The organism is Halomonas salsilacus, from assembly GCF_051216275.1.
In the GTDB taxonomy this organism is placed as follows: domain Bacteria; phylum Pseudomonadota; class Gammaproteobacteria; order Pseudomonadales; family Halomonadaceae; genus Halomonas.
The window spans coordinates 659,933-714,628 of sequence record NZ_JBPKAQ010000001.1; the positions used below are offsets into that span (position 1 = coordinate 659,933).

At 67.1% G+C, this 54,696-nt stretch carries 55 protein-coding genes (2 of these 55 only partly in view); 32 read left to right on the top strand and 23 right to left on the bottom strand.

Going from position 1 to position 54,696, the window contains the following annotated elements:
• Positions 1–783 carry the 3' portion of an adenylosuccinate synthase gene (locus ACR80S_RS02945; protein ID WP_435400811.1) on the top strand. 513 nt of this gene lie to the left of the window's left edge, so the window shows 783 of its 1,296 coding nt (coding positions 514–1,296); the start codon falls outside the window, past its left edge; it ends in the stop codon at positions 781–783.
• Positions 784–886: 103 nt separating this feature from the next.
• On the opposite strand, the gene cobO is transcribed toward ACR80S_RS02945, so the two are convergent.
• Entirely contained in the window at positions 887–1,486 is a 600-nt protein-coding gene (cobO, locus tag ACR80S_RS02950; protein ID WP_435400812.1) for a cob(I)yrinic acid a,c-diamide adenosyltransferase, read from the bottom strand.
• A 64-nt stretch (positions 1,487–1,550) separates the two neighbouring features.
• Positions 1,551–3,047, bottom strand: coding sequence for a RimK family protein (locus ACR80S_RS02955; protein ID WP_435400813.1), 1,497 nt, complete (start codon positions 3,045–3,047; stop codon positions 1,551–1,553).
• Positions 3,048–3,211: 164 nt separating this feature from the next.
• Here ACR80S_RS02955 and ACR80S_RS02960 point away from each other — a divergent pair, with 164 nt between their 5' ends.
• From ACR80S_RS02960 to pepN, 3 genes are all read left to right on the top strand, one after another.
• Positions 3,212–3,712 (top strand): GNAT family N-acetyltransferase, encoded by a 501-nt coding sequence (locus ACR80S_RS02960; protein WP_435400814.1) that lies wholly within the window; start codon positions 3,212–3,214, stop codon positions 3,710–3,712.
• A gap of 53 nt (positions 3,713–3,765) precedes the next feature.
• Positions 3,766–4,251: a YajQ family cyclic di-GMP-binding protein gene (locus ACR80S_RS02965; protein ID WP_435400815.1), complete on the top strand. Its 486-nt coding sequence runs from the start codon at positions 3,766–3,768 to the stop codon at positions 4,249–4,251.
• Between the two features lie 110 nt (positions 4,252–4,361).
• On the top strand, positions 4,362–7,007 hold the full coding sequence (pepN, locus tag ACR80S_RS02970) for an aminopeptidase N (protein ID WP_435402533.1): 2,646 nt from the start codon (positions 4,362–4,364) through the stop codon (positions 7,005–7,007).
• A gap of 115 nt (positions 7,008–7,122) precedes the next feature.
• Here the strand turns inward: pepN and ACR80S_RS02975 are convergent, their stop codons facing one another.
• From ACR80S_RS02975 to ACR80S_RS02990, 4 genes are read right to left on the bottom strand one after another with little or no spacing between them, the layout of a single operon-like run.
• Complete coding sequence (locus ACR80S_RS02975) at positions 7,123–7,410, bottom strand: hypothetical protein (protein WP_435402534.1); 288 nt, start codon at positions 7,408–7,410, stop codon at positions 7,123–7,125.
• Positions 7,411–7,428: 18 nt separating this feature from the next.
• Positions 7,429–7,815 (bottom strand): CBS domain-containing protein, encoded by a 387-nt coding sequence (locus ACR80S_RS02980; protein ID WP_435400818.1) that lies wholly within the window; start codon positions 7,813–7,815, stop codon positions 7,429–7,431.
• Between the two features lie 29 nt (positions 7,816–7,844).
• Positions 7,845–8,195: a transcriptional regulator gene (locus tag ACR80S_RS02985; protein WP_435400819.1), complete on the bottom strand. Its 351-nt coding sequence runs from the start codon at positions 8,193–8,195 to the stop codon at positions 7,845–7,847.
• The gene (locus ACR80S_RS02990; protein ID WP_435400820.1) at positions 8,192–9,688 is read right to left on the bottom strand and encodes a DUF1538 domain-containing protein; all 1,497 of its coding nucleotides are present in this window, start codon (positions 9,686–9,688) and stop codon (positions 8,192–8,194) included. The genes ACR80S_RS02985 and ACR80S_RS02990 overlap by 4 nt, the downstream gene beginning before the upstream one ends.
• 204 nt (positions 9,689–9,892) lie before the next feature.
• On the opposite strand from ACR80S_RS02990, the gene ACR80S_RS02995 reads away from it, so the two are divergent.
• The 3 genes from ACR80S_RS02995 to ACR80S_RS03005 all read left to right on the top strand — a co-directional run bounded on the left by ACR80S_RS02995 (position 9,893) and on the right by ACR80S_RS03005 (position 13,238).
• Positions 9,893–10,489: a LemA family protein gene (locus ACR80S_RS02995; RefSeq protein ID WP_435402535.1), complete on the top strand. Its 597-nt coding sequence runs from the start codon at positions 9,893–9,895 to the stop codon at positions 10,487–10,489.
• Positions 10,490–10,502: 13 nt separating this feature from the next.
• Positions 10,503–12,464 (top strand): M48 family metallopeptidase, encoded by a 1,962-nt coding sequence (locus ACR80S_RS03000; protein WP_435402536.1) that lies wholly within the window; start codon positions 10,503–10,505, stop codon positions 12,462–12,464.
• A gap of 81 nt (positions 12,465–12,545) precedes the next feature.
• The gene (locus ACR80S_RS03005; protein ID WP_435402537.1) at positions 12,546–13,238 is read left to right on the top strand and encodes a hypothetical protein; all 693 of its coding nucleotides are present in this window, start codon (positions 12,546–12,548) and stop codon (positions 13,236–13,238) included.
• Positions 13,239–13,339: 101 nt separating this feature from the next.
• On the opposite strand, the gene ACR80S_RS03010 is transcribed toward ACR80S_RS03005, so the two are convergent.
• A complete protein-coding gene (locus ACR80S_RS03010) occupies positions 13,340–13,546 on the bottom strand; it encodes a cold-shock protein (protein WP_290905627.1) in 207 nt (68 codons plus the stop codon).
• 278 nt (positions 13,547–13,824) lie between these two features.
• Between ACR80S_RS03010 and ACR80S_RS03015 the strand changes: the two genes are divergently transcribed.
• Entirely contained in the window at positions 13,825–14,469 is a 645-nt protein-coding gene (locus ACR80S_RS03015; RefSeq protein ID WP_435402538.1) for a LysE family translocator, read from the top strand.
• A 15-nt stretch (positions 14,470–14,484) separates the two neighbouring features.
• On the opposite strand, the gene ACR80S_RS03020 is transcribed toward ACR80S_RS03015, so the two are convergent.
• On the bottom strand, positions 14,485–16,455 hold the full coding sequence (locus tag ACR80S_RS03020) for a transglycosylase SLT domain-containing protein (protein ID WP_435402539.1): 1,971 nt from the start codon (positions 16,453–16,455) through the stop codon (positions 14,485–14,487).
• Between the two features lie 224 nt (positions 16,456–16,679).
• On the opposite strand from ACR80S_RS03020, the gene ACR80S_RS03025 reads away from it, so the two are divergent.
• The 7 genes from ACR80S_RS03025 (at position 16,680) to sixA (ending at position 24,651) form a co-directional block, all read left to right on the top strand.
• Positions 16,680–17,189 (top strand): PaaI family thioesterase, encoded by a 510-nt coding sequence (locus ACR80S_RS03025; protein ID WP_435400826.1) that lies wholly within the window; start codon positions 16,680–16,682, stop codon positions 17,187–17,189.
• Positions 17,182–17,640 carry a PaaI family thioesterase gene (locus ACR80S_RS03030; RefSeq protein ID WP_435400827.1) on the top strand — a complete coding sequence of 153 codons (459 nt, stop codon included), beginning with the start codon at positions 17,182–17,184 and terminating at the stop codon, positions 17,638–17,640. The genes ACR80S_RS03025 and ACR80S_RS03030 overlap by 8 nt, the downstream gene beginning before the upstream one ends.
• A 116-nt stretch (positions 17,641–17,756) precedes the next feature.
• Positions 17,757–19,661, top strand: coding sequence for a molecular chaperone HtpG (htpG, locus tag ACR80S_RS03035; protein ID WP_435402540.1), 1,905 nt, complete (start codon positions 17,757–17,759; stop codon positions 19,659–19,661).
• A gap of 242 nt (positions 19,662–19,903) precedes the next feature.
• A complete protein-coding gene (locus ACR80S_RS03040) occupies positions 19,904–21,475 on the top strand; it encodes a Re/Si-specific NAD(P)(+) transhydrogenase subunit alpha (RefSeq protein WP_435400829.1) in 1,572 nt (523 codons plus the stop codon).
• A 16-nt stretch (positions 21,476–21,491) separates the two neighbouring features.
• A complete protein-coding gene (locus ACR80S_RS03045) occupies positions 21,492–22,934 on the top strand; it encodes an NAD(P)(+) transhydrogenase (Re/Si-specific) subunit beta (RefSeq protein WP_435400830.1) in 1,443 nt (480 codons plus the stop codon).
• Positions 22,935–23,093: 159 nt separating this feature from the next.
• Complete coding sequence (locus ACR80S_RS03050) at positions 23,094–24,161, top strand: NAD(P)H-dependent glycerol-3-phosphate dehydrogenase (RefSeq protein ID WP_435400831.1); 1,068 nt, start codon at positions 23,094–23,096, stop codon at positions 24,159–24,161.
• A complete protein-coding gene (gene sixA / locus ACR80S_RS03055; protein WP_435400832.1) occupies positions 24,154–24,651 on the top strand; it encodes a phosphohistidine phosphatase SixA in 498 nt (165 codons plus the stop codon). Before ACR80S_RS03050 ends, sixA begins: the two co-directional genes overlap by 8 nt.
• 54 nt (positions 24,652–24,705) lie before the next feature.
• Here the strand turns inward: sixA and ACR80S_RS03060 are convergent, their stop codons facing one another.
• Positions 24,706–25,653: an AEC family transporter gene (locus ACR80S_RS03060; RefSeq protein ID WP_435402541.1), complete on the bottom strand. Its 948-nt coding sequence runs from the start codon at positions 25,651–25,653 to the stop codon at positions 24,706–24,708.
• A gap of 225 nt (positions 25,654–25,878) precedes the next feature.
• Between ACR80S_RS03060 and ACR80S_RS03065 the strand changes: the two genes are divergently transcribed.
• The 3 genes from ACR80S_RS03065 to ACR80S_RS03075 are packed head-to-tail and all read left to right on the top strand — an operon-like array spanning position 25,879 to position 28,648.
• Positions 25,879–26,688: an alpha/beta fold hydrolase gene (locus ACR80S_RS03065; RefSeq protein WP_435402542.1), complete on the top strand. Its 810-nt coding sequence runs from the start codon at positions 25,879–25,881 to the stop codon at positions 26,686–26,688.
• Positions 26,685–27,563, top strand: coding sequence for an alpha/beta fold hydrolase (locus ACR80S_RS03070; protein WP_435400835.1), 879 nt, complete (start codon positions 26,685–26,687; stop codon positions 27,561–27,563). Before ACR80S_RS03065 ends, ACR80S_RS03070 begins: the two co-directional genes overlap by 4 nt.
• A gap of 5 nt (positions 27,564–27,568) precedes the next feature.
• The gene (locus tag ACR80S_RS03075; RefSeq protein WP_435402543.1) at positions 27,569–28,648 is read left to right on the top strand and encodes a patatin-like phospholipase family protein; all 1,080 of its coding nucleotides are present in this window, start codon (positions 27,569–27,571) and stop codon (positions 28,646–28,648) included.
• 10 nt (positions 28,649–28,658) lie between these two features.
• Here the strand turns inward: ACR80S_RS03075 and ACR80S_RS03080 are convergent, their stop codons facing one another.
• Positions 28,659–29,231, bottom strand: coding sequence for a Smr/MutS family protein (locus ACR80S_RS03080; protein ID WP_435400837.1), 573 nt, complete (start codon positions 29,229–29,231; stop codon positions 28,659–28,661).
• Positions 29,232–29,470: 239 nt separating this feature from the next.
• Here ACR80S_RS03080 and prmB point away from each other — a divergent pair, with 239 nt between their 5' ends.
• The 5 genes from prmB to phaC all read left to right on the top strand — a co-directional run bounded on the left by prmB (position 29,471) and on the right by phaC (position 34,554).
• Positions 29,471–30,418 carry a 50S ribosomal protein L3 N(5)-glutamine methyltransferase gene (prmB, locus tag ACR80S_RS03085; RefSeq protein WP_435400838.1) on the top strand — a complete coding sequence of 316 codons (948 nt, stop codon included), beginning with the start codon at positions 29,471–29,473 and terminating at the stop codon, positions 30,416–30,418.
• Positions 30,419–30,445: 27 nt separating this feature from the next.
• The gene (aroC, locus tag ACR80S_RS03090) at positions 30,446–31,531 is read left to right on the top strand and encodes a chorismate synthase (protein ID WP_435402544.1); all 1,086 of its coding nucleotides are present in this window, start codon (positions 30,446–30,448) and stop codon (positions 31,529–31,531) included.
• 67 nt (positions 31,532–31,598) lie between these two features.
• Positions 31,599–32,036: a hypothetical protein gene (locus ACR80S_RS03095; protein ID WP_435400840.1), complete on the top strand. Its 438-nt coding sequence runs from the start codon at positions 31,599–31,601 to the stop codon at positions 32,034–32,036.
• A 113-nt stretch (positions 32,037–32,149) separates the two neighbouring features.
• Positions 32,150–32,575, top strand: a complete 426-nt coding sequence (locus tag ACR80S_RS03100; protein WP_435400841.1) for a phasin family protein — start codon at positions 32,150–32,152, stop codon at positions 32,573–32,575.
• A 140-nt stretch (positions 32,576–32,715) separates the two neighbouring features.
• Positions 32,716–34,554: a class I poly(R)-hydroxyalkanoic acid synthase gene (phaC, locus tag ACR80S_RS03105; RefSeq protein WP_435402545.1), complete on the top strand. Its 1,839-nt coding sequence runs from the start codon at positions 32,716–32,718 to the stop codon at positions 34,552–34,554.
• A gap of 130 nt (positions 34,555–34,684) precedes the next feature.
• Here the strand turns inward: phaC and lnt are convergent, their stop codons facing one another.
• The 5 genes from lnt to miaB form a co-directional block, all read right to left on the bottom strand.
• Positions 34,685–36,151 carry an apolipoprotein N-acyltransferase gene (lnt, locus tag ACR80S_RS03110; RefSeq protein WP_435402546.1) on the bottom strand — a complete coding sequence of 489 codons (1,467 nt, stop codon included), beginning with the start codon at positions 36,149–36,151 and terminating at the stop codon, positions 34,685–34,687.
• Between the two features lie 49 nt (positions 36,152–36,200).
• Positions 36,201–37,070 (bottom strand): HlyC/CorC family transporter, encoded by an 870-nt coding sequence (locus ACR80S_RS03115; protein WP_435400844.1) that lies wholly within the window; start codon positions 37,068–37,070, stop codon positions 36,201–36,203.
• On the bottom strand, positions 37,067–37,582 hold the full coding sequence (ybeY, locus tag ACR80S_RS03120) for an rRNA maturation RNase YbeY (protein WP_435400845.1): 516 nt from the start codon (positions 37,580–37,582) through the stop codon (positions 37,067–37,069). The genes ACR80S_RS03115 and ybeY overlap by 4 nt, the downstream gene beginning before the upstream one ends.
• Positions 37,579–38,673: a PhoH family protein gene (locus ACR80S_RS03125; RefSeq protein ID WP_435402547.1), complete on the bottom strand. Its 1,095-nt coding sequence runs from the start codon at positions 38,671–38,673 to the stop codon at positions 37,579–37,581. Before ACR80S_RS03125 ends, ybeY begins: the two co-directional genes overlap by 4 nt.
• Before the next feature lie 327 nt (positions 38,674–39,000).
• Positions 39,001–40,347 (bottom strand): tRNA (N6-isopentenyl adenosine(37)-C2)-methylthiotransferase MiaB, encoded by a 1,347-nt coding sequence (miaB, locus tag ACR80S_RS03130; RefSeq protein ID WP_435402548.1) that lies wholly within the window; start codon positions 40,345–40,347, stop codon positions 39,001–39,003.
• Between the two features lie 270 nt (positions 40,348–40,617).
• On the opposite strand from miaB, the gene ACR80S_RS03135 reads away from it, so the two are divergent.
• The 3 genes from ACR80S_RS03135 (at position 40,618) to ACR80S_RS03145 (ending at position 42,476) form a co-directional block, all read left to right on the top strand.
• A complete protein-coding gene (locus ACR80S_RS03135; protein WP_416137522.1) occupies positions 40,618–40,947 on the top strand; it encodes a DUF1820 family protein in 330 nt (109 codons plus the stop codon).
• 253 nt (positions 40,948–41,200) lie between these two features.
• Positions 41,201–41,827, top strand: a complete 627-nt coding sequence (locus ACR80S_RS03140) for a TIGR04211 family SH3 domain-containing protein (protein WP_435402549.1) — start codon at positions 41,201–41,203, stop codon at positions 41,825–41,827.
• A gap of 10 nt (positions 41,828–41,837) precedes the next feature.
• Complete coding sequence (locus tag ACR80S_RS03145; protein ID WP_435402550.1) at positions 41,838–42,476, top strand: class I SAM-dependent methyltransferase; 639 nt, start codon at positions 41,838–41,840, stop codon at positions 42,474–42,476.
• 65 nt (positions 42,477–42,541) lie between these two features.
• Here ACR80S_RS03145 and ACR80S_RS03150 read toward each other — a convergent pair whose 3' ends face one another.
• A complete protein-coding gene (locus ACR80S_RS03150; RefSeq protein ID WP_435400850.1) occupies positions 42,542–43,147 on the bottom strand; it encodes a YajG family lipoprotein in 606 nt (201 codons plus the stop codon).
• Positions 43,148–43,322: 175 nt separating this feature from the next.
• Between ACR80S_RS03150 and ACR80S_RS03155 the strand changes: the two genes are divergently transcribed.
• A complete protein-coding gene (locus tag ACR80S_RS03155) occupies positions 43,323–43,751 on the top strand; it encodes a GNAT family N-acetyltransferase (RefSeq protein WP_435400851.1) in 429 nt (142 codons plus the stop codon).
• Positions 43,752–43,832: 81 nt separating this feature from the next.
• Here ACR80S_RS03155 and msrQ read toward each other — a convergent pair whose 3' ends face one another.
• The 6 genes from msrQ to cysP all read right to left on the bottom strand — a co-directional run bounded on the left by msrQ (position 43,833) and on the right by cysP (position 49,414).
• Positions 43,833–44,471, bottom strand: coding sequence for a protein-methionine-sulfoxide reductase heme-binding subunit MsrQ (gene msrQ / locus ACR80S_RS03160; RefSeq protein WP_435402551.1), 639 nt, complete (start codon positions 44,469–44,471; stop codon positions 43,833–43,835).
• Positions 44,471–45,487 (bottom strand): protein-methionine-sulfoxide reductase catalytic subunit MsrP, encoded by a 1,017-nt coding sequence (msrP, locus tag ACR80S_RS03165; RefSeq protein ID WP_435400853.1) that lies wholly within the window; start codon positions 45,485–45,487, stop codon positions 44,471–44,473. The genes msrQ and msrP overlap by 1 nt, the downstream gene beginning before the upstream one ends.
• Positions 45,488–45,584: 97 nt before the next feature.
• Entirely contained in the window at positions 45,585–46,685 is a 1,101-nt protein-coding gene (locus ACR80S_RS03170) for a sulfate/molybdate ABC transporter ATP-binding protein (protein ID WP_435400854.1), read from the bottom strand.
• Positions 46,682–47,509, bottom strand: a complete 828-nt coding sequence (gene cysW / locus ACR80S_RS03175) for a sulfate ABC transporter permease subunit CysW (RefSeq protein WP_435402552.1) — start codon at positions 47,507–47,509, stop codon at positions 46,682–46,684. The genes ACR80S_RS03170 and cysW overlap by 4 nt, the downstream gene beginning before the upstream one ends.
• A complete protein-coding gene (gene cysT, locus ACR80S_RS03180) occupies positions 47,509–48,372 on the bottom strand; it encodes a sulfate ABC transporter permease subunit CysT (RefSeq protein WP_435400856.1) in 864 nt (287 codons plus the stop codon). Before cysT ends, cysW begins: the two co-directional genes overlap by 1 nt.
• 31 nt (positions 48,373–48,403) lie before the next feature.
• Positions 48,404–49,414: a thiosulfate ABC transporter substrate-binding protein CysP gene (gene cysP, locus ACR80S_RS03185; RefSeq protein WP_435402553.1), complete on the bottom strand. Its 1,011-nt coding sequence runs from the start codon at positions 49,412–49,414 to the stop codon at positions 48,404–48,406.
• Between the two features lie 184 nt (positions 49,415–49,598).
• Between cysP and rpe the strand changes: the two genes are divergently transcribed.
• Both rpe and ACR80S_RS03195 read left to right on the top strand, forming a co-directional pair.
• Positions 49,599–50,300 (top strand): ribulose-phosphate 3-epimerase, encoded by a 702-nt coding sequence (rpe, locus tag ACR80S_RS03190; protein ID WP_435402554.1) that lies wholly within the window; start codon positions 49,599–49,601, stop codon positions 50,298–50,300.
• A gap of 4 nt (positions 50,301–50,304) precedes the next feature.
• Positions 50,305–50,610 carry a GIY-YIG nuclease family protein gene (locus ACR80S_RS03195; protein WP_435402555.1) on the top strand — a complete coding sequence of 102 codons (306 nt, stop codon included), beginning with the start codon at positions 50,305–50,307 and terminating at the stop codon, positions 50,608–50,610.
• A gap of 27 nt (positions 50,611–50,637) precedes the next feature.
• Here ACR80S_RS03195 and ACR80S_RS03200 read toward each other — a convergent pair whose 3' ends face one another.
• Positions 50,638–51,936 carry an NAD(P)/FAD-dependent oxidoreductase gene (locus tag ACR80S_RS03200; RefSeq protein WP_435400860.1) on the bottom strand — a complete coding sequence of 433 codons (1,299 nt, stop codon included), beginning with the start codon at positions 51,934–51,936 and terminating at the stop codon, positions 50,638–50,640.
• A gap of 105 nt (positions 51,937–52,041) precedes the next feature.
• Between ACR80S_RS03200 and gph the strand changes: the two genes are divergently transcribed.
• The 3 genes from gph to ACR80S_RS03215 all read left to right on the top strand — a co-directional run.
• Complete coding sequence (gene gph / locus ACR80S_RS03205) at positions 52,042–52,848, top strand: phosphoglycolate phosphatase (RefSeq protein ID WP_435400861.1); 807 nt, start codon at positions 52,042–52,044, stop codon at positions 52,846–52,848.
• Between the two features lie 274 nt (positions 52,849–53,122).
• Positions 53,123–54,610 (top strand): anthranilate synthase component I, encoded by a 1,488-nt coding sequence (gene trpE, locus ACR80S_RS03210; protein ID WP_435400885.1) that lies wholly within the window; start codon positions 53,123–53,125, stop codon positions 54,608–54,610.
• A 23-nt stretch (positions 54,611–54,633) separates the two neighbouring features.
• Positions 54,634–54,696, top strand: partial view of an anthranilate synthase component II gene (locus tag ACR80S_RS03215; RefSeq protein WP_435402556.1) — the 5' end (the start) only. It continues 546 nt past the right edge of the window; the window shows 63 of its 609 coding nt (coding positions 1–63); its start codon is at positions 54,634–54,636; the stop codon falls past the right edge of the window.

A 54,696-nucleotide genomic window follows, 5' to 3' on the forward strand; every position in this document is an offset into this window, starting at 1 on the left:
GTGCTGGTCAACTACCACGGCGAGGCGCCGGTGGATTTCCAGGAGGTGCTGGACGAGGCCATGGTGATGGCCGAGGAGCTGCGTCCCATGGTCTGCGACACCGTGGGCCTGGTACACGACTACCGCAAGGCAGGCGACAACATCCTCTTCGAGGGCGCCCAGGGCTCGCTGCTGGATATCGACCACGGCACCTACCCCTTCGTGACCAGCTCCAACACCACCGCCGGCGGCACCGCCACCGGCTCCGGCGTCGGTCCGCTCTACTTGGACTACGTGCTGGGGATCACCAAGGCCTACACCACCCGGGTCGGGTCTGGTCCCTTCCCCACGGAGCTCTTCGATGAGCACGGCCGCCACCTGGCCGAGCGCGGGCACGAGTTCGGGGCCACCACCGGGCGCCCACGTCGCTGCGGCTGGTTCGACGCCGTGGCCTTGCGCCACGCCGTGCAGATCAACTCGGTCTCGGGCATCTGCCTGACCAAGCTCGACGTGCTCGACGGCCTCGAGAACATCCGTGTCTGCGTGGGCTACCGCAGCAAGGACGGCGAGGTGCTGGACACGCCGGTGGACTCCGAGGGCTACGAGGCCATTGAGCCGCTCTACGAGGATCTGCCGGGCTGGAGCGAGTCGACCATTGGCGCCCAGCGCGTCGAGGACCTACCCGCCAACGCTCGCGCCTACATCCGCTATCTCGAGGATAAGGTCGGGGTAAGCATCGACATCATCTCCACCGGACCGGATCGCAACGAGACCATCGTGCTGCGCAACCCCTTCGAGGGCTGATCGCCAGGCATGTTAATAATCCAGGCTCGGTAACATAGATAACAGCAAGAGGCTCCGCATCTGCGGGGCCTTTCTCGTAGCACCTTTCGAAGCAGCCACAGACTCAGAAGTCGATGCCGCGGCGCGCCTGCACGCCCGAGTTGAAGGCGTGGCGCACCTCCTGCATCTCGGTGACGGTGTCGGCCAGGGCGGTGAGCTCGCGGTGGGCGTTGCGCCCGGTGACGATCACGCTCTGCTCCGGCGGGCGGTTGTCGATGGCGCGTTTGACGGTCTCGATATCCAGGTAGCCGAACTTGATCATGTAGGTGAGCTCGTCGAGCACCACCAGATAGAGCTCGGGGTCGGCCAGCATGCGCTCTGCCTCGACCCACACCCGCTGGCAGGCGGCGGTGTCGGCCTCCCGATTCTGGGTATCCCAGGTGAAGCCGGTGGCCATGATCGCCACCTCCAGATTGGGGTCCTCGACCAGGCGTTCGCGCTCACCGCACTCCCATAGCCCCTTGATGAACTGCACCACCCCGACCCGGTAGCCGTAGCCGAGTGCCCGGGTCACGGTGCCCCAGGCGGCGGTGGTCTTGCCCTTGCCGTTGCCGGTGAAGACCAGTAACAGGCCGCGCTGTTCGGTGGCGGCGGCGACCTTCTCGTCGACGTGGGCCTTGAGTTTCTGCATCGATTGCTGGTGGCGGGTGTCGCGATCGTTCATCGGGGCTCCGTCTTTGTACAGGGTTTGTCAAAAATTGAGAGCTTACGCCAACCCGCGTGTCACGTCAGCCACCCTGGCCCACCCGTGCCTCCATACGCGCCAGGAAAACCGCCATGATGCGCTCATAGAGGGCTCGACCGAGCACCGCATCCTCGATGCCGGCGTCCACATTGGGGTTGTCGTTGACCTCGATCACCACCACCCGCTCGCCGGCCTGCTTAAGGTCGACCCCGTAGAAGCCGTCGCCGATCAACCGGCAGGCCTTGAGCGCCGCCTTTATCACTGCCGCCGGTGCTTCGGCTGGGTCGTGGGTGGTGAAGCCTCCGCTCTTCACCCGGGCGCCGGAGTGGTCGTAGATCTGCCAGTGGCCTCGGGCCATGTAGTAGCGGCTGGCGAACAGCACCTGGCCATCCAGTACGCCGATGCGCCAGTCGTACTCGGTGGGCAGCCACTCCTGGAGCAGCAGCAGGGCGGAGTCCCGGAACAGGCGGGCGGCCTCGCGCTCGAGATGGGCCTGGTCGGTCACCTTGACCACCCCTCGGGAGAAGGCGCCGTCTGGCACCTTGAGCACTAGCGGGAAGGCGAGGTTGCCGAGCCGCTCGGCCAGGGGCCGCCGGTCGCCGCGCTGCAGCAGTGCGCCCTCCGGCGCCGGCACCCCGCGGGCGCGCAGCAGGGCGTGCAGGTAGACCTTGTTGGTGCAGCGCAGGATGTCCCGAGGCGAGTCGATCACCACCAGCCCCTCGTGCTCCGCGCGCCGCGCCATGCGGTAGGTGTGATGGTCCAGCGCCGTGGTCTCGCGAATGAACAGGCCGTCGAACTCGGCCAGCCGGCCGGCGTCGCGGCGGGTGATCAGCGACACATCGATGCCCTGCTTGCGTCCGGCCCGGATGAACGCCTTGAGCGCGCCGCGGTTGCTGGGCGGCAGCGTCTCCTTGGGGTCCACCAGGATGGCCAGGTCGAAGCGGTAGCGGCGGCGCGCCTTGGGGGTTCGCCACACCTGGCGCGAGTGGCGGTTCAGGGCGCTGGCGAACAGGTCCTGCTCCTCGGCGGCCAGGTCACGCAGCCCTAGCGGCCGCAGGCGCACCAGCCGCCACAGGTCATGGCGACGCACCAGCCTGGCCTCCAGCAGCGGGCAGGGCAGCCGCTCGAACAGCTTGCGGGCGAGCCGCGCCAGCGCCGGTTCATGGCACTCGCCGAACAGCACGCGAAGGGTGAGGACGTCGCCGGGCAGGGCGCCGTCGCGGGCGAGCTCGCCGAGCAGCGGGGCCAGGGTGTCCAGCTGCAGGTCGATCAGCGCCTTGCGCGACAACTCGTTGAGCGTCTCCACCGTGGGCAGTACCCGCTGGCCGCGGGCCTGGGCCAACAACGACACGTAGTAGCCGCTGCCCAGGTAGTCGAGCTCGCCGCACAGGTTGAGCACATGGGTGGTGCGGTCCTGCGCCTCGTTGACCCGGTGACGGCGATCCTGGGCCAGGAAGTCGGCGGCGGTGATCAGGTCCTCGGAGGGGTAGTAGGGCTGCCAGTCGTCGAGGCGGTCGACGACGATACGCAAGGGGCACATGGGGCGCTTTCCGCTTAAAAGAAGAGAGGAAGACAACGCGCTCAGCATGGGGCAGGGAGGGCCGGCGGACAATCGGCCGGTACAGTGAAAAGATTTCATGTTGTCGTCCGCTGACAGCCGCTACCGCGCTGCGCAAAATCATCGCTTCGACCCAGGAGCCCCCCATGACCACCCGACTGCGTCCGGCTACCTCCCATGATCTGGATGCCCTCTACCGCTTGGAGCAGAGTGCCTTTGCCGGCGACCGCTTCAGCCGCCGCCAGCTATGGCACCTGCTTAATCGCGCCCACGCCGTGACCTGTGTGGTCGAGCGGGAGGCCGACGGCCTTTCGTCGGCCCGCCTGCTGGGCTACGGCACCCTGCTGTTTCGCCAGGGTAGCCGCCGGGCGCGGCTCTACTCCTTCTGCGTGCATCCCGACGCCCGCGGCGGCGGCCTGGGGCGTCAGCTGCTCGAGTGCCTGGAGGGAGAGGCGCGGGCCCGGGGCAGCGCTCGGCTGGGCCTCGAGGTGCGCGCCGACAACCGGGTCGCCCTGAAGCTCTACCGACGCATGGGCTTTCGCCTGGAGCGCTGGCTGCCGGAGTATTACGAGGATGGCTGCGCCGGCTGGCAGATGGTCAAGGCGCTCGAGACGCTGGCGGCAGGCGCAGCGAGCGTCGCGGACTGATAGAATTCGGAAGCTTCACAGCACCTTCTTTTTCACGTCCTTCAGGAGCCGCCATGCCCTCCTTCGATATCGTTTCCGAATTCGACGGCCACGAGGCCAGCAACGCCGTCGATCAGGCCAACCGCGAAGTCCAGTCCCGCTTCGACTTCAAGGGCGTCACCGCCAGCTTCGAGCTCAGCGGCGAGACGGTCTCGCTTGAGGCCGAGGTGGACTTCCAGCTCAAGCAGATGCTCGACGTGCTGCGCGGAAAATTGATCGCACGCGGCATCGACGCCCGCTGCATGGATGTCCAGGACCCGGTGCTCTCCGGCGTGCGCGCCCGCCAGGAGGTGACCCTCAAGCAGGGCCTCGACCAGAAGGAGGCCAAGGAGATCACCAAGCGCATCAAGGACGCCAAGCTCAAGGTCCAGGCACAGATTCAGGGCGACAAGGTGCGCGTCACCGGCAAGAAGCGCGACGACCTGCAGGCGGTGATGGCGATGCTGCGCGGCGAGGGCGGCCCCGACCTGCCCCTGCAGTTCGACAACTTCCGCGACTGAGCGGCCCCGAGGCCCTTGTCGCCCCGATTTTGGTCAATCAGTGAGCCCGCTTTGAGGTTGGGAGGGCGGGCGCCGTACAATGGTGGCCATTTCCGACAGGAGCATCCCGAATGTCCGATCCCCAGGCGACCCATCTCAGCGACTACCGCTCTCCCGCCTACCGTGTGACCCGCACCGAGTTGACCTTCGACCTGGACCCGGCCGCCACCCGCGTGAAGGCCTGCCTGCACTTGGAACGCCACTCCGAGCGCGCGGACGGCGAGCCGTTGGAACTCCACGGCGAGGGGCTGGCCCTCAAGACCATTGCCGTGGATGGCCAGCCGCTTGAGGCAGACGAATATGCGGTGGGCAATGCCGGGCTGATCGTCCACCGGGTGCCAGAGCACTTCCGGCTCGACACCGAGGTAGAGATCGATCCCGAGGCGAATACCGCTCTGGAGGGCCTCTACCGTTCGGGCAGCATGTACTGCACCCAGTGCGAGGCCGAGGGCTTCCGTCGCATCACCTTCTACCTGGACCGCCCCGACGTCATGGCCACCTTCACCACCACGGTGATCGGTGACGCCGAGCGGGAGCCGGTATTGCTCTCCAACGGCAACCCGGTGGAGCGCGGCACGCTGCCGGGTGGCCGCCACTTCGTCACCTGGGAAGACCCGCACCCCAAGCCCAGCTACCTGTTCGCCCTGGTGGCCGGCAACCTCGAGAAGGTCGAGGATGCCTTTACCACTGCCAGCGGTCGCGAGGTGACCCTGCAGATCTGGGTGGAGGAGGAGAACCTCGGCAAGACCGACCACGCCATGGCCTCGCTGAAGCGCGCCATGCGCTGGGACGAACAGGCCTACGGGCGCGAGTATGACCTGGACCTGTTCATGATCGTGGCGGTCAACGACTTCAACATGGGCGCCATGGAGAACAAGGGGCTCAACATCTTCAACTCGGCGGCGGTGTTGACCCACCCCCACACCGCCACCGATGCGGCCTTCCAGCGGGTCGAGAGCATCGTCGCCCACGAGTACTTCCACAACTGGTCCGGCAACCGGGTGACCTGCCGCGACTGGTTCCAGCTCTCCCTCAAGGAAGGCTTCACCGTCTTCCGCGACCAGTGCTTCTCCGCCGACGCCAACTCCCCGGCGGTCAAGCGCATCGAGGACGTCTCCGTCTTCCGCACCGCCCAGTTCGCCGAGGACGCCGGCCCCACGGCCCACCCGGTGCGTCCCGATCACTACATCGAGATCGGCAACTTCTACACCCTGACCATCTACGAGAAGGGCGCCGAGGTGGTGCGCATGCTGGCCAACCTGGTGGGGGAGGCGGCCTTCCGCCGAGGCAGCGATCTCTACTTCGAGCGCTTCGACGGCCAGGCGGTGACCATCGAGGACTTCGTGGGCTGCATGGCCGAGGCCTCCGGCCTCGACCTGACCCAGTTCATGCGCTGGTATTCCCAGGCTGGCACCCCGGAGATCGATGCCTTCGGCGAATATGACTACGCTCGCGGCGAGTACCGCCTGATGCTGCGCCAGCGCACCCCGGCCACTCCGGGACAGCCGGACAAGCTGCCGCTGCACATCCCGGTCCGCCTGGGCCTGGTGGGCACCAAGAGCGGGCGCGACCTGCCGCTGACCCTGGAGGGCGAAACCCTCGGCACCGATACGGTGCTCGACCTGGGCGACGCCGAGCAGGAGTTCCTGTTCACCGACGTCTCCGAGGCCCCGGTGCCCTCGCTGCTGCGCGGCTTCTCGGCGCCGGTCAAGCTGCGCTTCCCCTACGGCCGCGAGGACCTGGCCTTCCTGCTGGCCAACGATTCCGACGGCTTCAACCGCTGGGACGCCGGCCAGCGCCTGGCCATGCTGGCCCTGGACGACCTGATCGCCGCCCACCGCAACGGCGTCGAGAAGGTCATGGATACTCGGGTGGTGGAGGCCTTCCGCGGCCTGCTCAACAGTGAGGCCGACGACAGGGCCGTGCTGGCCGAGATGCTGACGCTGCCAAGCGAAGCCTATATCGCAGAGCAGCAGCCGCTGGTGGATGTCGACGCCATCCATGCGGCACGCACCTTCGTCAAGCAGGGCCTGGCCACGGTGCTGCGTGACGACTTCCTGCGGGTCTATCGTGACAATCATCGCGAGACCCAGGGTGGCGAGCCCTATGCCCCGACCCCGGAACAGATCGCCGGGCGTAGCCTGAAGAACGTGGCGCTGTCGTACCTGATGGCCATCGAGGACGAGGAGGGGATCGCGCTGGCCCGCGAGCAGTTCGCGGCCAACCACAACATGACCGACGTGCGCCACGCCCTGACCCTGCTTAGCCACAGCCGCCGCGACGACCTCAGCGAGCCAGCGCTCAAGGCCTTCGGCGAGAAGTGGGCCCACGACCCGCTGGTGATGGACCAGTGGTTCAGCATCCAGGTCACCCGCCCGCAGCCCGATGTGCTCGACCGCGTCAGGTTTCTGATGGCGCACCCGGCCTTCTCGCTGAAGAACCCCAACAAGGTGCGCGCGCTGATCGGGACCTTCGCCGCCCAGAACCGAGTCAATTTCCACCGCATCGACGGCGCGGGCTACTGCCTGCTGGCCGACGTGGTGATCGAGCTAAACCGCCTCAACCCGGAGATCGCCGCGCGGCTGATCACGCCGCTGACCCGCTGGGCGCGCTTCGATGAGACCCGCCAGGACCTGATGAAGGCAGAACTCGAGCGCATCCGTGCCGAGAAGCTCTCGCCCAATGTGTATGAGGTCGTGGAAAAGGCGTTGGCTTGATCAACCGAAGGGAGAACGACAAGTGCCGCCTCAAGGGCGGCACTTTTCTGGTGGGCTTTTCTGGTGGGCTTTTCTGATGGGCTTGTCTGATGGGCTCTCGTGATGGAAGTGGCGATCAGTAGATGAGCCAGCTTAGCACCATGACGCCCAACAGCAGCCAAATCAGGGTGGCCAGGATGGCACGGCGCATCAGCGCGCGGAAGCCCTTCCACACCAGCCAAAGCCCGATCACCAGCACCACCAGGCTGATCAGCGACGGCGAGATGCCCAGCGCCCCCGAGAGGCCGTCCAGGAAGCCTCGGCCGGCATTGCCGATATTGGCGAAAAAGCCGGTCAGCAGGTCAACGATGAAGCGGATGACCTCGCCCAGGGTGCTGCCGATCCAGGTAAAGAACTCTTCCATGTCAGCGGGTCCCGTATGTCACTCGATCAGGTCGAGGACAGTGCCCACGATATCGTCCATGGTTACCAGGCCAACCAGGCGGTTGTCCTCCAGCACCAGCACGCGCTTGACGATGCTGTCGGTCATCAGCTTGGCCACGTGGCGGACATCCAGCGATTCTCCGACGCCGATGGCGGGCTTGGCGCAGACGTCATAGACGTTGATCAGGTCGATATCGCCGTTCTCGGCCACGATGGTCTTGACGATATTGGTGTAGGTGATCAACCCCCAGGCGTCGTGGGGGTCCTGCTGCTCCACCACCAGGCACTTGAGGCCGTGCTTCTTCATCAGTCCGAGGGCGTCGCGCAGTGTGGCGAAGGGCGAGACCGTCACCACGTCGCGCATCATGATGTCCTTGACCAGCATCTTCTACTCTCTCCGTCAGTGGTGATGGCTCAGATATCGTGCCTGAGCCGTTCCTCAAAGCGCTTGACCTGCGCCATGTCGATGCCGCCCAAGTGCTCCACGGGCAGGGTCATCACCAGCCCCTTGGAGTCATCGCCGGAGGGGTTGAGAATCTGGCGAACCGACTTGAGCACCTTGAGCGACAGCCCCTTCTCCAGGGTCATCAGCATGATGCTCTGGCTGCCCTCGAAGGTCAGGCCGAAGAAGGTCTTCTTGCGTTCGCCACCGATGCCGCGCCCAGACATCAGGGTCATGCCCACGGCGCCGGAATCGGTGGCGGCATCGATGCACTTCTGCTCCAGTTCCTCGGGCACGATGGCCACCAGCAGGGAAAACTTCATGGTTGCCTCTCTCTCCAGTGAGCCACTCGTTCCATCAGGATGGCATAGCTCATCACGGTCACGATAGGGAAGATCGAGGCGAAGGCGATCAGGCCGAAACCGTCGATCAGCACGTTGCGCCCCTCGATCTGGGTGGCCAGGCCGATGCCCAGCGCGGTCACCAGCGGCACCGTCACCTCCGAGGTGGTCACCCCCCCCAGGTCGAAGGCCAGCGCCACGATGTAGCGGGGCGCCAGGGCGGTCAGGGCGATCACCAGCAGGTAGCCGCCAATGATGTAGTAGTGAATGGAATCGCCGCTGATGATGCGGTGGACGCCGATGGTGATGCCGATGGCCACGCCCACCGCGACCAGCAGGCGGATCGCGTTGCCGTGAATCTTGCCGGCGGCGGCCTCTTCGGCCTGTTGCCCCACGGCGATCAGTGCCGGCTCGGCCATGGTGGTGGCGAAGCCGATGGCAAAGGCGAACAGGTAGACCCACAGCCAGGTGTCGAAGGTGATCAGCTGCTCGGCCATGCGCTGGCCGATGGGGAAGAGCCCCAGCTTGAGCCCCACCACGAAGGCATAGAGCCCGATGATGACCAGGGCGAAGCCGACACCCACCTTGACGGGGCTGGCCAGGGGGCGGCGCAGCACGGCGTATTGGAAAAACAGGATCACCAGGATGATCGGCAGCACATCGCGCAGCATGCTGAACAGGTCGAGAATCATGGTGACCAGGCCGGAGGGCGCCTCGGTATCGCCTTCAAGACCGACCAGAGCGGCGCCGTTGGCCACCTCGCCCGGATCGGCATAGACCAGGATGCCGTAGAGCTGCACGCTGATCATCGGCACCATAACAGCCAGCGCCACCAGGCCGAAGCCGTCGATCAGTGGATTGCGCCCGCGGATGGACGAGGCCAGGCCGATCCCCAGGGCGGCGATCAGCGGTACGGTGACGATATTGGTGGTCACCCCGCCGGAGTCGTAGGCGAGCCCGACGATCTCCTCCGGTGCGAAGAAGGTCACCGTCACCACGGTGATGTAGCCGACGATCATGTACCAGTGGAGGGGGTGGCCGAGGATGACCCGCAGCACGCCCAGGGCCATCACCAGGCCCACCGAGGTGGCCACGGTCAGGCGCAGGGTGAGGGCGTCGATGCGTCCCTCGCTGATCTCGTAGGCCTGTTCGGCCACGGCGATCAGCGCCGGTTCTGCCACCACCGCCGAGAAGCCGATGGCGAAGCCGAATGCCATGAGCAACGGCATGGAGCCGCGGCGGGCAAACTGGTTGGCGAGCCGCTTGCCCACCGGGAAGATGCTCAGCTCGAGCCCCTGCAGGAAGAGCGCGACCCCGACGGCCACGATCAGCAGGCCGGCGGCAATGCTCATGCCGCCCTCGGGCCACTCGCGCAGCAGCAAGGCCTGGAAGGCCACCACCACCACGATGATCGGCAGCAGGTTGCGCAGGGCGTGGAGAAAGGCGTGGGCGAAGTCCCTGAGTTGCTCGACCAAGTTCGGCTCCCTGAATCGTCTCTTCGAACATCCCGGTGGCGACCCCGGGGCGCCGGCCTGCTAGCCTTGAAGCTGTCCCTGCCGGGCCGGCGATTTGCGATGATAGCATCAAGCCCCCGCCGCGGCATGGCCTGCCTGGTAACCAGGCCTTGATACGGGTCAAGTCGCCGGGACTTGCCCTCCAATCTCGACAAGGAGTCGACCATGTCACTCTCGATAATCCTGCCGCTGGTGGTGCTCGGCCTGCTGGTGGTCTACGCGGTCTCCATCTTCAACCGCCTGGTGGCGCTGAAGAATCGCTACCAGAATGCCTTCGCCCAGATCGAGGTGCAGCTTAAGCGCCGCTACGACCTGATTCCCAACCTGGTGGAGACCGCCCGCGCCTACATGAGCCACGAGCGTGAGACCCTGCAGGCGGTGACCGAAGCGCGCAACGGCGCCCTGGCCGGGCTGCAGAATGCGGCGGCCCATCCCGGCGAGCCGGGCGCCATGGCCCAGTTGGCCGGCGCCGAGGGCGCGCTGGGGTCGGCTTTGGGCAGGCTCAACGTGGTAATGGAGGCCTATCCGGATCTCAAGGCCTCGGAAAACATGCAGCAGCTCTCAGAGACCCTGACCAGCACCGAGAGCCGCGTCGCCTTCGCCCGGCAGGCCTTCAACGACGCGGTGATGCAATACAACACCTACAAGCAGAGTTTCCCTCCGGTAGTCCTGGCCCCCTCGTTCGGCCACAAGCAGGACGCCGCGCTGCTGGAGTTCGAGGACAGTGCCGAGATCCAGGCTGCGCCACGCGTCAGCTTCTGAGCGGAGTCCGCCTATGGATTTCTTCACCGCCCAGGATCGCGCTCGGCGTCAGACTGGGCGCCTCGTCGTGCTGCTGCTGCTCGCCGTGGTCGGCCTGGTCGTGGCGGCCAGCGTGCTGGTGGCGCTGGCCGTGGTGCTGATGGACGGTCAACTGGGTGGTCCGGATCCGCTGGCGCGAGCGCTGGCGCCCGAGCTGTTCGCCTGGGTGACGCTTGCGGTGGTGGCCGTGGTGGTGGGCGGTGCGGTGATGCGCCACCTGCAGCTGCGCGCCGGCGGCTCGGCGGTGGCGGAGGCGCTGGGTGGCCGTCCGCTCAACCCCGAGACCCGCGACGCCGACGAGCGCAAGCTGCTCAACCTGGTGGAGGAGATGGCCATCGCTTCGGGCATGCCGGTGCCGTCGGTCTACCTGCTCGAGGATGCCGCCATCAACGCCTTCGCCGCCGGTCACGAGTCCCACGACGCCGCCATCGGCGTGACCCGGGGGGCCATCGAGCACCTCGATCGCGACCAGTTGCAGGGTGTCATCGCCCACGAATTCAGCCATATCCTCCACGGCGACATGCGCCTCAACCTGCGCCTGGTGGCGTTGCTCCACGGCATCCTGGTGATCGGCCTGATCGGCCAGCTTCTGCTGCGCGGCGCTGCGATGACGGGACGCGGACGCTCCTCGCGTCGCGGCGGCGGGGGCCATATGGCGGTGATGGCCGGGGGGGCGGCGCTGATGCTGGTGGGCTATGCCGGCACCCTGTGCGGCAACCTGATCAAGGCGGCGGTGAGCCGCCAGCGGGAGTTCCTGGCCGACGCCAGCGCCGTCCAGTACACCCGCAACCCCGAGGGCATCGGCGGGGCCCTGCAGACCCTGGCCGCCTATCGCTTGGGCTCGCGGCTGATGGCATCCCAGGCCGCGGAGTTTAGCCACCTCTATTTCGGCAGCGGCGTTCGCCATATGAGTCGGTTCACCGCCACACACCCGCCCCTTGAGGCGCGGATCCGCCGCGTGCTGCCGCGCTGGGACGGGAGCCTGCCCGAGCCCTTCGCCCCGACCCCGAAGGCGGCATCGTCACAGGACTCGGCGACTCCCTCCCGGCAAGGTTCGATTCTCGCAGGAGGAGTGAGCGGAGGGATGAGTGGCGGTTCGAGAGAGGGCATCGGGGGTGCCCTGACCGGAGCCGCCCTGGCCGGGGCGGTGGTGGCCAGCGTCGGTCAACCCGACCCCGCGGCCCTGGCCGCGGCTCGTCGCCGGCTGGCCAGCATCGACGCGCGACTGATCGACGCCGCCCATGAGCCCTTCGCCGCCCGGGCGGTGGTCTACGGCATCCTGATGGGGGTGGATCCGGCTAGCCGTGATGCCCAGCGTCGTGTGCTGGCCAACCAGGCGCTACCCGAGGTGCTCCGTGAACTCGATGCCCTGGCCGAGCTCCTGCCGAGCCTGACGCCGGGGGATCGCCTGCCGCTGATCGAACTGGCCCTGCCGCAGTTGCGCCAGCTTTCGGCGGCCCAGTTTGCCCGCTTCCGCCACTGTCTCACGGGGCTGATGGCCGCCGAGACCGTGCCGGGTGCCCTGCAGTGGGCGCTGCATCGGCTGGTGCTGGTGGGCATCGAGGGCGAACGCCGGGCACGGCGAGACCGGCGCCTGCGCGACCTGACGGGGCCACTTTCATTGCTGCTGTCCACCCTGGCGCGCAGCGGTCTGGCCTCGATGGATGAACAGCGTGAGTCCCTCGATCAGGCGGGGAGGGCGCTCGGCGTCGAACTGGATCTGGTGCGCGAGCCCTCCACGGCGGCTGAGCTGGACTGGGCCATGGAACGTCTGGCGAGGCTGGTGCAGGCCGAACGGGCAGTGTTGCTGACCGCCATGGTGTGCTGCGTGGAGCAGGATGGCCGGATCGTCCCGGAGGAGGCCGAGCTGCTGCGGGCGGTGGCCTGGACCCTGGGCTGCCCTCTGCCGCTGCGTGGTGCCCTGGGAGAGGAGTGAACCGGGTTCCGCCTTGCGGGAGGCCGGCGGCTCTGTTGCAATGTGTCACCCCCCGGAATTCAGACGTGCAGGAGCAGGAACATGCAAAAGACACCCTGGAAGCCCGCACTGCTGGCGGCCCTGATGGCCCTGGGCCTGGCCGGCTGCGGCAACGGTGACGAGCCGGCACCGGCCGAGCCCTCTGCACAGGAAGAGGCAGCGCAGGATGAAAGCGCCGAACCGGACGCTCTAGAGGATGAACTGTCTCCCGAGGAGCAGGCGGGGCTGGTCGAGGAGGAAGCGCCCGCGGCCGAGGTGACGGAGCCTGCGGCCGAGGTGCTTGACGAGGTCCCGGAGGAGATCCCCGAGGCCGAGACCCTGGGCGAGTCCCCGGCCAGCACCCTGGACGAGGGTGCGGCACTGCCTGGTGAGACCACCCGCGACGAGATCGACGCCATGCTCGAGGAGACCGAGCGACGCTTCGAGGAGGCGCAGCAGCGCATCGAGGAACAGTTCGAGGCGGCCGAGGAAGAGGCCGTCGTACCTGAGCCCATGGAGGGTGACGACGCCTTCGATACCGGTATGGACCTTGACTCTGGCCTGGATGAGGACCAGCTCGATACCGGCGGGCCGACCAGCTCCGACGTCGATGCCATCATCGCGGAGCAGGAGCGCCGCTTCGAGGAAGCCCAGCGACGCCTGGAGGAGCAGTTCGATGCGGTGGAGCAGGAGCTCCCCGAGTTCGAGCCCATGGAGGCTGACGATTTCGAGTTCGAGCCCATGGAGAGCGACTAGTCCCCGAGGCGGCCGAGCGGTCCACCAGAGAAAAAGGCCCACCGAACGGTGGGCCTTCTCGTTTCAGTGGCGACGCCGTGGGCCGCCTTTCGCGCGCCTGATCAGTCGGCAGGGCGGATGTTGGAAGCCTGAAGGCCCTTCTTGCCCTGGGTGACCTCGAAGGTAACCTTCTGGCCGTCCTGCAGGGTCTTGAAGCCGTCAGCCTGAATCTCGGAGAAGTGAGCGAACAGGTCATCACCGCCGTCGTCCGGAGAGATGAAGCCGTAACCCTTGGTGTCGTTGAACCACTTGACAGTGCCAGTTGCCATTGTCGATTTCCTTAACATACTTTAATGATCGTGCCGGGTCCGCCGGTGCGGAGGCCCGAAGTGCGTGGGCAGGACAGGGAAAGCAGTGCACACCGTGCGTGTCGAAGGAATCGAACGACAACCGACGACTTGTTTCCTGCTGACCAGCGCTGCGATACGGTGCCGAGGCACCCTGACGGGCGAGGTGTCATCAGCCCGGCCGTCAGCCGCAAAATTACTGTAGATCGAATCCCGTCGGGCAGCAAGCCCGCTTCTCGACGCAAGGAATCCGCTCGTCCATGTTCATCGATGCCCAGTTCTGGCCCTTTCTGGTGGCCATCACCCTGCTCTCCCTCAGCCCCGGAGTCGATACCCTGCTGGTGATCCGCAACACCGCCCGGGGCGGGGTGCGCGACGGCGTGCTGACCAGCCTGGCGATCTGCTGCGGGCTCTTCATCCACGCCGCGGTCTCGGCACTGGGGATCTCGCTGATCCTGCTGCAGTCGGCCTGGGCCTTCGGGCTGCTCAAGCTGGCCGGGGCCGCCTACCTGGTGTGGCTGGGCGTGCAGGGCCTCTTGGCGGCGCGGCGCGGCCAGGGACTGCCGGTGGCGGGGGTGACCGACGAGCGACGCTTGGTGCCGGTGTGGCGGCCGCTGCGCGAGGGGCTTCTCTCCAACGTGCTCAACCCCAAGACCGTGGTCTTCTACATGGCCTTCCTGCCCCAGTTCATCGCTCCCGGCGACCCGGCGCTGGCCAAGTCGCTGTTCCTGGCCGGGGTGCACTTCGTGATCGCCAACCTGTGGCAGATCAGCGTGGCGGTGATGGTGGGCGGCGCCGGGCGCCTGCTGGCCAGCCGCGCCTTCGCCCGGGGGCTCAACGGCGCCACCGGGGCGGTGCTGATCGCCTTTGGCATCAAGCTGGCGCTGGAGCGGGCCCCGGCCTAGTACCGGCCCGAAATTTCAATTTCTGGCCAGCAGCGAACGGTCGTATCGCACCGTCTTTTCCGTCGGGCTCAGCATGGAGACGCCGCGGCTGTCGCCGCCGTTGGCCAGGCTCTCGAAGATCGCCCGATAGGAGAGCACCGCCTGCACGTAGAGGCGGGTCTCGCGGAAGGGGATGCTCTCCACGAAGAGGTCGAACTCCTCCGGGGCGTCGGCCAGCCAACGGTCGACCCGGCCGGGGCCGGCGTTGTAGGCCGCCGCCGCGGCCAGGCGATTGCCGCTGTAGCGGTCGAGCATGTCGCGGATGTAGGTGCTGCCCAGGCGGATATTGAGCGCCGGGTCGAGCACCCCGTAGGCCCCGGGGTCACTGATGCCCAGTTGGCGCGCCAGCTGGGTGGCGGTGCCGGGCATCACCTGCATCAGGCCGCGGGCGCCGGCGGGGGAGACTGCCGTGGGGTTGTAGGCGCTCTCGCGGCGGGCGATGCCCATCAGCAGGTAGGGGTCGACCCCCGTCATGCGGCCCCAATGCAGGAAGTGCTCGCGGTAGGCCTCGGGGAAGCGCCAGTCCAGAGCGTCCCACATGCGCCCGGTGATGGTGGTCTGCACCAGCTTGGCGTGCCAGCCGCGGCGCTGGGCGTAGTCGGCCAGCGCCCGTGCCTCATGCTCGCCGACGCGCTCCACGGCCGCATACCATTCGCTGGCGGCCAGGCCCGGCTCATTGATGCGCAGCAGCGCTTCGGTGCGCTGCACGGTGGGCCAGCGGGCCACCTGCTTGCGGTAGCTGTCGTCGAAGCCGTTGCGCTCCAGGTTGAGGGCGTAGGGCTGGTTGATACGGTCGGCCGCGGCGAAGCCGAAGAAGCTGCGCCCCTGGGCGGCCAGGGCGTAGGCCTCCCGGGCGCGGGCATTGTCGCCCAGCTGCTCATGGGCGCGCCCCGCCCAGTAGTGCCAGCGGCTGTCGTCGCGGGTTTCTGGCGTCATGCGATCCAGCCAGCTCAATACCCCGCGCCAATCGCGCTCGCCGAGGGCGGCGCGCACGCGCAGCTCAAGCAGGTCGGCGTCGCTGCGCCCGGCCAGGGCCTGGTCGACCCAGGCGCGATGCTGACGGATATCGCGGACCAGGGAGTAGAAGATCAGGTCGCGTTCGATGGCGTCATGGTGCTCGCGTTCGATGGGCAGATGGAGAGCGATCTTGCGCCACGCCTCCAGGGCCGCCTCGGTGTTGGCGCGGGTGAAGCCGTGCATGGCGGCGGCGAACAGCGGTCCGGAGCCACGGCACTCAGGCCCCAGGCAGGTCGGCACCCGGGTCACGGCGGCGAAGTCGCCCGAGAGGCGCTCCATGACCCGACGCGCCTCGTCCCAGCGGCTGCCGAGCTGGCGGCCCAGGTAGCCGGCAAGCCCCGACTCACCGGCCTGCCAGGCCAGCATCTTGCGCTCCCAGACTTGCTGCTCGCCGATCACGCCGCGGCTGCGCAGGGCGCCGAACAGGTTGTCGCAGGCATCCGGCTGGGAACGACCCACCCTCCACAGGGCCACTCCGCCCTCGGCGGCGGCCTGAGGATCGCTGCCCAGCAGGGCGGAGTAGTAGTAGCACTGACGGGCGGTGCCGGCGGGTTCGCCGTCGGCCACGGCAAGCAGGCTGCCATAGCGGCCGGCGTGGCCATACTGGGCGATGGCCTGCCCGCGCAGCCACTCGCCCAGCGGCGAGTCCTTGTGACGTTCGATGAAGTCGAGGATCTGGCCCGGCTCGGCCTGGGGCAGGCGTCCGCGCAGGCGGTGGTACTCCACGTAGCCGGCCAGCGGATGGCCGGCTATGGCCCGCTGGTCGATGCGCTCCCACTGCTGACTGCGGGCGGCCTCCAGAGCATTGCGCAGGGCACGGTCGTCGGCCTGGGCCAGCGGCAGCGAGAAGGGCAGCGACAGCGTCAGGGCGGCCAGCAGGGTGCTGAGGCGCCGGGCGCCGCGCTTCGGGGCGGGGTGGCGTTGGCGCATGGCAAGGATCTCCGGGTGTTGATGTTCGATGGCTTCTCTTTATGGCATCCATCGTGGCGCATTCCCGGCGTCAAGGGTAGGGGGGAAGGGAACGGGAGGTGGCACTGCGTTGACGGGCGACGCCTTGTGCCGCGGCAGGCGCAGGACTAGCCTTGGGAGTCTTTCAAACGCTTGTTGGAAAGCATGTGATGATACACGTTGACGAGTTATGGAGGTGCCCAGGTGTGACGCCGAGTTCCGATCGATCCCCCGACGCCTGGCGACGAGCCCTGACCCGCTTCGTGCGCGTGATCCCACATACCCGCGAGCTGGGCCTCGAGGTGCTCGAGGTGATCGCCGAACGTACCCTGATGCGCCTGCCGTGGTGTGACGAACTACTGGGTGACAGTGCCCGGGGCCTGGTCCACGGTGGCGTGCTGACCATGCTGCTGGACACCGTATGCGGCAGTGCCGTGCTGCGTGGGCTGCCTGAGCCGGAGGTGTGTCCAACCCTGGACCTGCGCGTCGACCACTTCCGTCCGGCGTTGGCGGGCCTGGCGCTCTACGCCGAGGCCCGGGTGGTCAGGGTCACCGCCTCGGTGGTCTTTACCGAGGGTACCCTGTGGCAGGAGGAGGGGAAGCCGGTGGCCCGGTGCATCGGAAATTTCGTGCGGCTGGGGCCGCGCAACACCCCACCCGGCTTCGCCGAGGCGCTGTTTGCGGACCAGAGTGACGAGGAGGTACGAGATGCCTGACGGCTTCGATGATGTGGCATGGCTCGAGCGCACCCGTGGGGAAGGGGATGTGGCGGCCTGGTTGTCGCTGGTGCCCTATGCCCAGCGCCTCGGTGTTTCGGCTGAGGCGGACCCCGTCGGCGAGGGACTGCTCTTCCGGCTCGAGCCCCATGCCGGCAACATCGGCAACGTGCTGCTGCCGGCGTTGCACGGCGGTGTGGTCGCCGCCTTCATGGAGACCGCCGCCACCCTGGACCTGATGCTGGCCGCCCGGGAAGCGAGGCTGCCGCGGATCGTCGACCTCTCCATCGACTACCTGCGCACCGCACGGGCGGTGCCCACCTTCGCCCGCTGCTCGCTGCTGCGTGAGGGACGACGCCTGGCCAATGTTCAGGTGACGGCGTGGCAGGAGAGCGAATCGGTTCCGGTAGCCACGGCGCGGCTGCACTTCGTGCTGGGCGAGTCCGGATGAGATGAGGCCTGACTGGCGCCAAGGCTTGAAAAGCGTCCGCGGGGCCCCATATCGGCGACAGTGATTCACACCGCGGCACCGCTCGCCGCAGAACATGTCGACGAGGTTCAGGACACATGACCACCGCCACGCACGAAGAAACCCTTGGCTTCCAGACCGAGGTCAAGCAGCTGCTGCACCTGATGATCCACTCCCTCTACTCCAACCGGGAGATCTTTCTGCGCGAGTTGATCTCCAACGCCGCCGATGCCTGCGACAAGCTGCGCTACGCGGCGCTGGACAACGATGCGCTCTATGAGGGCGACAGCGAGCTGCGCATAGAGATCGAACACGACGCCGAGGCAGGCACCGTCACCGTGCGCGACAACGGCATCGGCATGACCCGCGACGAGGTGATCTCGAACCTCGGCACCATCGCCCGTTCCGGCACCGCCGATTTCCTCAAGCAACTCTCCGGCGAGCAGCAGAAGGACGCCCGGCTGATCGGCCAGTTCGGCGTCGGCTTCTATTCCGGCTTCATCGTCGCCGACGAGATCAGCGTGCGCACCCGCAAGGCGGGAAGCGAAAAGGCCGAGGGTGTGGAGTGGCGCTCCAGGGGCGAGGGTGAGTTCAGCGTGGGCGACATCGAGCGCGAGCCTCATGGCACGGAGATCGTGCTGCACCTGAAGGAAGACGCCAGGGAGTTTGCCGACGACTTCCGCCTGCAGAGCCTGGTGCGCAAGTACTCCGACCACATCGAGGTGCCGGTGTGCATGCCGAAGGTCGAGAAGGCCCGCGACGAGGAGGGCAAGGAGATCGAGGGTAGCGAGACCGTCTCCTGGGAGACCGTCAACGAGGCCACCGCGCTCTGGTCACGCCCCAAGGGCGAGATCTCAGAAGAGGAGTACCAAGCCTTCTACAAGCATGTGGCCCACGACTTCAGCGACCCGCTGACCTGGAGCCACAACAAGGTCGAGGGCAAGCTCGAGTACACGAGCCTGCTCTACGTGCCAGGCCGCGCGCCCTTCGATCTCTATGAGCGTGACGGCGCCCGCGGCGTGAAGCTCTATGTGCAGCGCGTCTTCATCATGGACGACGCCGAGCAGTTCCTGCCGCTCTACCTGCGCTTCATCAAGGGGGTGCTGGACACTCGCGAGCTGTCGCTCAACGTCTCCCGCGAGCTGCTGCAGCAGGATCCCAAGGTCGAGAAGATCCGCTCCGCGCTGACCAAGCGGGCGCTGGACATGCTCAAGAAACTGGCCAAGGACAAGGCGGCCTACCAGACCTTCTGGACCACTTTCGGCAGCGTGCTCAAGGAGGGGCCGGCGGAGGACTTCGCCAACCGCGAGAAGATCGCCGGCCTGCTGCGCTTCTCCACCACCCACACCGACAGCACCACCCAGGATCAGTCCCTGGCCGACTACGTGGAACGCATGCAGGAGGGTCAGCAGAAGATCTATTACATCGTCGCCGACGGCTTCAACGCGGCCAAGTCGAGCCCCCATCTTGAGATCTTCCGCAAGAAGGGCATCGAGGTGCTGCTGCTGACTGACCGCGTCGACGAATGGTTGATGAGCCATCTCAATGACTACGACGGCAAGGCCTTCGTCGACGTGGCCAAGGGCGAACTCGACCTCGGCGACATCGAGGGCGAGGAGGAGAAGCAGGCTCAGGAGGAGACTGCCAAGGCCAAGGAGGACCTGGTCAAGCGGGTCAAGGAGGCGCTGGGCGACCAAGTTCAGGAGGTCAAGGTGACCCACCGCCTGACCGATTCGCCGGCCTGCGTGGTGCTACCCGAGCACGAGATGGGCTTCCAGATGCGCCGCATCATGGAGGCCGCCGGCCAGCCGATGCCGGAGGTCAAGCCGATCCTCGAGCTCAACCCCGTCCACGCCCTGGTGGCCAAGCTCGAGGGTGTCGAGGGCGAGGCCTTCGGTGATCTGGCCCACGTGCTGCTGGACCAGGCGATCATCGCCGAGGGCGGCCACCTGGATGACCCGGCCGCCTACGTCAAGCGTCTCAACGCCCTGTTGACGGCCTGAACTGCGGCGGCCCCAGGCCGTGCCGCGCCGCTATGCTCCCAATGCCCCCCGTTGGCCACCCAGGTCAGCGGGGGGCGTCGTTTTTTGGGGTGCTGTGGCGAGTGCCGAGCCGCGACAGGCTGTCACGTTGAACTTGATCCGCTCGCTCCGGTGTGCTGCTCTATGTGACTCTGGTTGATAGAAGACGATCGACGCCTTGGGCGTTTAACTTTGTCCGGCAACCTGCATTCAGGAGAACAAACGTGAAGATTGGCGCACCCAAGGAGAGTGCCCGGGGGGAAGCGCGTGTCGCGCTGACCCCCGAGAGCGCCCAGCAGATACAGAAACTGGGCCACGAGTGTCTGGTGGAGAGCGGAGCCGGTGAGGCGGCGGGCTTCACTGACGAAGCTTACCGCGAGGCGGGCGTTACCGTCATCGAGGGGGCCGAGGCCCTGTGGCGAGACGCCGAGGTGGTGGTCAAGGTCCGCGAACCCTCGGAGGAGGAGGCCGATCGCCTGGGCGAGGGACAGACGCTGATCAGCTTCTTCTGGCCGGCCCAGAGCGAGGCGCTGCTGGAACGCTGCCGCGCGAAGGGGGCCAGCGTGATTGCCATGGACATGGTGCCGCGCATCTCCCGGGCCCAGAAGATGGACGCGCTCTCTTCCATGGCCAACATCGCCGGCTACCGGGCGGTAATCGAGGCGGGCAACAACTTCGGGCGCTTCTTCACCGGCCAGGTGACGGCCGCCGGCAAGGTCCCCCCGGCCAAGGTGCTGGTGATCGGGGCCGGGGTGGCGGGTCTGGCCGCCACCGGCACGGCGGTGAGCCTGGGCGCCATGGTGCGTGCCTTTGATGTGAGGCCCGAGGTGGCCGAGCAGATCGAGTCCATGGGTGCCGAGTTCGTGTTCCTCGACTTCGAGGAGAGCCAGGACGGCGCCGAGACCGGCGGCTATGCAGCCCCCTCCAGCCCCGAGTTCCGCGAGAAGCAGCTCGAGTGCTTCCGCGCCCAGGCGCCCGAGATCGATATCGTCATCACCACGGCGCTGATACCCGGCCGCCCGGCCCCCAAGCTGTGGCTGGAGGACATGGTTGCGGCCATGAAGCCCGGCTCGGTGATCATCGACCTGGCCGCCGAGAAGGGCGGCAACTGCGACCTGACCGTCGCCGACGAGCGAGTGGTCAGCGACAACGGTGTGGTCGTCGTCGGCTATACCGATTTCCCCTCACGCATGGCGACCCAGGCATCGCTGCTCTACGCCACCAACATCCGCCATATGCTCACGGACCTGACGCCGGAAAAGGATGGCGTGGTGGTGCATGACATGGAGGACGATGTGATTCGTGGCGCCACGGTGACTCACCATGGCGAGATCACCTTCCCGCCGCCACCGCCCAAGGTGAAGGCCATCGCCGCGGCCAAGCCCAAGCCCAAGGAGAAGGCGCCGACGCCGGAGGAGAAGAAGGCCGCCGAACGGGTTGTCTTCAAGGACCAGACCAAGCGCCAGGCCATCATGCTCGGCGTGGGGGGTGCCCTGATGCTGGTGCTGGCGCAGATCGCCCCGGCCTCCTTCATGCAGCACTTCATCGTCTTCGTCCTGGCCTGCTTCGTGGGCTTCCAGGTGATCTGGAACGTCAGCCACTCGCTGCATACGCCGCTGATGGCGCTGACCAATGCCATCTCCGGGATCATCATTCTCGGTGCCGTGCTGCAGATCGGTTCGGGGAACTGGGTCGTCATGCTGTTGGCGGGTATCTCGGTGCTGATCGCTACCATCAATATCGTGGGCGGCTTCCTGGTGACACGCCGGATGCTGGCCATGTTCCAGAAGTCGTGAGCGGCGGAGAGAACACATGCTGAGTCAAGGATTTGTATCAGCCGCAGCGATTGCGGCAAGTGTGCTCTTCATCCTCTCCCTGGGGGGGCTGAGCAATCAGGAGAAGGCCAAGCGGGCGGTGTGGTACGGCATCGTCGGCATGGCGTTGGCGGTGCTGTTCACCGCCTTCGGCCCCGGTATCGGCGCCCAGTGGCTGATGATTCCCCTGATCATCATCGGCGCGGCGATCGGCTGGGTCGTGGCCAAGCGGGTCGCCATGACCGAGATGCCCCAGCTGGTGGCGGCGCTGCACAGTTTCGTGGGTCTGGCTGCGGTGTTCGTGGCCTGGAACGCCGACCTTGAGCGCCGCCGGGTGCTGGCCGTTCAGGCCCTGGGAGGCGCCACCGAGCAGTTCTCGGCCTTCGCTGCCATGGTGGCCACCAAGGCGCCGGACGAGCTGACCTTCCTTCAGGTAGAAGTGATATTCGCCATCTTCATCGGTGCGGTGACCTTCACCGGCTCGGTGATCGCCTTCGGAAAGCTGGCCGGCAAGGTCGACGGCAAGTCCAGGCAGCTGCCCGGTGGCCACAAGCTCAACGCGGGTGCCGCGGCGCTGTCGCTGCTACTGGCCATCTTCTACCTCAATGGTGCCGGCTTCTGGACCCTGCTGCTGCTGGCCGCCCTGGCGTTCTTCATCGGCTACCACCTGATCATGGGTATTGGCGGGGCCGACATGCCGGTGGTGGTGTCGATGCTCAACAGCTATTCGGGCTGGGCGGCGGCGGCCATCGGCTTCACCCTCTCCAACGACCTCTTGATTGTGACCGGCGCCCTGGTGGGCTCCTCGGGTGCGATCCTCTCCTACATCATGTGCAAGGCGATGAACCGCAACTTCGTCAGCGTGATCCTGGGGGGCTTCGGCGGCACCCAGGGGCCCGCGGCGGAGATCGAGGGCGAGCAGGTGTCCATCGATGCCGGTGGCGTCGCGGCGACGCTCAACAACGCCGACAGCGTGATCATCGTGCCGGGCTACGGCATGGCGGTGGCCCAGGCCCAGAACGCGGTCAGCGAACTGGTGCGCAAGCTGCGCGCCGCCGGCAAGGAGGTTCGCTTCGCCATACACCCGGTGGCCGGGCGCCTGCCGGGGCACATGAACGTGCTGCTGGCTGAGGCGCGGGTGCCCTACGATATCGTCATGGAGATGGACGAGATCAACGATGACTTTCCCAAGACGGACGTGGCGATCGTCATCGGCTCCAACGATATCGTTAACCCGGCGGCCCAGGAGGACCCCAACAGCCCCATCGCCGGCATGCCGGTGCTGGAGGTGTGGAAGTCGCGGGTGGTCTTCGTCTGCAAGCGTGGCCAGGGCACCGGCTACTCGGGTATCGAGAACCCGCTGTTCTACAAGGAGAACACCCGGATGTTCTACGGTGACGCCCGCGAGAGCATCGATTCGCTGCTGTCGTTGATCGACTAGGCCAGAGGGTGTCGGCCTGCCGTGACGGCCGGTCGACAGGGAGGTTCGCGGGGCCCGAATCGGCTGACGATTCGGGCCCCTTTTTCGCTACAATCGTGACTCCATTGTCCACGATTCCATCCACCATCCCGATTTCATCCACACAGGCGGGGGCCGAGCATGGCAGAGGAACAGATGAAGGTGGCGGTGCTGGGGGGCGGCAGCTTCGGCACTGCCCTGGCCAGCATCGCCGCCGACAATGGCTCACGGGTGCGCCAGTGGCTGCGTGACCCCGAGCTGGCTGAGCAGATCAATCGGGAGCATCGCAATGGCCGCTACCTGCCCGACTATGCGATCAATCCCGCGGTGGTCGCCTCCACCGACATGGCCGAGGTGCTGAGCGGTGCCGGCCTGGTCCTGGTGGCGATCCCCTCAAAGGCCTTTCGCGAGGTGGTTCGCCAGGCACGCCCCTGGCTGACCTCGGACCAGATTCTGGTCAGCACCACCAAGGGCATCCAGGAGGAGGGCTTCAAGCTGATGAGCCAGATCCTGGAGGAGGAGACCGGCTTCCCCCATATCGGCGTGATCTCCGGACCCAACCTGGCCTCGGAGGTCGCCCAGAAGCAGCTCACCGCCACGGTGATCGCCAGCGACGACCCCGAGACCCGTACCCGGGTGCAGACGGCGCTTGGCTGCGACTACTTTCGGGTCTACGCCAGCAACGACCGGCACGGCGTCGAGCTGGGCGGGGCGCTGAAGAACATCTACGCCATCTCGGCCGGCATGGCCGCCGCGCTGGGGATGGGCGAGAACACCCGCAGCATGCTGATGACCCGGGCGCTGGCCGAGATGAGCCGCTTCGCCGTCTATCGGGGCGCCAATCCCATGACCTTCCTGGGGCTAGCCGGGGTGGGCGACCTGATCGTGACCTGCTCCTCGGCCCTCTCGCGCAACTACCGGGTCGGCTATGCCCTGGGCGAGGGCCGCACCCTGGATGAGGCGGTGGCGGCGCTGGGCCAGGTGGCCGAGGGGGTCAATACCGTCCGTTTGGTGCGCGACATGGCCCGCCAGGAGGGCGTCTACATGCCACTGGCCGAGGGGCTCTACCAGGTGCTCTTCAAGGGGGTGCCGGCCAAGGAGATGGCCCGTATGCTGATGCTCGGCGAGCAGAGCAGCGACGTGGAGTTCGTGCTGGCCCGCGAGGATGTGCAGCGCGCCCACCGCAAGGGCGGGGGCGGAAATGGCTGAGCGCCTGCTGATCCTGCGCCATGGCGAGGCGGGGCCGGGACGACCGGACGCCGAACGCCAACTCACCGGGCGCGGGCATGACGAGATTCGCCGCATGGCGGCCTGGCTGGCCGGGCGCGACGACCTCGCGAGCCTGCGCCTGCTGGCCAGCCCCTATGTTCGTGCGCAGCAGACCGCCGCCATCATCGGCGAGAGGCTTGGCGTCCCGATGGAGACGCTGCCGATCCTCACCCCCGACGACAACCCCACGGCGGTGGCCGACTGGCTGCTGACACAGCCCGGCGGGGGCCCCCTGCTGTTGGTGAGCCATATGCCGCTGGTGGGGGCACTTACCGGCCTTCTGGTGGAGGGCCGCGTCGAACGTGGCCCGGGCTTTCACACCGCGGCCCTGGCGGAACTCGAGGCCGAGGTGTGGGCGGCGGGCTGCGCCCGGCTGGTGCATTTTGTCTCTCCTGCGACTGTTTCACCCAGTCCTGTCGGTCGCGGCTGATCCGTCGACAGTCCTGAGGGGGGGGGCCACCGGCGCCGCTTGCTCTAAGCATGACTAGATCAGCCCTGCGACCTTGAGCCCGAAGGCGCCGACGGTGATGGTCAGGCTGGCCATCAGGGTGGTCAGGGCGATGATGTTGGCGGTCAGGACGGCGTTGCCGCCCATGGCCTTGGCCATGACGAAGGCAGCTGCCGCCGTGGGGCTGGCGAAGAACAGGAATAGCACGCCGAGCTCACGACCCTCGAAGCCGACCAGCCAGGCCGCCGTGGTGGCCAGTACCGGCACTGCGACCATCTTCAGCACGCTGGCGCTGGTGGCCAGGCGCCCGGATTCGCGGATGGCGTCCAGCGACAGGGTGGCGCCGATGCAGATCAGCGCCAGTGGCAGGGTGAGGGAGGCGAAGTACTCGCCGGAGGTCATCAGCCAGCGGGGCAGGTTCAACTCCAGGGCCGCCACCGGGACGGCGGCCACGACGGCCAGGATCAGCGGGTTGCGCGCGATGTGGGACAGGATGCTGCGCCAGTCGGCGCTGTGGCCCTCCTGGTAGGTGGCCAGTGCAACCACCGAGAAGGCGTTGTAGGTTAGGATCACCACCCCGAGCAACAGCCCCCCGGCGGAAAGGCCGTAGTCGCCGTACATGCCCGCCGCCAGCGCCAGGCCCACGATGCCGCAGTTGCCGCGAAAGGCCCCCTGAATGTAGACCCCACGCTCCTCGTAGGGGACCCGAAGTCGGGCCCACCCCCAGCAAAACAGGAAGCTGCCCAGGGTGGCCAGGGCGAAGAACCCCAGCAGTGTCGGGTTGAGGGTCGCGTCCAGATCGGCCCTGATGATGCTCAGGAAGATCAGCGCCGGCATGGTGCCGCGGAACACCAGCTGGGAGGCGGTGGAGACGAAGGCGGCATCGATCCAGCCGACGCGTTTGAGGCCCAGGCCGATGAACACCATGGCGAACACTGGCAGCGTGACCTCCAGGGTCTGGAAGAAGAGCGCGGAAAGGGTCATGGGGCCAGCCTCCTAGCGGGCCAGCCACAGGCCGAGGATGATCGCGGCGATCACCGCGGCGAAGAAGATGCGATTGCGGGGTCGGGTGTCGCGAGGGGGCTTGGGGGTGGGGTTCACAGGGGCTCCAGAGAAGGGTCGGGTCGGGAGGTGACTTGGCGAATCATGGTAATCCCGTTAGCCTGCTACGGCCAGAAGGGCCCCGCCCGCTCGATCACGGATGCCGCCATGACCCAAACACCCGACCGTCCCCGCCTGCTCTTCGCCCATGCCAACGGCTTTCCCGGCTCGAGCTATCGCAGTTTCCTCGGACCGCTGGCCGAACGCTTCGATGTCCAGCTCCTCGATCGCCTGGGCCACCATCCCGATTTCCCGGTTGGCCACAACTGGCTGGCGCTGCGTGATGAACTGCTCCATGCCCTGGAGGGCGCCGATGAGCCGGTGATCGGCGTAGGTCACTCCATGGGCGGCGTGTTGATGGCCATGGCCGCCGAGGCCGCGCCCGAGCGCTTTCGCTGCGTGGTGATGCTCGACCCGCCGCTGATGCTGGGGCTCGATGCCTGGGCCATGAAGGTCGCCAAGCGCTTCGGCTTCGTGGAACGGGTGACCCCGGCCGGGCAGAGCCGTGGCCGGCGGACCCTGTGGCCCGACCGCGAGGCCATGCGCGACGCGCTCCGGCGGCGCCAGCTGTTCCGGCGCTTCACCCCGGAGGCCCTCGACGACTACGTGCAGGGGGGCACCCGACTGCTCGACGATGGCCAGGCGGTACTGATCTACGACCCCCAGGTGGAGGTGGATATCTTCTGTCACCTGCCGGACCACCTGGGCGACCTGCCGAGGCGGCTGAGAGTGCCCTACGCGCTGCTCGCCGGCGAGGGCTCCGATCTGCTGACGCCGCGCCGCCGCCGGCGCCTGGCGCGCCACGGCGTGCCGGTGAGCCTGGTGCCGGGAACCCACATGTTCCCCATGGAGTACCCGGACGAGGCCCGCGAGACCCTGCTGGAGACCCTCGATGCCCTGCTGGAGACGCGCCCATGATCGGACCCTGCGAACTGCGCCTGGCCGATGACCGCCTGGCGGCCCTGGCGTGGGGCGAGGCGGGTGCGCCGACCTGGCTGGCCCTGCACGGCTGGCTCGATAACGCCGCCAGCTTCTCGCGGCTGGCACCGCGGCTGGTGGAACGCATGGGGATCCGGGTGGTGGCCCTGGACTTCGCCGGCCATGGCCACTCGGCTCATTCGCCGGGGGACTACGCCCTGTGGGACTACTGTCACGACGTGCTGGACGTCGCCGATGAACTGGGCCTTCCGCGGCTGGCCCTGCTGGCCCACTCCATGGGGGCCGGGGTCGCCGGCCTGGTCGCCGCGGCCCTGCCCGAGCGGCTCTCGCGGCTGGTGCTGATCGATGGCCTGGGGGCGGTGACCACCGAGGCCAAGCGCGCCCCTGGCCAGCTACGACGGGGCTTGCTGGCCCATCGACGCGCGGCCTCCCCGGCACCGCACTATCCTGACAGGGAGACCGCCGTGGCTGCGCGGGTCGCCGGTGGTGCCACGCCCATCGATGCCGACACCGCCGCTCCCCTGGTCGAGAGAAACCTCAAGGCGCTGGAGGGCGGGCGGGTAGGCCTGCGCACCGACAGCCGTCTGGTCCGGCCGTCGCCGGTGCGCTTCTGCCCGGAGCAGGTGCTGGCCTGCCTGGGGGCGATCCGCTGCCCCGCGCTGCTGGTGGAAGGGGAGGCGGGCATCCTGGGCGAGAGCGAGCGTGCCGCTGCGGCTCGTTCGACCCTGTCGGGGCTTGTGCGGCGGGTGCTACCAGGCGGTCACCACTTGCACCTCGAGGCGGACGCCGTGGCCGAGGTGGCCGCCACGATCGCAGCATGGAGCGAAGCCATCGGCCACTCGTCAGAGGAGTGAGGGCCATGAACGGAGCAAGACAGCAGGGCAAACGGGTCGCCCTGGTGCTGGGGAGCGGCGGCGCGCGTGGCTACGCCCATATCGGGGTCATTGATGAGCTCGAGGCGCGGGGCTACGAGATCGTGGCGATCGCCGGCTGCTCCATGGGCGCCCTGATCGGCGGCGTCTATGCGGCCGGGCAGCTCAAGGGCTACCGCGACTGGGTGTGTCGCCTTGACTACTTCGACGTGCTCAAGCTGGTGGACGTGACCTGGAGTCCCATGGGCGCCATGCGGGCCAGCAAGGTGATGGGCAAACTGGAGAGTCTGATCGGCGATACCCGCATCGAGGACCTGGCGATCCCCGTCACCACGGTGGCCACCGACCTGACCCGCCAGCGCGAGGTGTGGTTCCAGAGTGGCCCGCTGCTGGAGGCGATTCGCGCCTCCATCGCCGTGCCCGGCGTGATCACCCCGGTGCACCGTGGGGACCAGGTGCTGGTGGACGGCGGCCTGCTCAACCCGCTGCCGATCATGCCCATCGTCTCCGCCCACGCCGATCTGGTGCTGGCGGTCAACGTCACCGCCCACAGCCCGCAGCCGGTGACCCTTGACGAGCTGCTGCCGCCGGATCAAGCCGAGGAGGAGCGTGCCCGGGAGCGCGCGCGCGACGCCGGCGGCATCGATTTCGGCGGCTGGGTCGAGGAGGTCAGGAGCGCCGCGGGTCGCTGGTTCACTGGCCTGGGGGCGGGCAACGGCCGTGTGGATGATGAGGAGGGCGACCAGAGCGAGGCGGGCATCCGCCGCCGCGAGTGGGGAAGGTTGGACATGGTGCTGGCCTCCTTCGACATCACCCAGGCGGCACTCGCCAAGTACAAGGTGGCGGGTTATCCGCCCGATGTGCTGATCGAGGTGCCCAAGACGGTGTGTGGTGCCTACGAGTTCCATCGCGCGGAGGCGCTGATCACCCTGGGTCGCCATCTGACGGTGGAGGCGCTGGATCGCTTCGAGGGGCGCAGCCACCCCGGCTGGGGCGGGCGAGACGTGGTGGTGGGCCCCGGGCATTCGCCGACACTCTCCCCGAGCGTGCCCGAGCCGGGCGAATAAGGAGGAGGGATCAGGCCTCGCCGCGGCGTCGCAGCAGTACATAGAGGGCGCCGGTGCCGCCGTCGGCCTCGATGGCCGATGTGAAGGCCAGTACGGCCGGCCACTCGCGCAGCCAGGCGTTCACATGGCTCTTGATTACCGGATAGTCGCTGGCAGCGCCCCACGCCTTGCCGTGGACTACCAGCACGCAGCGGCGCCGTTCGGCGCTCGCCTCGCGCAGGAAGGCCTCGAGCTCGGTGCGGGCCTCCTCCAGGGTGTAGCCATGCAGGTCAAGCCCCGCCTCCCAGGCCAGCTGGCCGCGCTTGAGCCGCTGGCGGGTGCGCCAGGGCAGATCGGGCAGGGCAAACTCCAGATACTCCGAGGGGCGAACCGCCTCGACCCGCCCGTCGGAGGTGCGGCCGGTGCCGCCGGTCTCGTTCGCCGCCTGGGCGGCGGCGCGACGCTCGGCGATGGCCGCATCCTCGCGTCGCTCACGCCCGGGGTCGGCGCGGTTGGTGCGCAGGCGACGCACGCCGGCCTCCCTCAGCGCCTGGCGGAAGGCGCTGATCTCGTCGTCGTCCGGGCGGTGGCGGTCTCGGCTCATGGCGGTGTGGGGCCAGTNCGGTTGGTGCGCAGGCGACGCACGCCGGCCTCCCTCAGCGCCTGGCGGAAGGCGCTGATCTCGTCGTCGTCCGGGCGGTGGCGGTCTCGGCTCATGGCGGTGTGGGGCCAGTCGGGAAGGTCAGGGGGCAACCAGTATAACCAGCGTGGCGTGGCTGTGAACCGTCCCGGCGGTTACAATCGGTCAGCTTGCCTGATTCGCCCGACAACACAGGATGCCCCGTGGCCGCCCGCAACGACACCTCCTCGACCCTATCGCTTCCCGATGCCGAGCTGCGCGATGGCCTGATCACTCTGCGCGACTGCCTGCGCTGGGCGGCCAGCGAGTTTCACCTGGCCGGGCTCTTCTACGGCCACGGCACCGAATCCGCCTGGGATGAGGCGGTGGCGCTGACCCTGGGCGCCCTGCACCTGCCCTGGAACGTCGATCCGGCGGTGCTCGACGCCCGCCTGCTGCCCGTCGAGCGCGGGCGCATCGTGGCCCTGGTGCGCGAGCGCATTACGACGCGCCGCCCGTTGCCCTACCTGCTGGGCGAGGCCTTCTTTGCCGGCTACCCCTTCGACGTGGACGAACGGGTGCTGATCCCGCGCTCGCCCATCGCCGAGCTGATCGAGCACGGCTTCGCCGCCTGGTTTCCCGAAGAGTCGCCGGTCCGGGTGCTCGACCTTTGCGCCGGCTCCGGCTGCATTGGCATCGCCACCGCCCTGCACCTGCCCACCTGCGAGGTGGACCTCGGCGATCTCAGCCAGGAGGCCCTGGCGGTGGCCCGCCAGAACATCACCCGCCACGACGTGGGCGAGCGGGTGCGTGCGGTCGAGTCCGACCTCTTCGCCCGGCTGCCCGGGCGCTATGACCTGATCGTCTCAAACCCGCCTTATGTGGATGCCCGCGACCTGGCTACCATGCCCGCCGAGTTCCTCCACGAGCCGGCGCTGGCGTTGGGCGCCGGCAGCGACGGCCTGGAGGTCGTGCGGCGCATCCTGGGCGAGGCCCGGGAGCATCTCACCGAGCGCGGCGTGCTGATCGTCGAGGTCGGCAACTCTGACCGCCACCTGGAGTCCGCCTTCCCCGAGGTGCCTTTCCTGTGGCTCGAATTCGAGCGAGGCGGCCAGGGGGTGTTCGCCCTCACCGCCGCTGAACTCGACGCCCATGCGGCGTCCTTCGCCTGATCCACGCCCCCTCAAGGAGAAGCGCCCATGTCCGGCAACACCTTTGGCAAGCTGTTCACCGTCACCACCTTCGGCGAGAGCCACGGCCCCGCGCTGGGCGCCATCGTCGACGGCTGCCCGCCGGGGCTACCCCTCAGCGAGGAGGACCTGCAGCGCGACCTCGACCGTCGTCGCCCGGGCACCTCGCGACACACCACCCAGCGCCGCGAGCCTGACCAGGTGAAGATCCTCTCCGGGGTCTTCGAGGGAATCACCACGGGCACCTCGATCGGCCTTCTGATCGAGAACACCGACCAGCGCTCCGGGGACTACTCCAGGATCAAGGATCAGTTCCGTCCGGCCCACGCCGACTACAGCTACCACCACAAATACGGCATCCGCGACTACCGTGGCGGCGGTCGCTCCAGCGCTCGTGAGACCGCCATGCGGGTGGCAGCGGGAGCCATTGCCAAGCAGTACCTGGCCACTCGGGGCATCACAGTGCGCGGCTATATGAGCCAGCTGGGGCCCATCGAGATCGCCTTCAAGGCGTGGGAGGCGGTGGACGAGAACCCCTTCTTCTGTCCCGACCCGGTGCGGGTGGCGGAGCTCGAGGCCTACATGGACCAGCTGCGTCGCGACCAGGACTCCGTCGGCGCGAAGATCACCGTGGTGGCCGAAGGCGTGCCGCCGGGGCTCGGCGAGCCGGTGTTCGATCGCCTGGATGCCGAGCTGGCCCACGGCCTGATGAGCATCAATGCGGTGAAGGGCGTGGAGATCGGCGACGGCTTCGCTTCCGTGGCAAGCCGCGGCAGCGAGCACCGCGACGAGATGACCCCGGAGGGCTTCCTCTCCAACCATGCCGGCGGGGTGCTCGGCGGGATCTCCAGCGGCCAGGCCATCATCGCCCACCTGGCGCTCAAGCCCACTTCCAGCATCACCACCCCGGGTCGCAGCATCGATGTCCACGGCGAAGCAGTGGAGGTGGTCACGAAGGGGCGCCATGACCCCTGCGTGGGCATTCGCGCCACGCCCATCGCCGAGGCGATGATGGCGCTTACACTGATGGATCACCTGCTGCGCCATCGCGCCCAGAACGCCGAGGTGCGCGTAACGACCCCGGTATTGCGTTGAGGGGGCCTCCGCCAGGCAGTGAACGGGCTGCTACACTGCCTTGCATCACCAACGCAAGGGCAATGCCATGAAGATCAATGTCGAGTTCGACCTGACCCCCGACGAGTTTCGCCAGTCGCTGGGCCTGCCCGATGTGGCTGTCTTCCAGCAGCATCTGCTTGGCCAGATCAAGGAGCAGATGGAGTCCGGCGTGGAGGGCTATGACCCCATGAGCCTGATGCAGCCCTTCCTGCAGCAGTCGGGGATGGGGCAGGGGCTGACACAAGGCATTTCTCAGGGGCTATCCCAGGGGCTGTCCAGCTTCGGCACCTATCAGCAGATGATGCTCGACATGCTCAGGCAGGCCGGGCAGAGCGCTTCCCAGGGCGGGTCTGACGAGGCCAGGGTGTCGAAGAGCCGCAGCGCTGACTCCGCTGGGACATCTAGCAAGGCGACAGGCAACGGCGCCGCGGCGAACAAGAGCACCGCCAGCGCCCGCTCCAGGGCGAAGCCCAAGAGCGAGTGATCTCGTTAGCCTTTCATCGGCTTGCAACATGGGGCATGGCAGACTACGCTTTGTGCAATGCAACATGTCGGGCGAATCGCCCGTCAACCGTTACCGTTTCGGGAGGACACCGCATGCAAGACAAGATGATCGAAAACTTCAACGAGCAGACTCGCCAGTTCTTCGAGCCGATGCGCAAGCTCAACTCCCTGATGCTGGACAACATGGAGAAGTTGAGCCAATACCAGATGGAGTCCATGAAGCGCTACAGCCAGCTCGGCACCGAGCGGTTGCGCGATGCCAGCGAGGTGAGCGATACCGATTCCATGCAGGCGTTCAGCGCCCGCCAGGCCGAGGTGATGAACCAGCTCTCCCAGCAGATGCTCGAAGACGCCAAGGCGCTCTCCGAGATGAGCTTGGAGTTCAAGGCCGAGCTGGAGACGCTGTTCGCCGAGCAGGCCAAGCTGGCCGAGAAGGTCGCCGCCAAGGCCGCCAGTGGCGAGCCGCAGAAGGCCGAGACCGCCAAGGCCACTTCCGCTCGCGGTGCCAGCAAGAGCTGAACCGGCGCTTTTGGGTCAACACATCCAGCGGTGCGCTCAGGTGTGCCGCAGGTCAGTCCGCTACCCGTGTGCAACGGGTGGCGGGTTTTGCTTTTCGCAGCCGGTACCCCAGAGGGTGATCGGCGCGCCAGGAGGGGTCAATGCAGCCAGGGGTTGAAGTACCGACACAGGCCGAGCTCGAGGCGTGGAACGTCCAGCTGAAGGAGATCGGCGAGGAGTACCGCGGCCTGATGAGCGATCTGCTGGAGCGCATCGTGCCCAGCGATGCCGCCGATTCCATTTACGGGGATATGCGAGACAGCTTTCAGGCGGCGGCCGAGTCGCTGATGGGCAATCCTCCCCAGCTGTGGCAGACCCAGGCGCGGCTGATGCAGGACCAGTTCCAGCTGTGGCAGAACGGCATGCGCGCCATGGCCGGCGAGCAGGTCGAGCCGCTGGTGACACCGCCCAAGGGCGACCGCCGCTTCAAGGATGAGGCCTGGACCAGCGACCCCTACTACCTGGCGATCATGCAGCAGTACCTGCTCTTCTCGCGCACGGTCGAGGAGCTGATCGACGGCCTGGATATGCCCGCCGACCAGAAGCACCGGCTGGGCTTTTACGCGCGCCAGATGGTCAACGCCATGGCGCCGACCAACTTCGTGACCACCAATCCCGAGGTGATGCGCAAGACACTGGAGACGCGCGGCCAGAACCTGGTCGACGGGCTGGCGAGGCTGCGCCATGACCTGGGTAACTCCGCCGAGGGTCTCAATGTCACCATGACCGACCGAAGTGCCTTTGAGGTCGGCAAGAACATCGCCGTGACGCCGGGCTCGGTGGTCTACGAGAACGAACTGATCCAGCTGATCCAGTACGCGCCGACCACCGAAGAGGTCTTCAAGACCCCGCTGCTGGTCATCCCGCCCTGGATCAACAAGTACTACATCCTCGACCTGCGCGAGGACAACTCACTGGTCAAGTGGCTGGTCGGCCAGGGCCACACGGTGTTCCTGATCTCCTGGCGCAACCCTGGGCCCGCCCAGCGTGAGCTCACCTGGGCCGATTTCATGCAGCTCGGCCCCATCGACGCTATGGAGGCGATCGAGCAGGCCACCGGCGAGAAGTCCGTCAACATGTTGAGCTACTGTGTGGGCGGCACACTGGCCGCCTCCACCGTGGCCTACCTGACCAGCACCCGTCGCGGTCGCAAGGTGAAGTCGGTCACCTACATGACCACCCTGCAGGACTTCCGCGACCCGGGCGAGATCGGCGTCTTCCTCTCCGAGCCGGTGCTTGCGGGCATCGAGGAGAAGATGGCCAGCGACGGCTACCTGGATGGCCGGGTCATGGCCTTCAGCTTCAACCTGCTGCGCGAGAATGACCTGTTCTGGTCGTTCTATATCAACAACTATCTCAAGGGGGACGTGCCGGCGCCCTTCGACCTGCTCTACTGGAACACCGATGGCACCAACCTGCCGGCGTCGACCCACGGCTGGTACCTGCGCCACATGTACCTGGAGAATCGTCTGGTGCAGCCGGGAGGCATCGAGTTGGACGGCGTCAAGATCGACTTGCGCAAGGTCTCTGCCCCGAGCTATTTCCTCTCCACCCGGGAGGATCACATCGCCAAGTGGAACAGCACCTACTACGGCGCGCTGCTGCCCAAGGGGCCGGTCAAGTTCGTGCTGGGGGGCTCTGGCCATATCGCGGGAGTCGTCAACCCGCCTGCCAAGAACAAGTACGGCTACTGGACCAATGACGCGCTGCCCGAGACCCACGAGGAGTGGCTCGCCGGCGCCGAGCAGCACGAGGGTTCCTGGTGGCCCCACTGGCAGGCGTGGATCACCGAGAACGGCTATGCCGACCCGGAAAAGCGGTTGCCGGCCCGCCAGCCCGGCGACGGTGAGCTCGATATCCTCGAGCCGGCCCCAGGCCGCTACGTCAAGATGACCATCCCCGAGGTGCTAGGCGAAATTCCGCCCTCGTCGGACGACTGAAGCTTTAGACGCAAGTTCCAGATGTAGGCGGCAAAAGAATTGCCCCGTGGCCAAGGCCACGGGGCGATGCGTTTCTGGCTGCCTTGTGTTTGAGATTGTGGCTTGTGGCTTGTCGCTTGTGGAGTGTGGCTTACGCCTTGCGGCCTGGGCGAAGGCCGGGAAGGATCAGCAGCGCGGCAAGCAGCCAGGCGGGCCAGCTGCCGGTACGGGTGAAGGGGGTGAGCCCGCGCATGGGCACCGCGTCGCCGGTGATGCTGGCTACCTCGAACTGGGGCGCGCGGGCGGTGATGCGCCCCTGCGGGTCGACGATCACGGTCACCCCGTTGCTGGTGGCGCGTACCAGATAGCGGCCATTCTCCAGCGCACGCAGCCGGGCCATCTGCAGGTGCTGCAGGGGTCCGATGGACTCGCCAAACCAGGTGTCGTTGGAGACCGTCATCAGCAGCTCGCTGTGCCGGGCGCGCTCGGCGACCAGATCGGCGTAGATGATCTCGTAGCAGATGGCGTTGCCGAGGGTGGTACCGGCGACACGCATCGGCGCCTGGTCGGAGGGTCCCGGGGTCATGGCGGGCATCGGCAGGTCGAAGAAGGCGATGGTGCCGCGCAACAGGCGCTCCAGGGGCAGGTACTCGCCGAAGGGCACCAGGTGCTCCTTGCGGTACTCGCCCTCGGCCTGGCCCAGGCCGATCACGCTGTTGAAATAGCGCCCCTCGCCGTCGCGCTGGAGGATGCCGGTGACCAGGGCGGTATCGGGGGAGAGGTTGGACTGCACCCGCTCGAGGATAGGCCGCGCCTGGTCCTCGAACATTGGCAGCGCCGCCTCGGGCCAGACGATCAGGTCGAGGTCGTCGGGTTGGGCCCGGGTCAGCTCGCTGTAAGTGTTGGCGGCCTCGCGCTGGCCCTCGGGGGTCCACTTGATCAGCTGGTCCAGGTTGCCCTGCAGCAGGGCGACGCGCAGCGGCTCGCCGGCGGGCTGTGTCCATTGCGTCGGCAGCACCAACGGGGCGAGCCACAGCAGCGCGATGGGGGCGGCGACCCACCAGCGCCGCGCCAGGAACTCCACCAGCAGGGTGCCGCTGAGTGCGGTGATCAGCGACAGCAGGTAGACGCCGCCGATGGGCGCCCAGGGGGCCAGCGGCGAGTCCACGTGGGCACTGCCCAGCAACAGCCAGGGAAAGCCGGTGAACAGCCAGGTGCGCAACCACTCGCCGAGCACCCAGGCGCCGGCGAAGGAGAGGAAGGCCAGGCGCGGGCCGGTCAGGCGTCGGTAGAGCCACAGGGTCACCGCCAGGAACATCGCCATGCTGGCCACGAACAGGGCGGTGAGGAACACCGCCAGGGGCACGCCGGTGTAGCCATAGTCGTGGATCGATACGTAGACCCAGGAGGCGCCGGAGCCGAACAGCCCCAGGCCGTAGCACCAGCCGCGCAGGGCGGCCTGGCCGGGCGTCAGCGCCTGAATGCCCAGGTAGACCAGGCCCACGGCCACGGGGCCGAGCCACCACAGCTCGAAGGGGGAGGCGGTGAGGGTGGTCAGCACCCCGGCCGCCAGGGCGAGCAGGCAGCCCAGGAGCGGGGAGAGGCGAAGCTCAGACATCGTGACCGTCCGTGTCATGGGGCGATTTCAAGGGCTGGGTTTCAATGGCTCAAACGTCGTCAGAGCCTTCGCAGGGCTCGGCTTCCAGCAGGCGGATGCGGCGATTGTCGGCGTTGAGCACGATGAAGCGCCAGCCGCCAATCTCGGTATGCTCGCCGCGGCCGGGCAGGTGCCCGAAGCGCTGCATCACCAGGCCGCCGAGGGTATCAAACTCCTCGTCGGAGAAGCGGGTGTCGAAGCGCTCGTTGAAATCCTCGATGGGGGTCAGGGCGCGGATGGCGTAGCGGCCTTCCCCCAGCTCGCGGATATCCTCCTCATCGTCGGCATCGTGCTCGTCCTCGATCTCGCCGACGATCTCCTCGAGGATATCCTCGATGGTGACGATGCCGGCGGTGCCGCCGTACTCGTCCACCACGATCGCCATGTGGTTGTGGGTGTCCTGAAACTCCTTGAGCAGGCTGTTGAGCCGCTTGGACTCCGGCACGAACAGCGCCGTGCGCACCACCTCCTCGAGGCGGAAAGGGCGGCCATTCTGCTGGCCGCTCTGGAGCAGCGGCAGCAGGTCCTTAGCCAGCAGGATGCCCTTGACCTCGTCGAGGTTCTCGCCGATCACCGGATAGCGCGAGTGGCCGGCCTCGAGGATAATCGGCAGGTACTCCTCCAGCGGCTGGTCGAGGCCGATGGCGGTGACCTGGGAACGGGGAATCAGCACCTCGCGCACCTGCTGATCGCTGATCTTCAGGGCGCCCTCGATGATCATCATGGCGTCCTGCTCGAGCTTCAGGCGGCTGGCCGCCTGGCGCAGGAAACCGAGCAACTCGTCACGGGAACTGGGCTCATCGCTGTCGCCGGACAGGGCGTTGAACAGCTTCTCCAGCCAGGATCGGCCGCCCTGGCCGCTCGATCGATCTTCGCTCATGGGTGGGGTCTCTCGTCCTCGGTAGCGGCGTCGTTGCGGGCAGGGCTGCCGGCGTCACGATAGGGGTCGTCGATGCCGAGGCCGGTCAGGATCTCGCGCTCCAGCGCCTCCATGGCCTCAGCCTCGTCCTCCTCGATGTGGTCATGACCCAGCAGGTGCAGGGTGCCATGGACCACCATGTGAGCGTAGTGATCGCGCAGGGACTTGTCCTGCTCGGCGGCTTCGGTGGCCACCACCGGGTGGCAGATCACCAGGTCGCCGAGCAGCGGCAGCGTCACGCCGGGCGGGCACTCGAAGGGGAAGGAGAGCACGTTGGTGGGCGTGTCCCGGCCGCGGTAGTCGCGGTTGAGCACGCGGCTCTCCTCGCCGTCCACCAGGCGCACGGTGAGCTCGCTGGCGTCGACCACCGCATGGCGGTCGAGCACGGCGGCCACCCAGGCCTCGAGCTCGGCCTGGCTCGGCACGCCGTCGGCTTTGAGGGCCACCTGGCGATCGACCCGGGCGAGACTCATGATTCGCCTCGCTCGCGGTCGAGGCGGTCGAGGCGCTCCTGACGCTCGAGACGCAGCGCCTCGCGCTCCTGCTCCTTGGCCTCCTTGCGGGCACGCTCGGCGACCTCCTGTTCGGCCTCGAAATGGTCGTAGGCCTCGATGATGCGTTGCACCAGCGGGTGGCGCACCACGTCCTTGGCGGCGAAGTGGGTGGTGCCGATGCCCGGTGTTCCCTTGAGGACATCCAGCACCTGGATCAGCCCCGAGGACTGGCCGCGGGGCAGGTCGACCTGGGTCACGTCACCGGTGATGACCGCGGTGGAGCCGAAGCCGATGCGAGTCAGGAACATCTTCATCTGCTCGCGGGTGGTGTTCTGGCTCTCGTCGAGGATGATGAAGGCGTTGTTGAGGGTGCGTCCACGCATGTAGGCCAGCGGGGCAATCTCGATCACCTGGCGCTCGATCAGCTTGGCGACCTGCTCGAATCCGATCATCTCGTAGAGGGCGTCGTACAGCGGGCGTAAGTAGGGGTCGATCTTCTGGGCCAGGTCGCCGGGCAGGAAGCCGAGCTTCTCACCGGCCTCCACCGCCGGGCGCACCAGCAGGATGCGACGCACCTCCTGCTGGTTGAGCGCCTCCACCGCCGCGGCCACGGCCAGGTAGGTCTTGCCGGTGCCGGCCGGACCGATACCGAAGTTGATGTCGTGGGCGCGGATGCTCTGCACGTAGGACTGCTGGTTGAGGCCGCGGGGTTTGATAAGGGTGCGCGGGGTGCGCAGCAGCACTTCATCGCTCTCCTCGCTGTCCTCGTCCTCCTCCAGGGCCTCGAGGCCGGACTCCTGCAGGAAGAGGTGCACGGTATCCGGCTCCAGGTCGCTGGCCTCGGTCTCCCGGTAGAGGTGCTCGAGCAGGTTGGCGGCGGCCTTGACCCGGTGGATGGGGCCCGCCAGTTGGAAGATGTTGCCGCGGTTGCGCAGGGTGATGCCGAGGCGTGCCTCCACCAGCTTGAGGTGCTCGTCGCGCTGGCCGCAGAGGTTGGCCAGGCGGCGGGGGTCATTGGGCTCGAGATTGAGCGTGATGATGCGATTGGCCGGAGTGGATGGCTGGCTCAAGACAGGGGGATCCCGTGGATGTTGGATTTAGGGCAGCTTACTGCCCCAGCGCTCGCAAGGGCAATGTATCTGCACTGCAAGAACGTGTCCCGGGCTGATCCGAGGACAGGCCCCGCGGGGTGCCGGACCATCGAGGAGGCGCCATGATCCCATCCCTGGGGGCTACCTAGGCCCTGCTGCGCTCTCCCATCCTGCTCCGCTTGCAGGGCAGGTGCTGGCCATTCATGGCCAGCCTGTTCGGAGCAGGGCTCCTCACCCCGGGTCCACGGTCCTCCTCGTTGCCCTAACCCCGGCGCCCTTTTATGCTCGCGTCTAAGATATCCAGCATCAGTAGACGTCCGGCGAGGCTAGTTCGCCGCGCAGCGAGTTGGGCAGCGCCTCGGTGATCTCAACGTCGACGAAATAGCCGATCAGCTCGGTGGGATTGGCGGCGCGGAAGTTGACCACGCGGTTGTTCTCGGTGCGCCCGGAGAGCTGCCCCGGGTCGCGGGGCGCGAAGCCGGTGACCAGGATGCGCTGGGTGGTGCCCACCATGCGACGGCTGATCTGCTTCGCTTGCTGGTTGATGCGCTCCTGGAGGATGGCCAGGCGCTGCTTCTTGACGCTCTCCGGGGTGTCGTCCGGCAGGCTGGCCGCCGGGGTGCCGGGGCGGGCCGAGTAGACGAAGCTGAAGGAGTGGTCGAAGCCGATGCGGCCGATCAGGTCCATGGTGGCCTGGAAGTCCGCCTCGCTCTCGCCGGGGAAGCCGATGATGAAATCGGACGAGAAGCTGATATCGGGGCGAAGCGCGCGGATGCGCTCCATCTTCTCGACGTACGCTTCCGCGGTGTGGCCCCGCTTCATGGCGGACAGGATGGGGTCGGAGCCGGACTGCACCGGCAGGTGCAGGTGGCTGACCAGCTCCGGGATCTCGCCGAAGGCCTCGATCAGGCTGTCGCTGAACTCTACCGGGTGGGAGGTGGTAAAGCGGATGCGATCGATGCCCTCGACGGCGGCCACGCAGCCGATCAGCTCGGCCAGGTCGATCTCGTCGCCCAGTTGGTTGAGCCCACGGTAGGCGTTGACGTTTTGGCCCAGCAGGTTGATCTCGCGCACGCCTTGGTCGGCCAGGTGGATCACCTCGTCCATGACCGCCTCGAAGGGGCGCGAGACCTCCTCGCCGCGGGTGTAGGGCACCACGCAGAAGGTGCAGTACTTGGAGCAGCCCTCCATCACCGAGATGAAGGCGGTGGCGCCGTCGGCGCTGGGCTTGGGCAGGTGGTCGAACTTCTCGATCTCGGGAAAGGTGACGTCGACCGTCGAGATCTTCTCGACGCCGCGCCGCGAATCCAACATTGCCGGCACCCGGTGTAGGGTCTGGGGGCCGAATACCATGTCGACGTGGGGCGCGCGCTTGCGCAGCGCCTCGCCCTCCTGGCTCGCCACGCAGCCGCCGACGCCGATCACCAGGTCGGGGTTGGCCTCCTTGAGCTTCTTCCAGCGCCCGAGTTGGTGGAACACCTTCTCCTGGGCCTTCTCGCGGATCGAGCAGGTGTTGAGCAGGATGACGTCGGCCTCGCGCTCGTCGTCGGTGAGCTCGAGCCGGTGAGATTCGCCGAGCAGATCCGCCATGCGTGCGGAATCGTACTCGTTCATCTGGCAGCCGTGCGTCTTGATGAAGAGTTTCTTCGCCATAAGAATAGGGTCGTGGCGCCAGGCGCCCGACGTCTGTCACCGGTGGATGAGATGGGAGATGCCGCCCCGCCAGACAGGTGGCGGGGGAGGGCCGTGTCAAGGACTCGCGGCCGCTGGGGACCTGAAAACCGGACCTGAAAACCGGACCTGAAAACCAAGCGGAGATTATACGCGTCGCCCGGCGACGGGGCCAGCACGGGCCGCCGCCGGCGGGATTGTGCTACGCTTGCGCCTCTTGTCGAAACACCGGTTTGAGGAACACTCAGCACCATGGCGGCGAAGCCTATCTATCGGGTGGTTTTCCACCAGCAGGGGGAAGTGTGGGAGCTCTACGCGCGCGAGATCTTCCAGAGCGATCTGTGGGGTTTCATCGAGGTCGAGGAGTTCGTCTTCGAGGACGCCTCTCGACTGGTGGTGGACCCCTCCGCGGACAAGCTGCGTCTCACCTTCGAAGGCGTCATCCGCAGCTATCTGCCGCTCAACGCCATCGTGCGTATCGACGAGGTGGAGCGGGGAGGCACGCCCCGGGCGGTAAAGAGCGACGGGCGAGTGGCCGAATTCCCGCGGCCCTTTTCGCCGCCTTCGCCTCCGGAGCGCTGAAGAATGCTGGTCATGAAATGACCAGCAAGGGCGCAGGATAGGCGCCGCGCCGCTGGCAGACGCCTTTCCAGCGGTTGTCCCGAACCTTGTCCACAGGAGCTGTGGAAAAGCCCCTGTGGAAAAGCCCCTGTGGGAATCGGTCGATACCGATCGAGAGAGACCGGCCGTCTCATCGCAGCGGCGCCGGCAGGAAGCTTGCGCCGGACACAGTGCGCCAGAGTGGAAATCCGCCAGCTTTAGCCAGGATAACGGCATGACACGATACGACATCAGACGACTCAACCTGGGCCTTGCCCTGGGGCTCCTTGCCCTGCCACTCCAGGCCCAGCAGAACGACGCGACCCACTGGGTCAGCGACTCCCTTACTACCTATGTGCGCAGCGGCCCCACCGACGGCTACCGCATCGTCGGCACTCTCACCGCCGGTGAGCCGGTGATGCGGCTGGAGACCAGCGGCAACTACAGCCGGGTGCAGAATGCCGACGGCAATACCGTCTGGATCCTCTCCGGCGAGCTGCAGGACGCCCCCAGCGCCCAAGTCCGCGTGCCCGAACTGGAGCAGCAGGTGGCCGAGCTATCCGCGGAGCTGGAGGGCATCAATGAGCAGTGGGAGAGCCGGACCGCCGCCCAGCGTGAAGCCCTGGAGACCCGCGAGGCGCGCATCGCTGACCTCGAGGCCCGCAACCAGGCGCTGGACGCCGAGTCCGAGCAGTCTCTCCAGACCATTCGCCAGCTGCAGGCCCGCCTGGATACCCAGGAGGAGGACCTGTTGATGCGCTACTTCATGTATGGCGGCGGGGTAGCTGGCGCCGGCCTGTTGGTGGGGCTGATCGTTCCCCACCTGCCGCGTCGCAAGAGCAAGCGCGACCGCTGGTTCTGAGGAGATGGCGATGGCCAACGAATGGCTGGAGCGCTGGCGTGATGGGCGCATCGGTTTCCACCGCGATCGCCCCCACCCGATGCTGGTGGCCCACTGGCCGGGCCTTGAGGTCAGGCCCGGCACCAAGGTGTTGGTCCCGCTGTGCGGCAAGAGCCTGGACATGCGCTGGCTGGCCAGCGGGGATCATCCGGTGCTGGGGATCGAGCTGGCGCCGGAGGCCATCGAGCAGTTCGTGGCCGAGGGGCAGGGCGTCGTCACCCGCTACCACCAGGCGGGGTTCCAGATCTGTCGCCAGGGCAGCGTGGAGCTGTGGCAGGGGGACTTCTTCCACTTCCACATCGAGCAGGCGGCGGAGATCGGGGCCTTCTACGACCGCGCTTCGCTCATCGCACTGCCGGCGGCCACCCGCCAGCGTTACGCCTTTCACCTGGCCCAGCTGGTGCCGCCGGGTAGCCGCGGCCTGCTGATCAGCCTCGAGCGGGAGCGGGGCGATGAAGGTGGGCCGCCCTTCAACGTGCCGCCTGATGAGGTCCGCAAACTGTTTGAGCCCAACTTCCACGTCACTCACCTGGAGGACGGCGAGCCGGAGGTCGGCAGCGGCTTTCGCGAGAGGATCTGGGCTCTGGTGCGCCGCGGGCCGCTGGAGTAGCGGCAGCCGGCGTTCAGCTGCCGCGAGGGGCCCCGGCGGGCGCCCTCGCGGCATTTTAGGAAAGCTTAGCGCGCCAGCAGTTGGCCCAGCTCCGGGTCACGGAAGGCCCGGTCGAGACCGTCGGATAGCAGGTCGTTGACCATGCGGGCGTTGGTGTCGCGGTCCGGGCGCACGGCGTAGCTCTGGGTGCGTCGCGAGGTGTAGGTCCCGGTGTAGGTGTTGCCACCGTTGACCGCCTCGGCGATGAGCACCGACTCCAGACGCGCCTCGTCGATCACCGGTCGGCTCTGGCCGCGCTCGTAGCCCAGGTGGTCCAGGGTCAGGGTCAGGCTGGGACGCCCCGGCGCGCGCTCGGTGGTGGGGCGAAAGCCCATGTCGCTCACCGCGCGCTCCGCTTCTCGCTGCAGCCGTGGAACCAGTTCGTGGGCGTTGACCGTGATGGTGGCCGTCGACATGGCGCTGCCGGTGCGGGTGCCGATCACCTCGCTGTCGCGGCCGTCCACGGCAATGACCGTGACCGCCTGGCCGCTGCCGGTGACGGGCACCTCGGCGCTGCGCTGGGGGTTGAGCTGCAGGTAGTGGGGGCTGGCGCAGGCGGCGAGCAGCCCAGCGGTCAGCAGGCCGGCAGAGAGGCGAAGCAGGAGGGTGTAAAAGGGGCGGCGACGCTGCATGAGGGATCTCCCTGGGGCGACGGGGGGTGACGTTCGGGTGGCCAGTATATCCCCTCCCGGCAGGCCCCGGAATTCATCGGGCAGGGGCTGCGCCTCAACGGTACACTGAAGGGATGGCCCCGAAGTCGATGCCCGCTGACACAAGGCCGCGGGTACAGCCCGCTGGAGCAACACGATGATTCGTCCCGCCGTCCCTCAGGAGATTCCGCTGCTGGCCGATATCTGGCTGCGTGCCTCCCGGCGAGCCCACGACTTCATTCCTGCCGAGCACTGGGAGTCGTCCCTCGATGCCATGGTCGAAAAGTACCTGCCCGACGCCGACGAATTGCTGGTGCTGGAGATGGAGGGGCGGGTGATCGGCTTCGCCGCCCTCAACGGGGAGCACCTCGAGGCGCTGTTCGTGGATCCCGAGCTGCAGAGCTACGGCCACGGCTCGCGGCTGATGGCTCACGCCATGGTCCACCACTCCGGGCTCTCCCTCTGCGTCTTCTCGCGCAACGTGCGCGCCGTCTCCTTCTACCGGCGCCTGGGCTTTCAGGTGGTCGAGGAGCGTTTGGAGCCGCTCACCGGCGAGCTAGAGACCCTGATGGCCTGGCAGAGCTGACGGGTTCGGAGCCGACCAGCAAGGCGAGAGACTTCTCGGGACCTGGGCGACGAGATACCTGGCCTTCATCCTGCCACTCGGCTAACTCGGAACGCGCCGGTGAACACGATTGAACCGGTAGCGTACTGTAGGCAGCGTGCGAGCCACCGGCGGCAGGCGGGTCGCCATGACCAGGGCGGCGATGGCGGCATACATCGTCCACTCTCCGAGGTCGGCGCGTACTACCCAGAAGAAGTGCAGCAGTACCAGCCCCAGGATGGGGTAGGAGAGTTTGTGCAGCGGCTTCCAGCGTTTGCCCAGGCGGCGCATCGCCCAGCGGTTGGACGTGGCGCCCAGTACGGCAAGGCCAATCAGCGCCAGCATGCCGACAATGATGTAGGGCCGTTTGACCAGTTCGCTCCCCAGCAGCGCCCAGTCAAGCCCCAGAATGAACAGGGCGTAGCTGAGCATGTGCAGGGTGGCGTAGGCGAGCGTCCAGAGGCCAAGCTGGCGCCGGATCAGGGCAAAGCCTTTCCAGCGCGTAAGCTTGGTCAACGGCGTCAAGCTCAGGGTGAGCAGCAGCATCCACAGCGCGCCAATGCCGATATTCAGCAGCAGGTAGCGACCCGGCTCGGGGCCAGCGGCATTGACGGCAACCTGCCAGCCCCAGGCCACCAGCGGCGCGAACGCCGCCAGGAAAACGCCCAGGCGCCAGAGTTGCCACATGGGCTGGGCTGCCATCAGTAGTTCTTCCTCAAGTCCAACCCCGTATACAACTCGGCGACGTCATCGGCGTAGCCGTTGAACATCAGGGTATCGATGGTATTGGGCCTGAAGAGGCTGTTGGGCAATCGACGCTCGGTGGCCTGGCTCCAACGGGGGTGGTCGACCTGTGGATTGACGTTGGCGTAGAAGCCGTATTCATTGGGGGCGATCAGCTGCCAGGAATTGACCGGCTGCTCTTCCGTCAGAGAGATGCGCACAATCGATTTGATGCTCTTGAAGCCGTACTTCCAGGGCACCACTAGGCGCAGGGGAGCACCGTTCTGGTTGGGCAGTTCACGACCGTACATGCCCAGGGCGAGCAGTGTCAGAGGGTGCATGGCTTCGTCCAGGCGCAGCCCCTCCACGTAGGGCCAGTCGATCAGCGAAAATGATGAGCGCTGCCCCGGCATCTGCTCCGGGTCGACCAGGGTTTCGAAGCGGACGTAGTGGGCCTTGCTGGTGGGCTCGGCGCGTTTGATCACGTCGGCAAGGGTAATGCCCAGCCAGGGAATGACCATCGACCACGCCTCTACGCAGCGCAGGCGGTAGATACGCTCCTCGAATTGCGACGGCCTGGCGATGTCCTCGAGGGAAAAGCGGCCCCCGTTGTTGACTTCGCCATCCACCACCACGCTCCAGGGCTGGGTCTTCAGGCTGCCTGCACGGCGCGCGGGGTCGGTCTTGTCGGCGCCAAATTCGTAGAAGTTGTTGTAGCCGCTGGCGTCATCAAAGGGCGTCATCGAGTCTTTTTCGGGGTCGCGTGGGGTGACGGCTCTCCACTCGGTAGCGCTGATCTTTTCCTTCAGCCACTCAGGTGCGCTGCCTTCCGGAACATCCGAGTAGTCGGCATTGGCTCGGACGTTGCCGGAAAGGGCAAGCCCCGCCCCCAGGCCTGCGACACCGCCCATGAACCGTCGGCGGGAGAGATAGATAGACTCCGGCGTCACGTCGGATTCGTGCAAGTCACTCGGCTTGGCGATCTTTATCATCATGCGGTGTCTCCTGCTGGAGATTAGGCCCGGGGATGAAGACACAGACCGCCGTGTATCGCGCAAAGTTCATAAAGGTGTCGGGGCAACGCCCGGCGGGTCAGGCCGCGGTGGCCTGTCGCCGCTGACGGGTTTCACCGCTGAAGCGGTGCCAGCGACGTGGCATCACGTATAACCGCTGGCCGCGGCGCAGGTCGAGGCGCTCGTAGTCGGCGTGACGCACCGTGGCCAGCCAGGGCTCGCCGAGCCAGTCTGCGGCCAGTTCCACGCGCACCTCGGCCCCCACCGGGGAGATGGCGGTGACGGTCACCGGCAGGTGAGCCTCCGGCGTGGGCGCCTGTGCCAGACGCACCTCGTGGGGCCGCAGCAGCAGCTCCTCGGGGCCGTCCGGCAACTCCACCGAGAGGCGCGCCTCGCCGCAGGTCAACACCCCGTCTCGCACCTCGCCCTCCAGATGGTTCACGTCCCCCAGGAACTCGAACACGAAACGGTTGGCCGGCGCGCGGTAGACCGCATCGGGGGTGTCGATCTGCTCGATGCGCCCGTTGCTCATCACCGCCACGCGATCGGAGAGCTCCAGGGCCTCCTCCTGATCGTGAGTCACGAAGATGCTGGTGAAGCCCAGTTCGTCGTGGAGATGGCGCAGCCAGCGGCGCAGGTCCTGGCGCACCTTGGCATCCAGGGCGCCGAAGGGTTCATCGAGCAGCAGCACGTCGGGGCGTAGCGCCAGGGCGCGCGCCAGCGAGACGCGTTGCTGCTGACCGCCGGAGAGCTGCGCCGGGTAGCGGTTGGCCAGCGGCTCGAGCTGCACCATCTCCAGCAGGCGGTGCACCCGGGCGCGGATCTCGCCCGTCGTGGGGCGCTTCCTGCGAGGCATCACGGTGAGCCCGAAGGCGACGTTGTCGAACACTGTCATGTGGCGAAACAGCGCATAGTGCTGGAAGACGAAGCCGATGCGCCGGTCGCGCACGTGCAGGTCGGTGACGTCGCGTTCGCCGAATAGGATGCGTGCGCCGCCGTTCGGGTCGGCGCTTTCCAGCCCGGCGATGATCCGCAGCAGGGTGGTCTTGCCGGAGCCGGAGGGGCCGAGCAGGCCGATCAGCTCGCCGTCGTGGATGTCGAGGTTCACCGGCTCCAGCGCCCGGGTGCGCTGGCGCCCGACGTCAAAGTGCTTGCCGATGTTGTGCAGGCGAATGCTCATGGGTGAGCCTCCTGGCGCGCGGCGCGCCATTCCAGTCCGGCCTTGGCGGCCAGGGTGAGCAGGGCGATGAGGGCCAGCAGGGCGGCGCTGGCGAAGGCGCCCACGGTGTTGTAGTCCTGGTAGAGCTGCTCCAGGTGCAGCGGCAGGGTGTTGGTCTGGCCGCGGATAGCCCCTGAGACCACCGAAACGGCGCCGAATTCACCCACCGCCCTGGCGTTGGTGAGGATCACCCCGTAGAGCAGCGCCCAGCGGATATTGGGCAAGGTTACCCGGCGGTAGATCGTCCAGCCCGGTGCGCCGAGGGTCACGGCGGCCTCCTCCTCGCGGGAACCCTGGGCCTGCATCAGCGGGATCAACTCCCGGGCGACGAAGGGGCAGGTGACGAAGATGGTGACCATCAGGATCCCCGGCCAGGCGAACATCAGCTGGATGTCATGTCCGTCGAGCCAACCGCCCAGCCAGCCATTGCGACCGTAGAGCAACAGGTAGATCAGGCCCGCCACCACCGGCGACACAGCGAAGGGGATGTCGATCAGGGTCTGCAGCACGCGCCGACCCGGGAACTGGAAGCGGGTCACCAGCCAGGCGAGGGCCACACCGAACACCAGGCAGACGGGAATGGTCAGCACGGTGATGAACAGGGTCAGGCCGATGGCCGCGACGGTGTACTCGTTGCTGACATTGGACCAGAACACCGCCACGCCCTGGGCGAAGGCCTGGGCGAAAATTGCCACCAGCGGCAGCAGCAGGAACAGCGACGACAGTGCCACGGCGGCGAGGATCAGGCCCCGGCGCACCGCCGGGGCATCACCGATACGTTGCATCAGCCGCTCCCTCCATGCAGGCGCCTGGCGAAGCGCCCCTGCCAGATATTGATGACCAGCAGCAGCGCCAGCGACACGAACAGCACCACCGAGGCGATGGCCGAGGCACCGGCGTAGTCGTACTCTTGCAGGCGTACGAAGATCATCAGCGCGGTGATCTCGGTCTCATAGGGCATGTTGCCGGCGATGAAGATAATCGCCCCGAATTCGCCCAGCGAGCGCACGAAGGCGAGGCCCGTGCCGGTCACCAGGGCCGGCCACAGGTGGGGCAGGATCACCCGTCGAAAGGCGGCGCCGTCGGTGGCGCCCAGGGTCAGCGCGGCCTCGTCCACCTCCGCCGGGAGGTCCTCCAGCACCGGTTGCACCGTGCGCACCACGAAGGGGATGCTGGTGAAAGCCATGGCGAGCGCGATGCCCACCCAGGTGTAGGCCACCTGCAGGCCCAGCGGCTCGAGCAGTTGGCCCATCCAGCCGTTGCTGGAGTAGAGGGTGGCCAGCGTGATGCCGGCCACCGCCGTGGGCAGGGCGAAGGGCAGGTCCATGAGGGCGTCGAGCAGGCGCTTGCCGGGAAACTCGTAGCGCACCAGCACCCAGGCCAGCAGCAGACCGAAGGCGGCGTTGACCAGCGCCGCCACGGCGGCAGCACCGATGGTCACCGTGTAGCTGGCCACCACCCGTCCGTCGCTGATGATTGCCCAGTACTCCGCCAGGCTGAGCCCGGCCAGCTGGCCGAACAGGCCGGTCATAGGCAGCAGCAGCACCAGCGAGATGAACAGCAGGCTCACCCCCAGCGACAGGCCGAACCCCGGCAGCACCCGCTTGGGGGTACTGCCAATGGCTAAGGGAAGGGTGCGGGTGCTCATGGGCGTGATGGGTCTCCGAGAGGTCGGTGGCTCAGCGACGCTGCAGCTGGTCGAGCAGGCCGCCGTTGCCGAAGTGGGTCTCCATGGCCGCGTCCCAGCCCCCGAAGACGTCCTCGACGCGCAGCAGTTCGGTCTCGGGGAAGGCGTCGGCGAACTCCTCAGCCACTGCCTCGTGGTGCACGCGGTAGTTGAAGCCGGCCAAGGTACGCTGGGCCTCCTCGCTGTAGAGGTACTCCACGTAGGCCTGGGCCAGGTCCAGATTGCCGTTACGCTCGGCGTTGGGCTCGACCACGGCCACCGGGAACTCGGCCAGGATGCTCACCGGCGGCACGATCACCTCATAGTCGTCGCTGCCGTACTCGCCGCGGATGTTGTTGACCTCGGATTCGAAGCTGATCAGCACATCGCCTAGGCCGCGTTCGATAAAGCTCGTGGTGGCACCTCGGCCGCCGGTATCGAATACCGCCACGTTACGCAGGAAGGTGCGCATGAAGTCCTGGATCTGCTCCTCGTCACCCTCGAAGTGCTGGTCGGCAAAGCCCCAGGCGGCCAGGTAGGTGTAGCGGCCGTTGCCGGAGGTCTTGGGGTTGGGGAAGACCACGCCGACGTCCTCGCGAGCCAGGTCGTCCCAGCTCTCGATGCCCTTGGGGTTGTCCTTGCGCACGAGGAAGGCGGTGGTGGAGTAGTAGGGCGAGGCGTTGTTGGGCAGGGCGTCCTGCCACGCCTCGGCCACCAGGCCGCCGTCGGCCAGTACCTGCACGTCGGTGACCTGATTGAAGGTGACGACGTCGGCGCGCAGGCCCTGCAGGATGGCGCGGGCCTGGGCGGAGGAGCCGCCGTGGGACTGACTAACGGCAACCTCCTCGCCCTGCTGGGCCTGCCAGTGGGCGATGAAGTCGGGGTTGATCGCCGAGAACAGCTCCCGGGCGATGTCGTAGGAGGAGTTGAGCAGCTCGCGTTCGGCTGCTGTGGCCGGGCCGATGAGGCCGGCGCCGAGGGCAATGGCGAGCAGGGAGCGTTGGAAGAGGGGGCGCAGGATCATGGGTCACTCCGAAATTCATTGGCGTTGCCTAAAGGTTAAATGTCATCAATGGTAATTACAACGATATTTTTTATTCTATTATGAGCTAAGCCTCTGCACAGGGGGTATCGCCCCCCCGCGCTGCCCTGATCCGGCGGCTCTGATAGAATGTGCCCTCTTCGCAAGCGACCGCCTGGACCCTCCCATGACCGATGCGCCCCACGACTTCCTGATCGCTCCCTCGATCCTCTCTGCCGACTTCGCTCGGCTGGGTGAGGAGGTGGATGACGTCCTGGCCGCCGGTGCCGACATCGTCCACTTCGACGTGATGGACAACCACTATGTGCCCAATCTGACCATCGGGCCCATGGTCTGCGAGGCGCTGCGCAAGCATGGCGTCACGGCCCCCATCGACGTGCACCTGATGGTGCGTCCAGTGGATCGGCTGATCGGCGATTTCATCGACGCCGGGGCCAGCATCATCACCTTTCACCCCGAGGCCTCGGACCATGTCGACCGCTCCCTGCAGCTGATCCGCGACGGCGGCTGCCGGGCCGGCCTGGTGTTCAACCCGGCCACTCCGCTCTCTTATCTCGATTACGTGATGGACAAGGTCGACATGGTGCTGCTGATGAGCGTCAACCCCGGCTTCGGCGGCCAGTCCTTCATCCCGGGCACCCTGGACAAGCTGCGCGAGGCGCGCCGGCGCATCGACGCCTCGGGCCGTGACATTCGCCTGGAGATCGATGGCGGGGTGAAGGTGGAAAACATTGCCGAGATCGCCCACGCCGGCGCCGACACCTTCGTGGCCGGTTCGGCGGTGTTCAAGGCTCGCAACCCGGCGGACCCGCACTGCTACGACGGCGTGATCCGCGACTTTCGCGAGCAGCTGGCCGGTGTGCGCTGAGGCCTTGAGTGAATCGCGACCAGAGGCTGTGCTGCCGGTGTGGCAACTCTATCTGCTGGAGACGGCGGGAGGGGCGCTCTATACCGGCATCACCACCGACGTCGCGCGGCGCCTGGCCGAGCACGCCGCCGGCCGCGGCGCCAAGGCGCTGCGCGGGAAGGGGCCGCTCACGCTCAGGCACTGGGAGCCGGTGGGCAGCCGCGGCGAGGCGCTGCGGCTCGAGGCCTGTGTGAAGCGCCTCACGGCGTCGGACAAGCGCATTTGGCTGGCAGAGCGGATGGGTGGTTACGGTGTCAGTCTGACGAGGTGATAGCCGGGTCCAGATGCGACTCCTGGTTCAATGAAGTTTCATGCGTGGCTTCAGGAAGCGATTGATGCCATCCACCACCACGATGAGGCTCATCTTGAGGGTGCCGTGAATGGCCCGCTGGTGCATGCGGTAGAGCGAGGCGTAGAAGAACTTCGCCAGGTGCCCCTCGATGAACAGGCTGCGCGCCGAGGCGCCGCGCATCAGGCTGCCGACGGCCTCGAAGTGAGCCAGCGAGATCAGCGACCCCCGGTCCCGGTAGACGAAGGGCTTGAGTGGCCGGCCGTCCAATTGGGCCCGCAGGTTGCGATAGAGCGTCGAAACCTGCTGATGGGCCGCCTGGGCGCGAGGGGGTACCGTGCTACCGTCCTGCTGCGGACAGCTGGCACAGTCCCCCATGGCGAAGACATGGGGATCCTCCGTGCTCTGCAGGGTGTCGTGGACCTTGAGTCGGTGGTTGGATTCCGTCGGCAATCCCAGTTCCGAGAGGAAGGGGGGGGCCTTGATTCCGGCTGCCCAGACGCCCAGATCCGTGTCGATGCGCCCGCCATCGGAGGTATGGATCGCGGCGGCCTCCACCCGGGTCACGCGGGTGGAGGGATGGAGCCGCACGCCGAGGCCCTCCAGTTCCTGTTGGACCGCCTGGCTGATGCGCTCGGGCAGGGCCGGCAGGATCCGGGGGGCGGCCTCTATCAGGTGAACCTCAAGGTGGTCGCTGTCCAGGTGAGTGACGCCGTAGCTTTGCAGCATGCGTGACGCTTCATGGAGTTCCGCAGCGAGTTCCACCCCGGTGGCGCCGGCGCCGACGATACCCACCACCATGCGCGCATGCTCGCCCCGTTGCGGATTGTTGTAGCGCAGGAAAGTATTGAGCATGTCCCGGCGGAAGGCCTCGGCCTGCTGCGGGCTGTCGAGGAAGTGGCAGTGCTCGTCGACGCCTGGCGTGCCGAAGTCATTGCTGACACTGCCCAGCGCCAGGACCAGAAGGTCATACCCGAGCGAGCGTGAGGGCAGCACTTCGTTGCCCTCATCGTCGAGAACGGGAGCCAGGGTCAGGATGTGGGCATTGCGGTCGATATTACACAGGGTGCCGCGCTGAAAGCGGTAGCCGTGGGCGGCGGAGTGCCCCTGATAGGAAATCTCATCGAGCCCCGAGTCCAGCGCCCCGGTAGCGACCTCGTGCAGCAGAGGCTTCCAGATATGGGTAGCGTTGCGGTCGACAAGCACGATCTCGACTCGCTTGCGCTTGCCGAGCTTGCGCCCGAGACGGGTGACCAACTCGAGGCCGCCCGCACCACCACCGACCACCACAATTCTTGGCACGTCCATGGAACGACTCCAGAAAGAGGACAGGCCTACAGCATAAGTCCGTGCCGATTTCCTGCCCATGGCCTGTCCGGCATAATGTTCACCATAACGTCACCGAGAGGCAGCATGCACCCCATACTGAAAGATATCCGCCTGGTCACCTTCGACCTGGATGGCACCCTGATCGACTCGGTGCCCGACCTGGCGCTAGCCGCGGACGCCGCCCTGGTAGAGTTGGGCCTTCCGGCCGCCGGCGACGCCAGGGTGCGCGACTGGGTCGGCAACGGCTCGCTCAAGCTGATGGAGCGGGCGCTGCGCTATGCCACTACGGGTAGCGCTGATGCCGGCGAGGCTGATCCGGCGACAGCCCTGCGAGGGGGCGCTGTGCCCCCCTCCCTGGGCACTACCGATGCCATCCCTGGTATAGGATCCCCTCTTCGAACTGACCCCGGCGCCTCGCCTGCCACCAACGGTGAGGTCGATAATGGCTTGCTGGGGCGCGCCCACGCGGCCTTCCTCGAACACTACGGTCGCGACCCCGGTGCCCATACCCGGCTCTACCCCGGTGTGCGCGAATGCCTCGATGCCCTGCGCCGCCGCGGCCTGCCGCTCGCGCTGGTGACCAACAAACCCCATGCTTTCATCGCCCCGCTGCTGGAGGGGCTTGGCCTTGCCGACCACTTCGCGCTCTGCCTGGGCGGCGACAGCCTGCCCGAGAAGAAGCCCGACCCGGCGCCGCTGCGCCACGTGGCAGCCCACTTCGCGGTGTCGCCCGAGGCCTGCCTGATGGTGGGAGACTCCCGCCACGATATCGCCGCCGGTCGGGCGGCGGGCTTTCGCACCCTGGCGGTGCCCTACGGGTACAATCACGGCGAGCCGGTGCGCCAGAGCGGCCCGGATGGCGTGGTTGAATCGCTCGCGGAACTCGTTTAACGTGATTTCGGCTTAACGCTATAAGCGCGGCCTAATCAATATGTTATTGCTATAAGAAGCGGAAGCCTCTCGATGATCAGCCGCACCCTGTCGGATACCTGCTTTCCCTTCGGCGGCCACCCGGCCGCAGAGCCCCGTCAATCCCGCTCGCCTGTCCGCGGCGGCTGGCGATGGTGACGCTGTCCCCATGTTGAGCCGCGGTGTTGGCTCCTGATGAGCCTCGCCGCCCTGCGCCCCATCGCCAAACCCGTTATACCGAGGATTCCCGGGCATGATGACTCCCGAACGCTTCCGTGAGCTGGTCGACGCCGGCTACAACCGTATCCCGGTCACCCGCGAGGTGCTGGCCGATCTCGACACCCCGCTCTCCACCTACCTCAAGCTGGCCAACCGCCCCTGGTCCTTTCTGCTGGAATCCGTGCAGGGCGGCGAGAAGTGGGGACGCTACTCGATCATCGGTCTGCCCAGCCGCGAGCGCATCGAGGTGCGCGGCTTCACCGTCAGCCACTACGTGGACGATGCCCTGCAGGGTGCCGGCGAGGTGGAGGACCCGCTGGCCTGGATCGAGCAGTTCCAGGCGCGCTTCAAGGTGCCGCGCCTGGACGACCAGCCGCGCTTCGACGGCGGCCTGGTAGGCTACTTCGGCTACGACACCATCCGCTACATCGAGCCGCGCCTGCGCGGGGTGGAGAAGCCCGACCCCCTGGGCGTGCCCGACATCCTGTTGATGGTGTGCGACGAACTGGTGGTGTTTGACAACCTCTCCGGGCGGCTGGCGCTCTGGACCCACGCCGACCCCGCCGAGCCCGAGGCCTATCACCGCGCCATTCATCGCCTCGAGGAGCTGGAGATCCGCCTGCGCAGCGCCACCCTCAACACCATCAGCCCTGGCACCGGCGGCGCCGCGGTGGAGGAGGGCGACTTCACCTCCGGCTTCACCGAGGCGGGCTTCAAGGCCGCCGTGGAGACCATCAAGGAGTACGTGCTGGCCGGCGACGTGATGCAGTGCGTGCCCTCCCAGCGCATGTCGATTCCCTACCGCGCCGCCCCCCTTGACCTCTACCGGGCGCTGCGCAGCCTCAACCCGTCGCCCTACATGTTCTTCCTCGACCTGGGGGACCACCAGGTGGCCGGCTCCTCGCCGGAGATCCTCACTCGCCTGGAGGAGGGTGAGGTGACGGTGCGGCCCATCGCCGGCACCCGCAAGCGCGGGCGCAGCGAGGAGGAGGACCGGGCGCTGGAGGCGGAGCTGCTGGCCGACCCCAAGGAGCGCGCCGAGCACCTGATGCTGATCGATCTCGGGCGCAACGACGTGGGGCGCATCAGCGAGACCGGCTCGGTGAGGGTCACCGAAGAGATGACGGTGGAGCGTTACTCCCACGTCATGCATATCGTCTCCAACGTCACCGGCCGGCTCAAGCCGGGGCTCACTGCCATGGACGCCCTGCGCGCCACCTTCCCAGCGGGCACCGTCTCCGGCGCCCCCAAGATCCGGGCGCTGGAGATCATCGACGAGCTGGAGCCGGTCAAGCGCGGCATCTATTCCGGGGCCGTGGGCTATCTCTCCTGGCATGGCAACATGGACACCGCCATCGCCATCCGCACCGCGGTGATCAAGGACGGCCAGCTGCATGTCCAGGCCGGCGCCGGCATCGTCGCTGACTCGGTGCCCGAGATGGAGTGGCAGGAGACCCTCAACAAGGGGCGGGCGCTGTTCCGCGCCGTGGCCATGGCCGAGCGCGGCCTGGACAACCTCGAATAGCCATGGCGCCGGAGAGACGACCCATGAAAGTCTGCATGATCGACAATTACGACAGCTTCACCTTCAACGTGGTGCAGTATCTGGGC

What these genes read in the sequence shown, in the direction of transcription:
- cobO (WP_435400812.1), bottom strand. Translation starts at nt 1,486, where the DNA reads ATGAACGATCGCGACACCCGCCACCAGCAATCGATGCAGAAACTCAAG.
- ACR80S_RS02955 (WP_435400813.1), bottom strand. Translation starts at nt 3,047, where the DNA reads ATGTGCCCCTTGCGTATCGTCGTCGACCGCCTCGACGACTGGCAGCCC.
- ACR80S_RS02960 (WP_435400814.1), top strand. Translation starts at nt 3,212, where the DNA reads ATGACCACCCGACTGCGTCCGGCTACCTCCCATGATCTGGATGCCCTC.
- ACR80S_RS02965 (WP_435400815.1), top strand. Translation starts at nt 3,766, where the DNA reads ATGCCCTCCTTCGATATCGTTTCCGAATTCGACGGCCACGAGGCCAGC.
- pepN (WP_435402533.1), top strand. Translation starts at nt 4,362, where the DNA reads ATGTCCGATCCCCAGGCGACCCATCTCAGCGACTACCGCTCTCCCGCC.
- ACR80S_RS02975 (WP_435402534.1), bottom strand. Translation starts at nt 7,410, where the DNA reads ATGGAAGAGTTCTTTACCTGGATCGGCAGCACCCTGGGCGAGGTCATC.
- ACR80S_RS02980 (WP_435400818.1), bottom strand. Translation starts at nt 7,815, where the DNA reads ATGCTGGTCAAGGACATCATGATGCGCGACGTGGTGACGGTCTCGCCC.
- ACR80S_RS02985 (WP_435400819.1), bottom strand. Translation starts at nt 8,195, where the DNA reads ATGAAGTTTTCCCTGCTGGTGGCCATCGTGCCCGAGGAACTGGAGCAG.
- ACR80S_RS02995 (WP_435402535.1), top strand. Translation starts at nt 9,893, where the DNA reads ATGTCACTCTCGATAATCCTGCCGCTGGTGGTGCTCGGCCTGCTGGTG.
- ACR80S_RS03000 (WP_435402536.1), top strand. Translation starts at nt 10,503, where the DNA reads ATGGATTTCTTCACCGCCCAGGATCGCGCTCGGCGTCAGACTGGGCGC.
- ACR80S_RS03005 (WP_435402537.1), top strand. Translation starts at nt 12,546, where the DNA reads ATGCAAAAGACACCCTGGAAGCCCGCACTGCTGGCGGCCCTGATGGCC.
- ACR80S_RS03010 (WP_290905627.1), bottom strand. Translation starts at nt 13,546, where the DNA reads ATGGCAACTGGCACTGTCAAGTGGTTCAACGACACCAAGGGTTACGGC.
- ACR80S_RS03015 (WP_435402538.1), top strand. Translation starts at nt 13,825, where the DNA reads ATGTTCATCGATGCCCAGTTCTGGCCCTTTCTGGTGGCCATCACCCTG.
- ACR80S_RS03020 (WP_435402539.1), bottom strand. Translation starts at nt 16,455, where the DNA reads ATGCGCCAACGCCACCCCGCCCCGAAGCGCGGCGCCCGGCGCCTCAGC.
- ACR80S_RS03030 (WP_435400827.1), top strand. Translation starts at nt 17,182, where the DNA reads ATGCCTGACGGCTTCGATGATGTGGCATGGCTCGAGCGCACCCGTGGG.
- htpG (WP_435402540.1), top strand. Translation starts at nt 17,757, where the DNA reads ATGACCACCGCCACGCACGAAGAAACCCTTGGCTTCCAGACCGAGGTC.
- ACR80S_RS03045 (WP_435400830.1), top strand. Translation starts at nt 21,492, where the DNA reads ATGCTGAGTCAAGGATTTGTATCAGCCGCAGCGATTGCGGCAAGTGTG.
- ACR80S_RS03050 (WP_435400831.1), top strand. Translation starts at nt 23,094, where the DNA reads ATGGCAGAGGAACAGATGAAGGTGGCGGTGCTGGGGGGCGGCAGCTTC.
- sixA (WP_435400832.1), top strand. Translation starts at nt 24,154, where the DNA reads ATGGCTGAGCGCCTGCTGATCCTGCGCCATGGCGAGGCGGGGCCGGGA.
- ACR80S_RS03060 (WP_435402541.1), bottom strand. Translation starts at nt 25,653, where the DNA reads ATGACCCTTTCCGCGCTCTTCTTCCAGACCCTGGAGGTCACGCTGCCA.
- ACR80S_RS03065 (WP_435402542.1), top strand. Translation starts at nt 25,879, where the DNA reads ATGACCCAAACACCCGACCGTCCCCGCCTGCTCTTCGCCCATGCCAAC.
- ACR80S_RS03070 (WP_435400835.1), top strand. Translation starts at nt 26,685, where the DNA reads ATGATCGGACCCTGCGAACTGCGCCTGGCCGATGACCGCCTGGCGGCC.
- ACR80S_RS03075 (WP_435402543.1), top strand. Translation starts at nt 27,569, where the DNA reads ATGAACGGAGCAAGACAGCAGGGCAAACGGGTCGCCCTGGTGCTGGGG.
- ACR80S_RS03080 (WP_435400837.1), bottom strand. Translation starts at nt 29,231, where the DNA reads ATGAGCCGAGACCGCCACCGCCCGGACGACGACGAGATCAGCGCCTTC.
- aroC (WP_435402544.1), top strand. Translation starts at nt 30,446, where the DNA reads ATGTCCGGCAACACCTTTGGCAAGCTGTTCACCGTCACCACCTTCGGC.
- ACR80S_RS03095 (WP_435400840.1), top strand. Translation starts at nt 31,599, where the DNA reads ATGAAGATCAATGTCGAGTTCGACCTGACCCCCGACGAGTTTCGCCAG.
- ACR80S_RS03100 (WP_435400841.1), top strand. Translation starts at nt 32,150, where the DNA reads ATGCAAGACAAGATGATCGAAAACTTCAACGAGCAGACTCGCCAGTTC.
- phaC (WP_435402545.1), top strand. Translation starts at nt 32,716, where the DNA reads ATGCAGCCAGGGGTTGAAGTACCGACACAGGCCGAGCTCGAGGCGTGG.
- lnt (WP_435402546.1), bottom strand. Translation starts at nt 36,151, where the DNA reads ATGTCTGAGCTTCGCCTCTCCCCGCTCCTGGGCTGCCTGCTCGCCCTG.
- ACR80S_RS03115 (WP_435400844.1), bottom strand. Translation starts at nt 37,070, where the DNA reads ATGAGCGAAGATCGATCGAGCGGCCAGGGCGGCCGATCCTGGCTGGAG.
- ybeY (WP_435400845.1), bottom strand. Translation starts at nt 37,582, where the DNA reads ATGAGTCTCGCCCGGGTCGATCGCCAGGTGGCCCTCAAAGCCGACGGC.
- miaB (WP_435402548.1), bottom strand. Translation starts at nt 40,347, where the DNA reads ATGGCGAAGAAACTCTTCATCAAGACGCACGGCTGCCAGATGAACGAG.
- ACR80S_RS03135 (WP_416137522.1), top strand. Translation starts at nt 40,618, where the DNA reads ATGGCGGCGAAGCCTATCTATCGGGTGGTTTTCCACCAGCAGGGGGAA.
- ACR80S_RS03140 (WP_435402549.1), top strand. Translation starts at nt 41,201, where the DNA reads ATGACACGATACGACATCAGACGACTCAACCTGGGCCTTGCCCTGGGG.
- ACR80S_RS03145 (WP_435402550.1), top strand. Translation starts at nt 41,838, where the DNA reads ATGGCCAACGAATGGCTGGAGCGCTGGCGTGATGGGCGCATCGGTTTC.
- ACR80S_RS03150 (WP_435400850.1), bottom strand. Translation starts at nt 43,147, where the DNA reads ATGCAGCGTCGCCGCCCCTTTTACACCCTCCTGCTTCGCCTCTCTGCC.
- ACR80S_RS03155 (WP_435400851.1), top strand. Translation starts at nt 43,323, where the DNA reads ATGATTCGTCCCGCCGTCCCTCAGGAGATTCCGCTGCTGGCCGATATC.
- msrQ (WP_435402551.1), bottom strand. Translation starts at nt 44,471, where the DNA reads ATGGCAGCCCAGCCCATGTGGCAACTCTGGCGCCTGGGCGTTTTCCTG.
- msrP (WP_435400853.1), bottom strand. Translation starts at nt 45,487, where the DNA reads ATGATGATAAAGATCGCCAAGCCGAGTGACTTGCACGAATCCGACGTG.
- ACR80S_RS03170 (WP_435400854.1), bottom strand. Translation starts at nt 46,685, where the DNA reads ATGAGCATTCGCCTGCACAACATCGGCAAGCACTTTGACGTCGGGCGC.
- cysW (WP_435402552.1), bottom strand. Translation starts at nt 47,509, where the DNA reads ATGCAACGTATCGGTGATGCCCCGGCGGTGCGCCGGGGCCTGATCCTC.
- cysT (WP_435400856.1), bottom strand. Translation starts at nt 48,372, where the DNA reads ATGAGCACCCGCACCCTTCCCTTAGCCATTGGCAGTACCCCCAAGCGG.
- cysP (WP_435402553.1), bottom strand. Translation starts at nt 49,414, where the DNA reads ATGATCCTGCGCCCCCTCTTCCAACGCTCCCTGCTCGCCATTGCCCTC.
- rpe (WP_435402554.1), top strand. Translation starts at nt 49,599, where the DNA reads ATGACCGATGCGCCCCACGACTTCCTGATCGCTCCCTCGATCCTCTCT.
- ACR80S_RS03200 (WP_435400860.1), bottom strand. Translation starts at nt 51,936, where the DNA reads ATGGACGTGCCAAGAATTGTGGTGGTCGGTGGTGGTGCGGGCGGCCTC.
- gph (WP_435400861.1), top strand. Translation starts at nt 52,042, where the DNA reads ATGCACCCCATACTGAAAGATATCCGCCTGGTCACCTTCGACCTGGAT.
- trpE (WP_435400885.1), top strand. Translation starts at nt 53,123, where the DNA reads ATGACTCCCGAACGCTTCCGTGAGCTGGTCGACGCCGGCTACAACCGT.